This is a genomic window from Desulfomicrobium escambiense DSM 10707 (assembly GCF_000428825.1).
Classification (GTDB): domain Bacteria; phylum Desulfobacterota; class Desulfovibrionia; order Desulfovibrionales; family Desulfomicrobiaceae; genus Desulfomicrobium; species Desulfomicrobium escambiense.
In genome coordinates this window covers 1-57,671 of the sequence record NZ_AUAR01000004.1, presented here as the reverse complement: position 1 = coordinate 57,671, position 57,671 = coordinate 1, and the positions used below count along the sequence as shown (strand labels likewise).

Here is a 57,671-nt window from a genome sequence, read left to right as displayed (position 1 = left end):
TGCCCATGACGGCGATGGCCTTGAACTGGCACAGCTCGGCGCACTTGCGGCAGAACGTGCACTTGGACTCGTCCACGTCGGGGACCTCGAGGGTCACGACCTCCGACCCCGTGGCCTCGGGCTTCAGAAACAGGTGCAGGTTGGGCTCTTCCACATCCAGATCCACGGCCATGAGAGGATTGGGCCAGGTCACGGCCAACGAGGCCGTAACCGTTGTCTTGCCCGTGCCGCCCTTGCCGCTGGCAACCGATACGATCATGATGTCACCCTATCTGTTTGGGGAATCGGTGTATTCGACCTTGCCCGACTTGAACGCCTCCACGGCCTCGGCCACGGTCATGCCGCCCATGTTGTGTCCGATCTTCACCCCGCCGGCCTTGAGGGCCGAAAAGGCCTTGGGGCCGACGCTGCCCGTCAGCAGCACCGAGGCGCCGGCGTTGATGATGTTCTCGGCGGCCTGGATTCCGGCCCCGTGGGACATGGACTGGGAACTGCCGTTATCGACGTAGGTCGAGGCCATGGTCTCGACGTCCACGACCACGAATCCCCCGGCCCGGCCGAAACGAGGGTCCACGCGGTCCGTCATCTTCGGGCCTTCACTGGTGATGGCGATCTTGGTCATACAAAGCTCCTTGCTGCGGGCCGCAAGACGGTCCGGATACTGGTGCATACACGGCGTCTGGGCATCATGGGCGATGTGCAGAGCCAGTCCGTCCACGAGAGCCCGGGCCACGGCCCGGCGGGCATCGCCCAGAATGCGCCCGAACGTGTGCCTGGAGACATGCATCCTGGCGGCGCCCTCCTCCATGGTCAGGCCTTGGTAGTCGGCCAGACGAAGGGACTCGAAACCGTCCATGGTCATGTAGACCTCGGCCAGCTCCGTCAGGGGAATCCCCTGGGGTTTGAAAAAACACGCTTTGGGGCATCCTTCGATGCGGCGACATTTCCTGGGTCGTGGCACGGCTCCTCCATTTTGCTCAAACGAGCGATTATTCCTCCGTCTTGGCCGTGTCAACACCCCCGGCCGAAGAATCCTGGGCAGGGCCGTCGGTCAGGCACGAACCGTCGCGCCGCGCGCGGCCCAGTCCGCCTCCGGTCTGACCGGCCCCTACGCCTCCCGCCCCGGCACCCGGCCGCTGTCCGCGGCAACCGCCGCCCCGTCCTGCGCCGCCCTGTCCTGCACCGCCCTGACCGCGTCCGCAACCGCCCTGGCCGCGACCTCCGCCGCCCTGGCCACGTCCTGCTCCACCTTGTCCTCTCTGTCCCGGCATGATCGTCCTCCTTGAGCCCGGCCGCCGCCGCAGACCTGCGACCGCGCGCACTGCGGCTCCGAAATGTCCTGTTCCTTTCCATTGGTCACGGCGTGCTCCACGTCGACCTCGATGCGGATGGCCCAGCCGCGCGACAGCGCCCTGGCCACCTGCCCCCGGGCCTCGCCCAGGATGCGGCACAGCGTGGGGCGGGAAACCTGCATGCGGGCGGCCGCCTCCTCCTGGCTCAGGCCTTCCCCGTCCACCAGGCGCAAGGCCTCGAAACCGTCCAGGCCGAGCACCACGCCGTACAGCTGCGACATGGGAATCCCCACGGGCTTGAACACCGTGACTTCGGGCACGTCGGCCACGAACCTGCACTTTCTCCTGCGTCCCACCGAACCCCCTCAATTTGAAATTATGTTCAAAATAATCCTGCCGAACAGACCTGTCAACACCATCGGAAATTTTTGTGTTGCAAGAAAAATTGCTTGAGCAACTTTATTTGCCATACGCCGCCTCACCTGCGGCGGCCTGCCGCGCCGGAAGAAGTTTCATCGCTGACAACTTATATTGCATGACAACTGCACAATCCTGCGCATGACGCGGTCGCGTCAATTTCGTCCGGGCGCAGACACGGCGGGACGAGATAAGTAACACATCAAAATACCATATTAATTTTAGGCGTACAAACTTTCCCCTCCGTCACCACCATGTCTCGAACCATTCTGGCACGAACCTTTCTAAATGCCGAACGGAACCACCACCCCGAGAAAAAGGAGCGACCATGTTTGTCGGGCTCAAGATGCTCAACAATTTCATCAGCATGCCCCCCGACGCCCTGGCCGAGGACGCCCAGCGGGTCATGGACGAGCAGCAACTCTGGATGCTGTTCGTGGTCAGGGACGGGAAGCTTGCCGGGTACGTGCGCCCCGAGGACATCAACGCGGCCATGCCCTCCCTCATGACCGGGCTGGACAAGCACGAAATCAACTACCTGCTGTCCAAGCTGACCGTGGGCCGCATCATGCGCAAGGACATGGTCACCGTCACGCCCGAGACCGAGATCGAGGCCGCGGCCATGCTCATGCACGCCAAGAACCTGGCCGGACTGGCCGTGGTCAACGCCGACGGCGACCTCATCGGCTACATCAACCGCACCATCATGCTGGAGGTGCTGGCCGAGGAGATGGGGTACGGCCAGGGCGGCTCGCGCATCGTCTTCGAGGTCGTGGACCGGCCCGGCGTGCTGAAGGAGGTGGCGGGCATCATCGACTCCCTCGGCTACTCCATCATCTCCACCGGCACCTTCACCCACGCCGACCGCCGCATGGTCGTCATCCGCGTGGACACGCCCAACCCCTCGTCCATCGCGGCGGCGCTGCAGAAGGCCGGGTACGACGTGGTCGGCCCCGAGGATTTCAAGCATGAATGGCAGTAGCCCCCTGCTCGAAGTGCGGGAGGTCAGCCTGACCTTCAAGAACGTGGCCGCCCTGTCTCGGGTCACCTGCCGCGTGGACAAGGGCAGCATCACCTCCCTCATCGGGCCCAACGGCGCGGGCAAGACGAGCATGCTCAACTGCATCTCGGGCCGCTACACCCCGACCAAGGGCGCCATCAGCATGGACGGCCGCGAACTGACCGGCGTGCCGGCCCACAAACGCACGGGTTTCGGCCTGGCCCGCACCTTCCAGAACATCGCCCTGTTCCGCGGCCTGTCGGTCCTGGACAACCTCATGGTCGGCCGCCACTCGCGCCTCGGTTACGGCATCCTGGCCTCCATCCTCTACCTGGGCAGGGCCCGCCGCGAGGAGGACCGCCACCGGCAGCGCGTGGAGGAGATCATCGATTTCCTGAACCTCTCCCCCTACCGCCACACCGTCGCCGGGCACCTGCCCTACGGCGTGCAGAAGAAGGTCGAGCTGGGCCGCGCCCTGGCCGCCGAGCCGCAGCTCCTGCTCCTGGACGAGCCCATGGCCGGCATGAACCTGGAGGAGACCGAGGACATGGCCCGCTCCATCCTCGACATCAACGAGGAGTGGGGCGTGACCGTCTTTCTGGTCGAGCACGACATGGGAGTGGTCATGGACATCTCGGACCACGTCATCGTCCTCGACTTCGGCCGCGTCCTGGCCAGCGGCACACCCCAGGCCGTCCAGACCAACCCCAAGGTCGTCAGCGCCTACCTCGGCGACGAAGACGGCCTCTACAAGGGAAGATAGATGAGCGCGCCGTACGAAACCACCCTCCCCAAACTCCTCCTGGACAACAGCCGCAACCGCCCCGGCCGCACGGCCCTGCGCGAGAAGAGCTACGGCATCTGGCAGCCCTTTTCCTACAGGCAGTACCTGGACATCACGGCCGAGTTCGCAGCGGGCCTGAAGGCCCTGGGCCTGGGCCGCGGCGACGTCGTCGTCATCATCGGCGACAACCGCCCCGAGTGGCTGTGGGCCCAGCTGGCCATCCAGGGCATGGGCGGCGTGTCTCTGGGCCTCTACCAGGACTCGCCCGGCGAGGAGATCGGCTACGTCTTCGAACTGTCAAAGGCGCGCCTGGTCGTGGCCGAGGACCAGGAGCAGGTCGACAAGATCCTGTCCATCCGGGGCGCCCTGCCGCTCCTTGAACACATCGTCTACCACGACCCCAAGGGCCTCGTGGGCTACGGCGCGCCGGGCCTCAAGAGCTTCGACGACGTGCGCGCCCTGGGCCGCGAGCGGGCGGCCGAGTTCGAAAGCTGGATCGAAACCGTCTCGCCCGACGACACGGCCCTCATCGCCACCACATCGGGCTCCACGGGCCGGCCCAAGCTGGCCATGCTCTCGCACCGGAACCTCCTGTCCATGGCCTGGAACCTGGGCCTGTCGGATCCCAAGCGCGAGACGGACGAGTTCGTGTCCTTCCTGCCCCTGGCCTGGATGGGCGAGCAGATGATGGCCGTGTCCTCGGCCCTGCTGTTCGGCTTCTGCGTCAACTTCCCCGAGGAGCCCGACACCGTGCAGGAGAACATCCGCGAGATCGGGCCGCACCTCATCTTCTCGCCGCCGCGCGTGTGGGAAAACATGGCCGCCAAGGTGCGGGTGCGCATCATGGAGACCACGCGCTTCAAGCGCTTCCTCTTCAATCTGTGCATGCCCGTGGGCCTGAAATACGCCGGGACCGTGCTGCGCGGCGAGATGCCGTCCATGGGCCTGCGGCTGGCAAACAGGCTGGCCGACTGGGGCCTGTTTCGCGCCCTGCGCGACCGCCTGGGCTTCACGCGCGTGCGCTCGGCCTCCACGGGCGGCGCCCCCCTGGGCCCCGACACCTTCACCTTCTTCCACGCACTCGGCGTCAACCTGAAGCAGATCTACGGCCAGACCGAGATCGCCGGCATCTCCTGCATCCACCGCGACGGTGCCGTCAGCTTCGACACCGTGGGCGAGCCCATCGCCGGGACCGAGATCCGCATCTCGGACGAGGGCGAGATCCTGTCCAGAAGCCCCGCCGTGTTCCAGGGCTACCTGGGCAACGACGCGGCCACGGCCGAGACGGTCACCGACGATTGGCTGCATTCGGGCGACGCTGGGTATTTCAAGGACAACGGCCAACTGGTCATCATCGACCGCCTGTCCGACGTCATGACCACGGCCGCGGGCGTGCGCTTCTCGCCGCAGTTCATCGAGAACAAGATCAAGTTCTCGACCTACGTGCAGGAGGCCGTGGTCATGGGCCACGGACGGGACTTCATCGCGGCCGTCGTCTGCCTGGACGGCGACATCGCCGGCCGCTGGGCCGAGGCCAAAGGCCTGACCTACACCACCTACCAGGACCTGGCCTCCAGGCCCGAGCTCTACGACCTCATCGAGGCCGAAATCCGGGGCATCAACCAGGCCCTGCAGCCCGGCACCGAGGTGCGCCGCTTCGCCCTGCTCTTCAAGGAACTCGACGCCGACGACGGCGAACTGACCCGCACCCGCAAGATACGGCGCAAGGTCATCGGCGAGCGCTACGCCGAACTCATCGCGGCGCTGTACGACGGCACGGACGCCACGGACCTGTGCATCGCCATCACCTACCAGGACGGCTCCCGCCGCGAGATGACGGGCAGCATCTGCATCCGCGACGTCGGACGCGCGTGAGGACCGGACAATGGAATACTATCTTCAGCTCATCATCAACGGCCTCGTGGTCGGATCCATCTACAGCCTGGTGGCCCTGGGATTTGTCATCATCTTCAAGGCCACCAAGGTCGTGAACTTCGCCCAGGGCGAACTGGTCATGGTCGGGGCCTACGTCTGCTTCGCCCTGACGGTGCAGTTCCAGCTGCCCTTCTTCGCCTCCTTCCTGCTGACCCTGGCCTTCTCCATCGTCCTGGCCACGGCCGTGGAGCGCCTGATCCTTAGGCCGCTCATCGGCGAGCCCATCATCTCGGTCATCATGGTCACCATCGGCCTGTCGTCCATGCTCAAGTCCTTCGTGCAGATGGTCTGGGGCACGCAGATCCAGGTCTTCCCGGCCATCCTGCCCCAGGAACCCTACATGCTCCTGGGCCTGCCCATCGCGCCGGTCTACGTCGCGGCCTTCGGGCTCTCAGCGCTGCTCTTCGGGGTCTTCAGCCTGTTCTTCAAGTTCTCGTCCTTAGGGATAGCCATGCGCGCAACGGCCTTCGACCAGCAGGCGGCCCAGTCCATGGGCATCGGCATCAAGTCCATCTTCGCCCTGTCCTGGTGCATCGCGGCCGTGGTTTCGAGCATCGGCGGCATCATCCTCGGCAACATCAACGGCATCAACGCCCAGCTCGGGCACCTGGGCCTCAAGGTCTTCCCGGCCGTGATCCTGGGCGGCCTGGACAGCCTGCTGGGCGCGGCCCTGGGCGGCCTCATCATCGGGGTGCTCGAGAACATCTGCGAAGGCGCGGCCAAGGACCTCCTGGGCCTGGGCGGCTTCAAGGAGGTGGCCTCCTTCCTGATCCTGGTCGTCATCCTCATGGTCAAGCCCTACGGACTCTTCGGAACCAAGGAGATCGAACGCGTATGAGCATGCACAAGTGCGGCCTCTTCTACACGACCTACGCCGCCGAGGACGGCCTGTTCCGCTCGCGGTTCCAGAAGCTCTGCCTGGGCCTCTTCCTCGCGGCCTTGCTGGCGGTCCCCCAGCTGGTGGACTCCTACGCCGTGTCCATCCTGAACCTCATCCTCATCGCCGTCATCGGCGCCGTGTCCCTGAACCTGCTGACGGGCATGTGCGGCCAGATGTCCCTGGGCCACGGGGCCTTCGTCGGCGTGGGCGCCTACGGCGCGGCCATCCTGTCCAACGCGGGCGCGCCCTTCGTCGCCGCGCTCCTGGGCGGCGGGGCCATATCGGCCATGGTCGGCATGGTCTTCGGCATCCCGTCCCTGCGCCTCAAGGGCATCTACCTGGCCATCTCGACCCTGGCCGCCCAACTCATCCTCGAATACGTCTTTCTGCACGCGTCCTCCCTGACCGGCGGCGCCAACGGCCTGCCCGTGGACCCGCCGCAGATCCTGGGCTTCGCCTTCGACACCGACGGCCGCATCTTCTACCTCATCCTGGCCGTGACGGTCCTGTGCGTCCTGGCCGTGACCAACGTCAGCCGCACCCGCCACGGCCGCGCCTTCGTGGCCATCCGCGACTACCACCAGTCGGCCGAGAACGTCGGAGTGAACCTCTTCGCCTACAAGCTGCAGGCCTTTGGCCTCAGCTCCTTCCTGGCCGGCGTCGCGGGCGGGCTTTGGTCGCACTACACCATGTATATCACCCCCGAGCAGTTCTCCATGGGGCTGTCCATCAGCTACCTGGCCATGATCATCATCGGCGGCATGGGTTCCGTCATCGGCTCCATCTTCGGGGCCGTGTTCATCACCCTGCTGCCGGAAATGCTGAACCTGCTCATCTCGTCCCTGGGGGGCATCGCCCCGGACCTGAGCGCCGTCATCGTGCCCATGAAGGAAGGGGTCTTCGGGCTGATGCTGGTGCTCTTCCTCATCTTCGAACCCGAAGGCCTGGCCCGCAAGTGGCGGCTGACCAAGGCCTACTGGAAGCTGTACCCCTTTGCATACTGACGCGCCGGCAATGAACGCCGGGGAAACCTTTTGCCGCATCCGGAGTAACCCATGAAAAAGCTTCTCCTCCTGACCGTCCTGGCCCTCGCGGCCACCGTCGGCTCCGCCTCGGCCGCCTACAAGGTCGGCCTGCTGTCCGATCTGACCGGAGCCACATCCAGCGTGGGCACACCCTACGCCGAGGGCATCAAGGCCTACGTGGCCTGGCTGAACGAGAACGGTGGCATCGGCGGCGAGCCGGTGGAGCTCATCCAGGTCGACTACGCCTACAACGTGCAGCAGGCCCTGGCCGCCTACAAGCGCTTCACCTCCGAGGGCATCGTGGCCATGCAGGGCTGGGGCACGGGCGACACCGAGGCATTGGTCAAGTTCGTGGCCAAGGACAGGATCCCGGTCTTCTCTGCCTCCTACTCGGCTCACCTCATGGACCCGGCCAAGGCGCCCTACAACTTCACCGCCGCCGCGGACTACTCGACCATGGGCCGCGCGGGCCTGAACTACCTGCGCGAGACCTGGAAGGAGTCGCGCGCGCCGAAACTGGCCTTCATGTTCCCCGACAACCCCTACGGCAGCGCCCCCATCCCGGCCATGGAGGAATACGCCAAGGAGCTGGGCTTCGAGATCGTCGGCAAGGAGAACGTGGACCTCAAGGCCATCGACGCCACCCCGCAACTCCTGAGCCTGAAGAAGGCCGAGCCCGACTTCGTCTGGACCGGCGGCACCACGCCGTCCACAGCCGTCATCATGAAGGACGCCCAGAAGCTCGGCATGACCTGCACCTTCTTCAGCAACATCTGGAGCAGCGACGAGAACATCTTCAAGCTGGCCGGCGACGCGGCGAACGGGCACTTCGGCCTGCAGGGCGCGGCCATCTACGGCCAGCCCTCGGCCGGCATGGACCTGATCCGCACGATCACCAAGGACCAGCCGCAGATGACCCACTACGTGCGCGGCTTCGTCTCGGCCATGGTCATGTGCGAAGGCATGAAGATGGCCAAGGCCAAAGGGGAGGTCACGGGCGAGAGCATCAAGGCGGCCCTTGAGACCATGAGAGACTTCGACCCCATGGGCCTGGCCCCGGTCGTCAGCTACTTCGCCGACGACCACCGGCCCAACCTGTCCGTCAATATCTGCACCTTCAAGGACGGCAAGCTCGAGTTCGTGCAGACCACGGTCCTCGAACGCAAGAAGGAATGGCTCGGACTCTAATGGAAACCAGGGCGGGGGCGCCCGGCGTCCCCGCCCGTGCGAAACGAATTGTCTAACTCGGAACTGAAGGCATCCATGAACATCCTCCAAGTCATGAACCTGGAAGTGGTCTACAACGACGTGGTCCTGGTCCTTAAGGGTCTGTCCCTGGACGTGGCCGCCGGCAGCATCACCACCCTCCTGGGCGCCAACGGAGCGGGCAAGTCCACGACGCTCAAAGCCGTCTCGGGGTTGCTGGCCGGGGAAAACGGCAAGGTCACGTCCGGGTCTGTCCTCTACGACGGCGTGGACACGGTGCGCCTGAGCCCCGAGAAACTGGTCCGGGCTGGCGTCTTCCAGGTCATGGAGGGCCGGCGCATCTTCGAGGACCTGACGGTGGAGGAGAACCTGCGCTGCGGGGCCTACACCCAGCCCGCGCGCCTTTTTGCGCACAACGCCGAAAAAGTGTATTCGTACTTCCCAAGGCTGCGGGAACGCCGCCACCAGCTGGCCGGCTACATGTCCGGCGGCGAGCAGCAGATGCTGGCCATCGGGCGGGCGGTCATGGCCTGTCCCAAGCTCCTGCTCCTGGACGAGCCGTCCCTGGGCCTGGCGCCCCTGCTGGTGGAGGAGATCTTCGACATCGTGCGCCGGATCAACAAGACCGAGGGCGTGAGCGTCCTGCTCGTGGAGCAGAACGCGCGCATGGCCTTGTCCCTGGCGGACTACGGCTACATCATGGAGAACGGGCGCATCGTCATGGACGGCAAAGGCGAGGACCTGCTGCGCAACCCCGACGTGCAGGAGTTCTACCTGGGCCTGGGGCACGGCGGCGAGAAGCGCAGCTACCATGACGTCAAGCACTACCGCCGCCGCAAGCGCTGGCTGGGCTGAAATTTTCCGGACCGACGGGCTCCCCTCCCTTCACGCACACCCACTCTTCGGAGCGTCCATGGACAGAACACAGGGCTTCTACCACGAACACGAGACGGACTCGGCGGCCGCCAGGGCCATACGGCAGTGGCAGGCGCTGCAGGCCGTGGTGGCCAGGGCGGCGTCCTTCGACGGCGAATTCCGCGAACGCCTGGGGACCGCGAGCATCGTACCCGATGAAATCCGCTCCCTGGAGGACTTCACCTCCATCCCGGTCCTGCGCAAGAAGGACCTCTCCCGCCTGCAGCGCGAGAAGGGGCTGTCATGGTTCCTGTCCTGCGCCCCCGGCGAGCTGTCGCGCATCTACCAGTCTCCGGGTCCCATCTACGACCCCGAGGGCCGCTCCCCCGACTACTGGGGCTGGACCCAGGCCTTCTACGCCGCGGGCTTCCGCGCCGGGGACCTGGCGCAGATGACCTTCAGCTACCACCTCACGCCCGCCGGCCTCATGCTGGAAGAGCCCCTGCGCGCCCTGGGCTGCGCCGTGATCCCGGCCGGACCCGGCAACACGGCCGTGCAGCTCCAGCTCATGGAGGAGCTGCCCGTGACGGGCTTCGTCGGCATGACGAGCTTCCTGAAGACGCTGGGCGAGAAGGCCGCGGAGAAGGGCCTGGACCCGAAGAGGGATTTCCGGCTCCGGGTGGCCATGGTCGCGGCCGAGCGCCTGCCCGAGAGCCTGCGCCGGGAGGTGCAGGACATGTTCGGCATGCTCGTCCGCCAGGGCTACGGCACGGCCGACGTTGGCTGCATTGCCTACGAGTGCATGGCCCTGGGCGGCATGCACCTGGCCGAGCGCTGCTTCGTGGAGATCTGCGACCCGGCCACGGGACTGCCCGTGCCGCCGGGCGAGATGGGCGAGGTCGTGGTCACCCCCTTAACCCTGGACTACCCCCTGGTGCGCCTGGCAACGGGCGACCTGTCGCGCCTGTCCGAGGCCCCCTGCGCCTGCGGCCGGACGGCCCCCAAGCTCCTGGGCATCCTCGGCCGCGTCGACGACACGGCCAAGGTGCGCGGCCAGTTCATCTACCCGTCCCAGGTGGCGCAGGCCATGCGCGGCTTCCCGCAGATCCTGCGGCATCAGGTCGTGGTCGGCAATGCGGGGGGCAAGGACAGCTTGGTCCTGCGCATCGAGACCAACGGCCCCGTGGATACCGCTGCCGTCGCCGCGGCCTTCCAGGAAACGGCCAAGCTCCGGCCCGCGGTGACTGTCCTGGGCCTGGGCGAAACGATCCCCGAAGGGTCCCCGGCCCTCGTGGACGAACGCACGTATGAGTAGGGCACGCACATGAGCAAATACCCAACCAACCCCGTGCTGCTCGTCGACGACGAGGAGACCTGGCTGCGGTCCTTTTCCCTGGCGCTGAAATCCCACGGCATCGACAACATCATCTGCTGCCAGGACAGCTCCGAGGTACCCTCCATCCTCGCCTCGACCGAAGTGGAGGTCATGGCCGTGGACCTGGCCATGCCCGGCATGTCCGGCGAGGAGCTCATCGTCGAGGTCGGCCGGACCAACCCGGACGTCCCGGTGCTGGTCATCACCGGCATGGGCCAGGTGGAGACGGCCGTGCAGTGCATCAAGCGCGGGGCCTTCGACTTCTTCGTCAAGACCAACGACAAGAGCAGCCTCGTCTCGGGCATCCGCCACGCCATCGAGATCCGCGAACTACGCCGCGAGAACAGCGGCCTGCGCACGCGCTTCCTGCAGGACACCCTGGAGCATCCCGAGGCCTTCGCGCCCATCGTGACCTGCTCCAAGGCCATGCGCTCGATCTTCCAGTACATCGAGGCCATCGCGCGCAGCACCCAGCCCGTGCTCATCACCGGCGAATCCGGCGTGGGCAAGGAACTGGTGGCCAAGGTCATCCACGACCTGAGCGGCCGCCAGGGCGAGTTCATCCCCGTCAACGTGGCTGGCCTCGACGACAACATCTTCGCCGACACCCTCTTCGGCCACAAGAAGGGCGCCTTCACGGGCGCAGACCGGGCCAGGCCGGGGCTGGTCGAGAACGCCAAGGCCGGCACCCTCTTCCTGGACGAGATCGGCGACCTGCCGCACGCCTCCCAGGTCAAGCTGCTGCGTCTGGTGCAGGAGCGCGAGTACCTGCCCATCGGCTCCGACGTGACGCGCAAGACCGACGCGCGCATCATCGCCGCCACCAACGTGGACCCGGCGGCGCTTGGCGAACCCGAACGCTTCCGCTCGGACCTCTACTACCGCCTGCGGGCCCACCACGTGCATCTGCCGCCCCTGCGCGAGCGGCGCGAGGACATCCCCCTGCTCGTGGACCACTTCCTGCGCCAGGCCTGCCAGCAGCGCCGCAAGCCCGTGGCTCCGCCCGAGCTCTTCCCATTGCTCATGGGATATCCCTTTCCAGGCAATGTACGTGAACTGCAGTTCCTGATCCTCGACGCCGCCAGCTGCACCACGGGCGAGACCCTGGACATCGGGCGCATCAGGGAGCACGTGGCCGCGCACCATGCCGACGCGCCCGCGGCCAGATCCGGCGAAGGGGCCGGCGTGCAGTTCGGGCCGGAACTCCCGACCTTGAAGCGCGTCTGCGCGGAACTGGTCATGGAGGCCATGCGCCGCACGGGCGGCAACCAGGCCATGGCCGCGGGCATGCTCGGCGTATCCCGCCAGGCCCTGAACAAACGCCTGAACAAGCTCCTCATGGCCAGCGAGGACGACGAGTGAACGGACGCGAGGACCTCCTGGCCAGGCTGCGCCACCTGGAGCGGGCCAACCGAACCCTGACCCGGGAACTGCACGACCTGCGCGCCCTCATCGACACGCCCCTCAACGTCATGCTCTTTTCCCTGGACCTGAACTACAACTACATCGCCTTCAACCAGGCCCACCGCGAATTCGTCAAACACAACTGGAATCTGGACATCCACCCGGGCATGCACGTCTTCGACATCCTCGACCCCGAGGAGCGCGCCGCGTCACGGCGCAACTTCGACCGCGTGCTGAAGGGCGAGTCCTACATCCTGCGCCGCAGATACCGCCGACCCAAAGGGGAGATCGGCTTCTACCAGAACACCTACGTGCCTCTGGTGCGCGGCGGGGAGATTCTGGGGGCCGTGGTCTTCGCCCATGACATCACGGAATGGAGCGAACGGGAGGAGGAAGGCAGGAAATACCGGGCCATCTTCGAGAAGGCCCTGGAGGGCATCTACCGCTCCACGGCCCAGGGCCGCTTCCTGGAGGCCAACCGGGAGATGGCGCGCATCCTGGGTTACGACTCGCCCGAAGACCTCATGGCCTCGGTCACCAACATCGGCCGCCAGCTCTACTGCGATCCCGACGACCGGGAGCGGGTCTTCTCGGTCATCCGCAACGACGGTGTGATCAAGGATTTCGAGACGCGCATGCGCCGCAAGGACGGCAGCGAGATCTGGGTGGAGTTCAACGCCAGAAGCGAAAAGGACGACCAGGGCCGCACGGCCTTCATCGAGGGCAAGCTCACGGACATCACGGCCCGCAAGGACGCCGAGCGCAAGGCGGAACTGCGGAGCCAGAAGATGATCCAGGCCGACAAGATGGCGTCGCTGGGCGTGCTGGTGGCTGGCGTGGCCCACGAGATCAACAACCCCAACAGCTTCCTGACCCTCAACCTGCCGCTGCTGCGCGACGTGTGGGCCGACGCCCTGCACGTCCTGGACGAATACCAGGAGGAGCACGGGGACTTCGTCCTCGGCGGGCTCGAATACTCGGAGCTCAGGCAGCAGATGCCGCTGCTGTTGCAGGGCATGGTCGACGGCTCCGAGCGTATCAAGGACATCGTCTCGCGCCTCAAGGACTACTCGCGCCAGCGTCCCGAGGGCGAGCGGGAATCAACGGACCTCAACAACGTGGTGGCCGGGGCCCTGGCCTTCGTGCGCCACAAGCTCAAGAGCGCGGCCCCCGGCTACCTGGTGCGGCTGGCCCCGGAACCGGCCCTGGTGGAGGCCGATCCCCAGCGCCTGATCCAGGTCCTCATCAACCTCCTGGTCAACGCCTGCGAGGCCGTGCCCGCCGCGGGCGGGGAGATCACGGTGCAGGTCCTGTCAAATCTCGGCGAAAACCGGGCCTGGGCCGGGGTGGAGGTACGCGACAACGGCTGCGGCATCGACCCCCTGGACCTCAAGTACATCCAGGACCCCTTCTTCACCACCAAGCGCGAACAGGGCGGCACGGGCCTGGGCCTGTCCATCTCCTCGGCCATCATGCACGAGCACGGCGGACGGCTGGAGTTCTCGTCGCAACCCGGCTCAGGCACGACCGTGCGCATGCTCCTGCCCATGACACGGTAGGGCTTGAGGAGTCCCCGTTGCTACTCCCCGGGATCAAATCAGGGCGTAAAGACAAAAAACCTGGATTCCCGCCTGCGCGGGAATGACGTCGAGGCTACGCCAAGGCCTCCGCTTCGGCCCCGCGAAGTCGGGAATCCAGGGCGCGTGCCGGCGGAAAGCCCGAAACGAAATCCTACTGACTCTTCTCGATCCCGCTCTCCTTCACCACGGCGCTGTGCATGGTGAAGTCGATGATGCCCGAAACGAGGTAGCCCAGGGCCACAAGGACCAGCAGGGCCAGGGCGAGCTTCATGGTCTGCTTCGGCTGCTTCCAGAGCATGAGCGCGACCACGGCGGCGACGCCGAGTCCGGCCAGGGGGTTGGCCGTGAGCCATCCCCAGATGCCCATCAGGAAATCGTGCATACTGACTCCGCTACTTCTTCATGTTCACGTACTGCAGGGGCAGTTCGAATTTCGCGTCCCTGAGCAGGGCCATGACGGCCTGCAGGTCGTCGATCTGCTTGCCCGTGACCCGTACCTGCTCGTCCTGGATGGCGGCCTGAACCTTGAGCTTGCTGTCCTTGATGAGCTTCACGAGCTTGCGGGCGTTGTCCTTGTCGATGCCGTCGTGCAGCTTGATCTCCTGCTTGAGCTGGCCCCGCGAGGTTTTCTCGGACTCGCCGAACTCCATGGACTTGGGGTCCACCTTGCGCCGCACGAAATGGGAGATGAGCATGTCCCGGATGGCCCGGATCTTCATGTCGTCGCCCGTGACCAGGGAGATGACCTTGGTCTTCCGGTTAAACTCCATTTCCGTGATCACGCCGCGGAAGTCGTACCGGGTTTCCACCTCCTTGCGCACGTTGTTCACCGCATTGTCGACTTCCTGCAGATCGAGTTCGCTTACAATATCAAACGACGGCATTACACCCTCCTTTCGTCAAAATATTCATTCCTGCGGCTCGCAGCTGAACCAAAAAAAACAGATCCGTCAAGTTCCCCCCAGCCCCTGTATTCACCGGAATGCACATGCAATTTCAGAAAAATCCCTGCCAAGTTTTCGGCCATCCGGGGGTGTTTCCGGGCCGCGGGGAAGACCGCAAAAAGAGACTCAATAGATTACCAAGAAAGCATTTGACTTTCGCAGAATCCCTACTATGTATGAAGGTACTTTGATCGATTGGCTACATCATCGATACCGACCCTATATACGTATGGAGTAAAAATGGAAGACTATCTCAAGCAGGCAATAGAAATCGTTAAGGCCCAGGCTTCCGTCCGCAACATGAACGAGGACGAAATCACCTCTATGATCCGCTCGCTGGCGCAGAACATACGCGGCGTGGCCGAGGGAGTCGCACCCGTGACCGAAGGCGAACCCGCCGTCGACCCCAAGAACGCCATCCGCGAAAAGAGCGTCATCTGCTGCGAGTGCGGCAAGTCCTTCAAGGTCCTGACCAAGCGTCACCTGGCGACCCACGGTTTGACCCCGGAAGAGTACAGGGAAAAGTACGGCTACAAGAAGGGCACCTCCCTGGTGGCCAAGTCCCTGGCCCGCGACCGCCGCAAGACCATGCAGGGCATGAAGCTCTGGGAAAAGCGCAAGAAGGCGCCCAAGACCCAGGAATAGCCCGGCTTGAAACCCTCTCCCGAGAGGGTTTTTTTTGGCCCATCGCACGTCCGTCCGCCCTTCCCACCGCCATCCCCTCCGGCCCGGCGCAACATCCTTCCAAACACCCATCGGCAGACAAGACAGCCTCGAAACAGTCGCTCCCCGCTCATGAACATGGGAGATATTCCCAAATTACGTGAAAAATTCCCAGCGCCGACGACCAAACGACCCAAAGAAAAAGGCGCCATTCCTATCGACACAAATCAGCTCCAACCATAGATAATCTATTGAATTTATCCTGACCCTACCACCGCGCGTCCTGCCGGGCGCGCCGCTGCGCAGCGTCACTATGCAGGACCGGACGGTCTTCGTGGTGACGTCCATATTTTTGGGTCGGAGAAACATAATCCACATCTGCACACGGGAGACGAAAAAATGATCCAATGGCCCAAAAGCAATGACGTTCTCGGTACCACCAACCGCGGCAACCCGGCCGAGTCCGGCCTGTGCACCCTGTGCCGCTCGGACTGCGCCGGAAAGTGCGAAACTTGGATGTCCTGCCTCAAAGGCCGGCACATGCTCTACCCCCGGGATTTCGGTGCCGTGACCGCCGGCAGTTCCAACACCTGCCACGTCGGCGTGAGCTACAATTCCCTGCGCATCCAGGGCTACAGCTACGGCGCCAACGGTGTCGCTCCCGGCCGGACCACCAACCCCGACGACTGCCTCTTCACCAACGTCTCCCTGGAAACCTCCTTCGGCGCCACGGAAAAGACCAAGGTCCGCATGCCGCTGATGACCGGCGCCCTGGGCTCGACCTTCATCGCCGCCAAGTACTGGGACTCCTTCGCCGCGGGCTGCGCCCTGATCGGCATCCCCATCGTCATCGGCGAGAACGTGGTCGGCGTCGACCGCGCCTCCAGCATGGCGAACGGCCGCATCGAGAAGTCCCCCGAGCTGGACCGCCGCATCGAGATCTATAACCGCTACTCCGACGGCTACGGCACCATGATCGTGCAGCTGAACGTCGAGGACGCGCGCAACGGCGTGGCCGAGTACGTCATCGGCAAGTACGGCAGCAAGGTCTGCATCGAGCTCAAGTGGGGTCAGGGCGCCAAGAACATCGGCGGCGAGATCGAGGTCAAGAGCCTGGACTACGCCCTGTTCCTGAAGAAGCGCGGCTACCTGGTCGACCCGGACCCGGAACTGCCCGAAGTGCAGGAAGCCTTCAAGGCTGGCGGCATCAAGGGCTTCGCCCGCCACAGCCGCCTGGGCTACACCGACCTGCCCTCCGCAGACGCCGTGCACCAGAACTTCATGGAGACAGTGGCCTACCTGCGTAAGCTCGGCTTTACCAAGATCTCGCTCAAGACCGGCTCCTACGGCATGGAAGCCCTGGCCATGGCCATCAAGTACGCCACCGAGGCCGGCCTCGACCTGCTGACCATCGACGGTTCCGGCGGCGGCACGGGCATGAGCCCCTGGAACATGATGGAGACCTGGGGCGTGCCGTCCATCCTGCTGCACTCCAAGGCCGTCGAATACGGCAACATCCTGGCCGCCAAGGGGCAGAAGGTCGTGGACATGTCCTTCGCCGGCGGCCTGGCCCGCGAGGACCAGATCTTCAAGGCCCTGGCCCTGGGCGCGCCCTTCGTCAAGCTGATCTGCATGGGCCGCACGCTCATGATCCCCGGCTTCCTGGGCTCCAACATCGAAGGCGCCCTGAACCCCGAGCGCAAAGAGAAGGTTTGCGGCAACTGGGACAGCCTGCCCAAGACCGTCAAGGACATCGGCGAAACGCCCGAGCAGATCTTCGCCGGCTATGAGAGCCTCAAGGCCAAGATCGGCGCCGACGAGATGAAGACCGTGCCCTACGGCGCCATCGCCGCCTGGACCCTGGCCGACAAGCTCGGCGCGGGCCTGCAGCAGCTCCTGGCCGGCGCACGCAAGTTCTCCGTCACGGAGATCTCCCGCGACGACATCGTCTCCGGCAACCGCGACACGGCCCAGGAGACGGGCATCCGCTTCATCACCGACGTGCAGGACGAGATCGCCCGCAAGATCCTGTCCTGATGACGACACCCGGGGGCGGACCGGCCGAAGGCCGGCCCCGCCCCTGGCCCACCGCCCCATCCTGTGCTACAGGGCCACACGCGGCCGACGGCCAGGAGTAGCCAAGCATGACCCTCCAGACAGACATCACCGAAGAATTTCCCATCTCCCGCGAGTCCTGGCAGGACTTCGTCGCCCAGCGCCGCAGAACCGAAAGCGCGTTGCTCGAGCGCATCAAGGAGCTCAACTGCCTCTACGGCATCACCCGCATGGCCCAGCGCGCCGACCAGCCCCTGGACGAGCTGCTGACGGGCATCGCCGGCCTCATCCCCGCCTCCTGGCAATACCCCGACATCGCCTGCGCCGCCATCCGCTTGGGCGACGACACCCACCGCTCGGCCAACTACCGTCCCACGTCATGGCGCCAGACAAGCCCCGTCGTCATAGGCGATGAAAACTGCGGCGAGGTCGAGGTCTGCTACCTCGAAGAGCGACCCCAAAGCGACGAAGGACCCTTCCTGCGCGAGGAGCGCAGTCTCATCGACGCCGTGTCCGACCTGGTCGGTCGCATCGTGGCTCAGCGCCGGGCCGAGGAACGCATGCGCGCCCTGTCCCGGGAGCTCATCATGGCCCAGGAGAACGAGCGCCAGCGCATCGCCCGCGAGCTCCACGACCACCTGGCCCAGGACCTCTCCCTGGCCAAGGCCGACCTGGAGCGCATCCACTGCTCCCTGTCCGCCGACGGCCCGTGCCGGGCGCAGACCGCGGCCATCGCCGAGCGGCTGGCCGCGGCCATCCGCGGCATCCGCGACCTGGCCTACGGCCTGCTGCCGCCGGGCCTGACGGAGCTCGGTCTGGTCGAGACCGTCCTGGCCCACTGCGAGGATTTTTCCCTGCGCCACGGCATCATCGTCGACGTCTTCGCCGACGGACTGGCCGGGGTGGACTTCGATTTCGACACCCAGATCAACATCTACCGCCTCATCCAGGAAGCCCTGAACAACGTGCGCAAGCACGCCAGGGCCAGCCGCGCCGTCATCCGCATGCTGGGCGCCTATCCGAGCCTCATCGTGCGCATCGAGGACGACGGCTGCGGCATGGACCTGGAAAGCTGCCAGGCCCAGGCCGGCCGCAACCGGCGCATGGGGCTGTGGAGCATGCGCGAGCGGGTCAGGCACCTGGGCGGGACCATCAGCTTCAAGTCCAGACCCGGCCAGGGCCTGCAGATCCGCATCGAAACCCCGCTGAACCGGAGCACCCGTGAGCACCCTTAAGCGCATCCTCATCGTCGACGACCACCCCCTGTACCGCGACGGCCTGCGGGCCCGCCTCTGCGCCAGGCCCGACTTCAGCGTCGTCGGGGAGGCCGGGACCAGCGCCGAGGGGCTGCGCATGACCAAGGAGCTCACCCCGGACCTGGCCGTGGTCGACATCTCCCTGCCCGACGGCAGCGGCATCGAACTGACCCGCGAGATGCGCGCCGTCCGCCCGGACATGCCCGTGCTCATCGTCAGCATGCACGCCAAGCTCGACTTCATCGCCGCTGCCTTCCAGGCCGGGGCCAGCGGCTACATGTCCAAAGAATCCGGCGGCGAAGGCATCCTGCAGGCCATCGACACCGTCCTGGCCGGCGGCCAGTACCTCGACGGATCCCTCTCGCCCACGGTCCTGCGGCGCCTGAACGACATCTCGGGCCGCAAGGCCAAGACCGTGGACGCCTCCTACGGCACCCTGTCCCTGCGCGAACAGCAGGTCATGCGCCTGTTGGCCGAAGGGCTCACGCCCGAGGAAATCGCGGCCAAGCTCTTCGTCTCCCGCAAGACCGTCCTCAACCACCGCTACTCCATCATGACCAAGCTCGGCATCAAGAGCCCCATGGCATTCGTGCGGCACGCCGCGCGCCTGGGCCTCATCGACATCGACGAATAGCACATATTTCGGCGATACGCCCATTTGCTTCTTTACCCTGGCGGCGGACCGTTGTTAGGAATGGATTGTCGCGCACCCGCGCGGCAGACCGCCAGTGTTCATCAAGGATATTTCATGTTCGGCTCTTTGCTTTACCTCGCTCTCGTGTTCGCCCTGGTCCTGGCCAACGGATTCTTCGTGGCCTCGGAGTTCGCCCTGGTGGGCGTGCGGCGCTCCCGCGTCGCCACCCTGGCCGCCGAAGGCAACAAAAAAGCAGTGCGGCTCCTGCGCCTCATCGACCACCTGAACGCCTACATCTCGGCCACGCAGCTCGGCATCACCCTGGCTTCCCTGGGCCTGGGCTGGATTGGCGAGCCCGCCGTGGCCGATCTGCTGAACCCGTTGCTCGAAGGTCGGATCCCACCGGCCGTGCTGCACTCCATCTCCTTCACCGTGGCCTTCAGCCTGATCACCTTCATGCACATCGTCCTGGGCGAACTTGCTCCCAAGACCATCGCCCTGGAAATGGCCGAAAAAACGGCCCTGGCCATCGCCCTGCCCATGGAGATATTCTACCGCACCTTCCACTGGCCCATCCGCCTCCTGGACTGGTCCGGCACCCGCACCGTGCGCATGCTCGGCTTCACGCCCAGCGCCAGCCACGGCTCGGTCTACACCGAAGACGAACTGCGCATGCTCATCGACGCCACCTACGCCCACGGCCAGGTCGAGGAGGAGAAGCGCCGCCTCATCCGCCGCGCCTTCGACTTCAACACCACCGAGGCCTGCGAGGCCATGATCCCGCGCTCGGAGATCGCCGCCCTGCCAGTGGACTCCACCCTGGACGACGTCCTGGCCGCCTTCCGCATCCACGGGTACTCCCGGCTGCCCGTCTACGGCCAGGACCTCGACGACATGGTCGGCGTCCTCTACCGCCAGGACATGGAGCCCTTCATGGCCCGCGAACCAGGCCTGGTCTTCTCCATGACGGCCCTGCTCCACCCGCCGACCTTCGTCCCGTCGGGCAAGCGCCTCGGAAGCCTGCTGCGCCAGATGCAGGCCACGCGCACCCACCTCGTCTTCGTCATGGACGAATACGGCGGACTCGAAGGCCTCGTCACCCTGGAGGACGTGCTGGAGGAGATCGTCGGCGAGATCAACGACGAATACGACGAGGAAGTCCGCTCCCAGATCGTACGCGACGGCGCGGCCTTCATCCTCGACGGCATGCTCGCCGTACGCGACGCCAACCGCAAGCTGAAGCTCCGCCTGCCCGAGGACGAGGCCTACACCACCGTGGCCGGCTTCCTCCTGGCCCAGGCCGGACGCGTCCTGGAACCCGGCGACGAAGTGCCCCTCAAGGAAGGCGTATTCAAGGTGGAAAGAGTGGAACGCCGCCGCATCGTGCGCATCCGGTTCACGCCGGCGCCTGACGGGGAGTGAGAAAGGGGGAGATCGGGAATGCCTCCGGCGGGCAGGGGGCTCGCCCCCTGCACCCCGTGCATGTATAGATTCTGTCTCTTCCCGCCGGGGCGAACCGGTTGAACACCCCTCACGCCCAAAGCGCAACCCGGAGCGGGCCCGGCCCGAAACGCCCCGGCTCGCGGCCGCCCTGGGACAGCCCCCAGCAACGAACCAGAAGTCTCCCTGTATTCCTAAGCGTTGAAAGGCATGGATTCCCGCCTTCGCGGGAATGACGCTGTGATAGTGCGTATGGCGGCTGCGCACCCGTCCGATGCCCGGTCCGAGCGGACCGGGGGTGTTTCGGGCGAGGGCGTTTGCACCTAGATATCGATCTTGGTCCCCGAATACGTGAACGCGTTCCGGTTCATCTTGATGAACGTCCCCTTGTCGATGCCCACGGCCTTCCCGCACTCGCACCAGACCTTGCCGTCGCGTTCCTCCAGGAACCAGATTTTCTCAATCCTCTCCCGGTGGCAGCGCAGGACCTCGCCCGGTCCCAGCTTGCGGTAGCGCCACAGCTTCCTGCGACAGGCGGCGCACTTGATGACGAGCATTATTCGGGCACGGTCTCCATGGAGGCCCATTTTGGCTCGTGCAGCGGCAGGACGTGGTCGGCCAGGGTCTTGGCCCGGACCAGGGTTTCGTAGGCCAGGTAAGGGTTCACGTTGGTGCCGGGCGGGATGACTTCCATTTCCATGGCGGTCACGGACTTGGGCGGGTAGAGGTTCTCCAGGATGGTGCAGAAGCCGCAGATAAGCACGCTCCCCTTGTCCGTCTCCACACGCACGGACATGCCGCCCTCGGTGTGGGCCGGGGTGTGGATCATTGTCACTCCGGGCGCAATCTCCATGTCGCCCGTCAGGGTCACGATCTGCCCGTTCTCCTCCACCTCCTCGATGTAATCTTCGAGGTAGCGAAAATCGAGCGGGTGTGGGTCGTGGATGCGCTCCAGTTCCTTCTCGTGCACGTAGATCTTCGCGTTGACGCACTTGGCGTCGTTCTCGCAGTGATCGTTGTGCAGGTGGGTGTGCAGGACGATGTCGATGTCCTCCGGCGCCATGTCGTACCTCGCCAGCCCCTCCTCGAAGCCGTAGATCTTCCCGCCGATGGCCTTCTCCCGCTCCTCGGAGACCACGGGGCGCATCTCGCCCGTGTCCACCAGGATCTTCTTCTCCCCACCCTCCAGGTACCAGCAGTAGATGGGAATGGTGAAGGGCGTCCCGTAGTCGTGCTGGTAGGTCATCATGCCCTTGTCGAAGACCTTGGTGCCCATGACGATGGGGTGGATGCGGTAGGTCATGCGTTCCTCCTGTGAACGGGACGGTGCGGCCGCCTTCAGAGGTCGGCCGTGTCCAGACGAAAACCCGAATACCCCGTGTGCACCTCGCAGTCCAGGTGGTCCGCCAGCCAGGCCGCGGCGGCTGCGCCCGTACAGTGGCAGGGCACGAGGAGCCCCACGCGCATGTCGCGCAGGGCACGGGCCGTCTTCTCCAAACGCTCCGGAGAGGCCGCGCCGAGGTGCAGGCCGCCGATGACGGCTCGGATGCGCTCCTCGCCCGTGACCTCACGCAGGTGCATGAGGGTGTTGACCAGCCCCGCGTGGCAGCAGCCCGTGCAGATCACGAGGCCCTTGTCCGTGGCGATCCACAGGGACTGGTCGTCGCCTATGGGGTCGGGCCGGTGGCCGAGGGGGTCGAAGAAGAACGGCCCCCCCGTGTCCTCGAAGTCCGTGCGGCGCGGGATGAAGCCGCTGAGCCCCATGCCCTCGCCAAGCGGCACGGATTCGCCGCTCCAGAGCAGACGATCCACGGACAAGGCGTTCAGGGCGCGCATGGACGCCATCGGCATGCGGATGTCACGGGCTTCACCGTCCCGGATGCTGTAGCGCGGCTCGGTCACCCCGGAATGGCAGAACAGCCTGGCCTGCGGCGCGGAGGACAGAACGAGTGGCACCGCGCCGGTGTGGTCGTAATGGCCGTGGCTCAGGGCCAGGATGTCCGTGCTGCCCAGATCGACGCCCAGAATGCGAGCGTTTTCGGCCAGGGCAGGGCCCTGGCCGGTGTCCAGCAGAATCCGCCTGTCGCCGGCGTCGATCCACAGGGCGTAGCCGTGCTCCGCCACGCAGCCGAAGCCGGCCTGGTTGTCGACGAGTACCGTCAGTACGGCCCGTGTCATGGCGCCTCCCGCTTCAAGCCTGCGGAGCCGGTGCGGGCAGATCCAGCAGCGGCGCGATCACGGAACGCATGAGCACCGCCGTGGGGCTCGACGCATGGTGCAGGACGAAGGCCTGCCCCATGTCCCCGGCCTCGGCCACGGACGGGTCGATGGGGATGGAACCCAGGAAGGGCACGCCCATGTCGTCGGCCATCCGCTTCCCGCCGCCCGAACGCAGGATGTGCGTCACCTCACCGCACTTGGGGCAGACGAAGCCGCTCATGTTCTCGACCACCCCCAGGACCTTCATGCCGACCTGGGCGCAGAAGGTAATGGACTTGCGCACGTCCATGGCCGCCACTCGCTGCGGCGTGGTCACGACCACGGCGCCGTCGATGGGGTTGATGAGCTGGCAGACGGACAGGGGCTCGTCGCCCGTGCCGGGAGGCGCGTCGATGATCAGGTAGTCGAGGTCGCCCCAGGCCACGTCCTTCAGGAACTGCTTGATGACCCCGCCCTTGACCGGGCCGCGCCAGATGACGGCGTCGTCGGGGTTGCGCAGCAGGAAGCCCATGGACATGACCTTGAGGTTGCCCAGCTCCACGGGCAGCAGGCCCTCGGGCCCCTGGTCGATGGTCGCGCCCTCCAGGCCGAGCATGGTCGGGACGCTGGGACCGTGGATGTCCACGTCCAGCAGGCCGACCTTCTTGCCGGCCAGCATGAGGCCCATGGCCAGGTTCACGGCCACGGTGCTCTTGCCCACCCCGCCCTTGCCGGACATGACCATGATCTTGTGGTCGATGCGGCACAGGCGGGCCTGCAGGGCCCTGCGCTCCTGAAAATCCTGATCCGTCTCGTTCAGCTGCCGCTTGGCTGCCGAGCACGAGGAATCCGTGCACGAATCGCACGTCGACGCCTTGGAACGGGCCGCACCGGATACGGCGCTCTTCTCCGTGTTGTCCATCAAGTATCTCCGAAAAAGCCTGTTGGTGTTCATCCCCATGTCCTCCCGGCCGCGAACTGCGTGCTCCGCGCCAAGAGGCGTCCATTTCGATATCAAAGTCGTCCCATTACCCGTCACGCCCCGGCAACCCGCATCCGCCCGGCCCCCGGCCGCCCCTGCGGGCGCGCCTGCGCTGACCGCCGGGACCGATGTCGGAACAGTCTTCGGATGCGACGGGCACCGGCGTTTCCGCACGCCGGGGTCCGAAGCCGGCCGCCCGCTGCTCCCCTGCCCCCCGGCCGCGGCACGCGCCGCGGCATCCGGGCATGGCGAAGGTTTCGTCGAGCCCCCCATGCTCCCACGCGGCCACGACCCGGTCCAGGTCGCCGGCCACGAAGCCCACCACAGTGATGCCCCGGGCCGCCAAGGCCTCGGACATGGACCGGGAGATGGCCCCGCAGATGAGGGTCCCCACGCTCAGCGCGCAGAGCTCCTCGGCCCTGTGCAGCGGCTCGGAACACTGCAGCAGATGCTCCTCGCGCGTCCCGGCGCCGTTGCCGAGGACGAGGATTTCGCCGCCGATGTCGAAGACCGGGGCGATGCGATGCTGCCAATGATGCACTGCGATGCGGGTCATAGGGTCCCTCTCTGCGCCAAGGCAAAGCATGGAGCGTGCCGGAAGAGACCGGACCGCCCGGCGGGGCCGGACCAAGGCGGGCCGGGGATTTCGGGCGTCAGGCGCAGGAACGGGGTTGCGGCGGCGCACCACAAGACGCGCGAGAGTTGCGCGCGGCTACCGTCGGGGGGTGGAGCGGCCGTCGCGGACGGGCAGATCCATGCCCAAGCGCTTCATGCGCCGAAAAAGCGTGGTCTTGTGGATGCCCAGGTCCCGCGCCGCGGCCAGGCGGTTGAAATCGGCCCTCTCGAGGGCGGCCTGGATGGCCTGCCGGTCCAGGAGATCGTGCACGGACTGATGCCCGCCGATATGGGGCGCCGTGGCCGTCAACTCCTCGGGGAGGTGGACGATGCCGATGCGTTCGTCACCGCAGAGCACGAAGGCCCGTTCGATGCAGTTCTCGAGTTCGCGGATGTTGCCCGGCCAGTCGTGGGCCATGAGCAGCGACAGGGCCTCGGTGCTGATGCCGGGGACGCCACGGTTCTGAAGGCGGTTGAAACGGCGGATGAACTGCTCGGCCAGAAGCCCGATGTCGTCCTTGCGCTCGCGCAGAGGAGGCAATTCAAGGCGGATGACGTTGATGCGGTAGTAGAGGTCCTCGCGGAACGTCCCCTCGCGGATGAGGTCCGGCAGGCTGCGGTTGGTGGCCACGATGACGCGGGCGTCGGTGGACTCGGTGCGCGCGGAGCCCAGGGGCTCGAAGGTCCGCTCCTGCAGCACGCGCAGCAGGCGCACCTGCAGGGCCGGGCTGATCTCGCCGATCTCGTCCAGGAAGATGGTCCCGCCGCGGGCCTGGGCGAAGCGGCCGAGACGGTCGCGCACGGCGCCGGTGTAGGCCCCGGCCTTGGCTCCGAAGAGTTCGGACTCGAGCAGCGTGTCGGGCAGGGCCGCGCAGTTCACGGCCACGAAGGGCCCCTCGCTGTGGGCGCTCAGGGAATGGATGGTGCGGGCGAAAAGTTCCTTGCCCGTGCCCGTCTCGCCGGTGATGAGGACCGTGCTCGGGCTGGCCGCCAGGGCCGGCAGGACCTCGAACACATGGTGCATGCGCGGGCTGCGGCTGAAGAGTTCGCCCACGTGGTAGCGCCCTTCGAGTTCGCGCTTCAGGGCGTCGACCTCGGACAGGTCGCGGAAGGTCTCGGCGCCGCCCATGACCCGCCCGGACTCGTCGCGGAAGACCGCCGTGGACACGCTGATGGGCACGCGCTCGCCCTGGGCCGTGATGATGTACCCGCAGGTCCCGATGTGGGGCCGGCCGCTCGCCAGAGTGGCCTGCAGGGGGCACTGCGCGCCGCACAGGCTGGAGCGGAAGACCTCGGAACACAGGCGTCCCAGGGCCTCGGCGCGCGGCACGCCGGTGATCTCCTCGGCGGCGCGGTTGAAGGAGGTGATGCGCCAGTCGAGGTCCACGGTGAAGACGCCGTCGGAGATGCTCTCCAGAATGGCGTCGGTGGGCGTGTCGTGTTTGGGGGTGGCCATGGCCTGTCATGTTCCCGGACACGGCCCTCGGTCAAGTGCCCGGAAAAAAGCGGGACGGGATTTCTCCCGCCCCGCCCTCGTGCGTCCGTCCTAGATCTTGGCGGCCGTCTTCAGGTCGTCGACGGCATCGGTCACTTCCCAGGGGAAGACGAAGTCCTCGCGGCCGAAGTGGCCGTAGCAGGCGCTCTTCTTGTAGATGGGCTGGATGAGGTTCAGGCGCTTGATGATGAAGTAGGGACGCAGGTCGAAGACCTCGCGCACGGCCTTGGTCAGCACCTCGTCGGGCACCACGCCCGTGCCGCCCGTGGTGACGAGCACCGAGACCGGCTCGGCCACGCCGATGGCGTAGGCGATCTGCACTTCGCAGGTCCCGGCCAGGCCGGCGGCCACGATGTTCTTGGCCACGTAACGGGCCATGTAGGCGCCGGAGCGGTCGACCTTGGACGGGTCCTTGCCCGAGAAGGCGCCGCCGCCGTGGTTGCCCATGCCGCCGTAGGTGTCGTTGATGATCTTGCGGCCCGTCAGGCCGCAGTCGGCCAGGGGGCCGCCGGCCACGAAGCGGCCCGTGGTGTTGATGTAGATGCGGGTGTTCGCGTCCATCATCTCGGCCGGCATGACCTTGGCGATGACCTCGCGCTTGATGCCCTCGACGATCTCCTCGTAGGTCACCTCGGGGGTGTGCTGGGAGGACACGACCACGTTGTCGATGCGCACGGGCTTGCCCTTGCGGTACTCGACGGAAACCTGAGTCTTGCCGTCGGGGCGCAGGAAATTCAGGATCCCGGCCTTGCGCACCTCGGACAGCCGGCGGCTCAGGCCGTGGGCATAGTAGATGGGCGCGGGCATCAGGGAGCTCGTTTCCGTGGTGGCGTAGCCGAACATCATGCCCTGGTCGCCGGCGCCCTGGTCCTCGGGCTTGGCGCGGTCAACGCCCATGGCGATGTCCGGGGACTGCTTGTCGATGGAGGACAAGACGGCGCAGGTGTTGGCGTCGAAGCCCATGTCGGAGCTGACGTAGCCGATCTCGCGCACCGTGGAGCGCACGATGTCGGGCAGGTCGGCGTAGGCCTCGGTGGTGATCTCGCCTGCGATGACGGCCATGCCGGTGGTGACGAGGGTCTCGCAGGCCACGCGGGAGCGCGGGTCCTGGGCCAGGAGGCAGTCGAGGACGGCGTCGGAGATCTGGTCGGCGATCTTGTCCGGGTGGCCCTCGGTCACGGATTCGGAAGTGAACAGATAGTGGTCGGCGTTGAGAATCATGGGAATCTCCTTGTCATGTGGAGTTGATTAGTAACGGTAGTGGTCGGGCTTGTAGGGGCCGTTCACGGACACGCCGATGTAGTCGGCCTGCTCCCTGGACAGGGTTTCGAGCTCCACGCCCAGGCGGGCGAGGTGCAGACGCGCCACCTCCTCGTCCAGGACCTTGGGCAGGGTCATGACCTGCGGGGGGTACGTGTTCTTGGCCAGGTCGAGCTGGGCCAGGACCTGGTTGGTGAAGGAGTTGGACATGACGAAGCTCGGGTGGCCCGTGGCGCAGCCGAGGTTCACCAGGCGGCCTTCGGCCAGGACGATGAGGCTCTTGCCCGAGGGCAGGATCCACTTGTCGACCTGGGGCTTGATGGTGATCTTGGTGCAGCCGGGGGTCTTCTCCAGGAAGCCCATGTCGATCTCGTTGTCGAAGTGGCCGATGTTGCAGATGATGGCCTCATCCTTCATGGCCAGCATGTGCTCGCCGCGGATGACGTGGTAGTTGCCCGTGGCCGTGACGAAGATGTCGGCCTCGGCGCAGCCCTTGACCATGGTCGTGACTTCGTAGCCTTCCATGGCCGCCTGCAGGGCGCAGATGGGGTCGATCTCGGTCACCAGCACGCGCGCGCCGAAGCCGCGCATGGACTGGGCGCAGCCCTTGCCCACGTCGCCGTAGCCGCAGACCAGGACGACCTTGCCCGCAACCATGATGTCCGTGGCGCGCTTGATGCCGTCGGCCAGGGACTCGCGGCAGCCGTAGAGGTTGTCGAACTTGGACTTGGTCACGGAGTCGTTGACGTTGAAGGCCGGGAAAAGCAGTTCGCCGTTCTTGGCCATCTGGTAGAGGCGGTGCACGCCGGTAGTCGTCTCCTCGGACACGCCGCGGATGCGGGCGGCGATCTTCGTCCACTTCTGCGGGTCGGTCTTGGAACTGGCGATGAGGCGGTCAAGCACGCAGCGGAACTCCTTGTTGTCCGTCTCGCGGGACAGCAGGGACGGGTCCTTCTCGGACTTGACGCCCTCATGCACCAGGAGCGTCGCGTCGCCGCCGTCGTCGACGATGAGGTCCGGGCCCGAGCCGTCGGGCCAGGTCAGGGCCATCTCCGTGCACCACCAGTAATCCTCGAGGGTTTCGCCCTTCCAGGCGAAGACCTTGGCCAGGCCCTCGGCCACCACGGCGGCCGCGGCGTGGTCCTGGGTCGAGAAGATGTTGCAGGACGCCCAGCGCACGTCGGCGCCCAGGGCATTGAGGGTCTTGATGAGCATGGCCGTCTGGATGGTCATGTGCAGGCTGCCGGTGACGCGCAGGCCCTTGAGGGGCTTGGCGTCGCCGTACTTGTCGATCAGCGCCATGAGTCCGGGCATCTCGCGCTCGGACAGCTGCATTTCCTTGCTGCCCCACTCGGCCAGGGCCATGTCGGCGACCTTGTAGTCCAGGGTGGGATCGATGGGTAACGTCATGTTGTCTCCTTTCTTTCGTGACGAACGGTATTATACGGAAAATTCTTCGCGCCGGGCCGTGATGACCATGAGCGTCAGGCCCAGGTTCACGGGATGGCGCTCGCAGGACAGCTCCTGGAAGCCGGCCCGCTCCAGCCAGGAGCGCAGGTCCTCGGGCGCGAACCCGAGCCAGCGGTCGCCGTAGCCGGTGCGCAGGGCCTCGTTGTCGTGGAGCAGGAAATCGGCCAGCACGGCCTGTCCGCCGGGCCGCACCACCCTGCCCATCTCGGCCACCCCGGCCTGGGGCGAGGCCAGATGGTGCAGGACCAGGGACATGACGGCCGCGTCGGCCTCGCCGTCGCGCAGGGGAAGGTGCTCCAGGTCGCCGATGCGCAGGCTGACCTCCGGCCCCTCGGGCAGGAGCTTGGCCGCGGCGTCGAGCATGCGCGCCGAGTTGTCCACACCAATGACGCAGTCGGCCGCCCCGGCCAGGTGCCCGAGCAGGAGACCGGGACCGCAGCCCAGGTCCACCACCGTGCCCAGTTGACGGCCATAGGATTCGAGCCTGCCCAGGATGGCCTGACCCAGCTCGAAGTCGCCGAGCATCTCGCGGCTCAGGCGCTTCCAGTCCGAAGCCACGCCGTCGAAGAAACGCGTCGTGGACCGGCGGCGCTCGCTCAGGACCTGCGCGGCCGCGTCAAGGTCGGCCTTGTGCTCGGGCAGGTCGGCCAGCCCCTCCAGCACGGCCGTCAGCAGCGCCCGCGAGCCGTTGGAGGCGCTGGCGCTGTAGAAGGCCCACAAGCCGTGGCGCTGGCAGCCCACCAGGCCAGCGTCCATGAGGATCTTCAGGTGCCGTGAGATGCGCGACTGACCCATGTCCATGACCTGCACGATCTCTCCCACATTGAGCTCGTGACTGGCCAGGACGCCCAAAAGGCGAAGCCTCGTCTCGTCGGCCAGGGCCTTTGTCTGGGTCAGAAGTTTCATGGTGTCCGGTGGTGTGCTGCTGCGTGTTGTGGCTACGTATCTATATCAAGATATTTTGATATAGCCTCGCCTACATACCATCCGAACAAAGGTCAAGAACCGGCCTTGCCTGGGGGTATCAAGATGGATAGGCAGAGTGGATGCGCGAACGACAGAAAAGAACCTGCACGGCCTCGGAGGCCCTGGACCGGGTCCTGGGCACGCCCGAAGCGGCCCTGGAGCTGGCCATCGCCCGACTGTGGCGGCACTGGCCGGAGATCCTGGGACCGGAGATCGCCGGCATGATCCGCCCCCTGGGACACCGCAAGGAGACCATGATTCTCGGCGCGACCAACTCCATGGTCATGCAGGAGTTCTCCTTCTTCGCCGGGAGCATCCTGGAGAAGGCCAACGCCTTCCTCGGCACGTCCTACTTCCAGAAGGTGACCATCGAACTCATGGCCGGCCGCCCGGCCCTGGACGAATCCCTGCTGCCGACGGCCCCGCCGGCACCCAAGGCGGCGCGGCCGGAACCCATCGGCAACCTGCTGCCCTGCATGGACCCGTCCTCGCCCGTCACGGCGTGCTACCGCGCCTATGTCCGCCATTTCCGGCCCGACCTCGTCACCCCGGAGGAATGATGCGCCCCGCCCTCGCCCTTACGCTCCTCGTCCTGCTGCTCACACCCGTCTTCTGTCAGGCGGACGACGCCATCCTGCGCGACTACATCCCGTCCGGGGTCATCACCCGTTTCGAGGAACCCGTGGAGTACTGGGTCGGCGGCGAAGACCGGCTGGAAGGCACATATTACGTCGACACGGTCGTAAACGAACTGCGCGGCATTCTTCCGGGGCTCGCGTTCCGGGAGGTGTCGTCGCGGAACCAGGCCAACGTCCGCCTCTTCCTGACGGACTCGGCCGATGAGTGGCAGGCCACCGTGACCGGCAGCGCCGAGGGCGCGGCGGGCTGGCAGGAGCTCGGGGAGCGCATCAGGGGCTTCACCCGGCTGGTCGCCTCCCCGAAAGGGGCCATCAGGCGGGCCGACATCGTCCTGCACCTCGACTTCCAGACCTCGGGGGGCCAGAAGCTGTGGATCGTGCGCCATGAATTCATGCACGCCCTGGGGGTCATGACCCACCCCAAGGCCGCCCCGGATTCGGTCCTCAATTCCATGCAGGCGCAGCAAGACAAGAACGGCAGATTCTCCCAATCCGACATCCTGGTCCTGCGGACCATGTACGACCCGCGCCTGGCGGCGGGCGGCAGCTGGTAGGGACCGCATTTCATGTCTTGACAGGGCCGGCCGCTTTCTCTAAGGAGGCTTTTCCCTGCTGGGCGATCGTTCAACGGCAGGACAGCGGACTCTGACTCCGTCAATCTTAGTTCGAATCTAAGTCGCCCAGCCACCCTCGTCCCCATCGTCTAGCTAGGTCCAGGACACCGGCCTTTCACGCCGATAACAGGGGTTCAAATCCCCTTGGGGACGCCATCTTCGTCCATAACGGGAGTCATCCCGCCCCCCCCGGAGGTTCCGGGAAATACACACCAAGCCCCTGGCGCAAGCCCGGGGCTTTTTCGCATCCTTCCTGCCGCCCTCATCACAGCCCCCACCCTCAACCCGCTTCGTGCCGACTGTGCCAATCCACGACCGCGTCAGGTTGTGCGCCGCAGCTCAGCCGACGCTACCCGGCCAGGGTTTCGGCCATTACGTGCAGAAGGCTCTCGATCCTTACGGGCTTCGCCGCATATCCGTTCATCCCGGCGGCCAGAAATTTTTCCCTGTCCCCGTCCATGGCGTAGGCCGTCAGGGCGATGACGGGGACGTCCTTCTTCGGGCCGAGATCGGCGGATTCACGGATGTGGCGGGTGGCCTCGATGCCGTTCATGACGGGCATCTGGATGTCCATGAGAACGCAGTCCACGTCATGCGCGGCCAGCAACTCAAGCGCCCGACGGCCGTTTTCGGCCAGCAGCACCCTGTGTCCGGACTTTTCCAGCAGCTTCTGGGTCGTGAGGCGGTTGGACGCGTCGTCCTCGACGAGGAGTACGCGCAACCTGTCGCCCGCCTCTGCGCCTGAAGTTTTGGCGGTGCTTGATGCGGCGTCTCCATGCGGTTTGAAGGGCAGGATGACATGCACGCTCGTGCCTTCGCCGGGGGCGCTTTCTATGGTGATGGTTCCGCCCATGAGCTCGACCAGCCTCTGCACGATGGACAGGCCCAGCCCTGCGCCCTGGTAATTGCGGGTGAAAGAGTTTTCGACCTGCCGGAACGGCTCGAAGATGTCGCGCAGCCTGTCTTCGGCAATGCCGATGCCTGTATCCGTGACGCAAAAATGCACGCGGCAGTCCTCCGCATCCCTTGCGGAGAGAAGCGCCGCCGTAAGAACGACCCGGCCCTGCTCCGTGAATTTGATGGCGTTGCCCACCAGATTGAAGAGCACCTGGCGCACCCGCATTTCATCGCCGAGCAGGGCCTCGGGCATGCCCGGGGCAAGCGTGCATTCCAGGGCCACGCCCTTGTTTCTGGCCGCGACGGTGAAAAGCCCGGAGACGGAATCAATGATATCGTGGAGTTGAAAGGGCGCCTTGCGAATCTCCATCTTGCCCGCCTCAACTCTGGAAAGGTCGAGGATGTCCGACAGGAGTCTGGTCAGGCGGTTGCCGGCCTCGGTGGCCATGCGGATGTAGCCGGCCTGTTCGGCATCGAGAGGGGTGGTCTCCATGAGTTGGAGCATGCCCATGACCCCGTTGATGGGGGTGCGAATCTCATGGCTCATGTTGGCCAGGAATTCACTTTTGGCCTGGTTGGCGGCCTCCGCCTGCGTCTTTGCCAGCAGCAGGGCCTCTTCAGCCCGCTTTTGTTCCGTGATGTCCCGAAACTCCGTAACCCGCACATTTTTTCCCTTGTAGGGGATGTTGCGCGCTTCGAGGCGCACGGGATACTCTTCCCCGTTCTTGCGGAGGCCTGTCGCCTCATAGGGACTTTCGTCACCGGACAGGATCTTGCCCATGACCAGGTCGCGCGATTTTTCGGACAGGAGCATGAGGCCGTCCATCCCGATCAGTTCATCCGTGGAGTATCCGGTGATGTCAGAGAGCCCCTGATTGCAGTCCAGGATGACGCCCTTGTCGTGAATGGTGATGCCGCCGAAAGAGGCGTTGTGCAGGACCTTGAAGCGTTCCTCGCTTTCGCGGAGTTCCCCTGTCCTCATTTTGACCTGCCGACGCAGCGTCCACGACCAAAGGAAAAATCCGAGCAGCAGGAGGAGCAGCGGCGCAAGGACCATGGCGAGTTTGCGCAGGATGGTGACAAGCGGCAGCGTTGGCGGCTCGTACACGCCCATCCATTTCTCGTAGAGGCGCCGGTATTCGCCGGAATCCTTGAGAACCCGCAGCCCCTCGCCGAACTGAGCCAGAAGCGCCGCATGCCCATTGGGCACGGCATAGCAGTAATCCAAGGAAAGGAACGTGTTCTGGCCCAGCTGCAGATTCGTCCAGCCGCGCTCCTTGATGATGTGCAGGGCGATGATGCGAGGGGCCAAGGCGCAGTCGTATTTCCCCTCGGCCACCCCCCGCAGCATGTCCTCCTGGGTCTCGACGGCGGACACCCGGGACTCCAGGCCCTGCTCCAGAAGGTAGTCGTGGCTGACGTCCCCCTTCTGGACGGCGACGCTCTTGTCTTTGAGGTCGTCGAGTGAAGCCGGAGGGTCGATGACCCCACGCCGCACCACAACGACGTAATTGTTCACCGAATGCGGTTGGGTGAAGTCGAATTTCCGGTCCCGTTCAGCAGAATAGAACATGCCTTGAACCGCGTCGATGTCGCCCCGCTCCAGATCGTGCAGCACGCCCGTCCAGGGCCCGAGACGAATTTCGACGTCCAGCCCCATCTCCTTGGCGATCATCCGGGTGAGCTCGACGTTGAAACCGGCCGGGTTCCCGTGTTCGTCCAGATACTCGAACGGAGGATAGCGATGATCGCCGCCCACGACGATGCGGCGATCCCTCGGCAACTCCAGGGCGGCGAACCACCGGGAGTGAAGACGGCGGTATGTTCCGTCGGCGATGGCGATGGCGAGCCCTTCGTTCAGCAGGGCCAGCATGCGGCTGTCGCCCTTTTTGACGGCGAAACAGAAATCCTGACGAAAGTCCTCGATGGGTTTGTCGACAATCCGCAGATTCGCAAGCCCGGTTTGCGGGATGAGACGCAGCGCCACAAGCCGTTGCACGACCACGGCGTCCTGACGCCCCTCGGACAATTCGAGCAGGGCTTGTTCGAAGGTGTGCGTAGTGTTGATCAGTATGCCGCGGTCCTGCCGTCGCAGAAATTCCTCGGCATTGTCGCCCTGCATGACGGCCACGCGCCGTCCGCGAAGGTCGGCCAGATCATCGATATCCGACGTTCCGGAGCGCACCACAATGGCCCCGTGCAGGGACATGTAGGGCACGGTGAAATCAAAGACCTCCTCACGCTCGGGCGTGCGCCCAACCAGGGGCAGAACCTGCACCTCGCCCTTTTCCAGCCAGCCGCGGACCTCGCCCCAGGGGCCCGTCCGGAAGGTGACGTCGCGGTCCATGGCGGCCAGGGAGGCGCGCAGAAGCTCCACGGAAAAACCGTCGGCGCGGCCCGTTCTGTCGACAACGGAAAAAGGAGGGTAATCGATCTCGGCGGCGGAAACGATCGGCGAGGATGGGTCGGATGCGTCGGCAACGAGCGGCGTTTGCAGCACGAGGACGAGCAGCAGGAACGCCAGCGACACGGCGGCGTGCAGCCCCGCTCCGCGCACATGCTTGCCCGAATGGTTCAAATCTCCGCCCACGAAGAGAATCTGTTCGCTCATCTTTCGGAACACCTTGGGGTATCGTCCTCCGTATTTTGATACCCTTGTGGATCAAATTGCTCAAAATCTCAAGACATGGGAACAATTCGATTCAAGTTTTCCTGCACCAGGCACACATCTGGAGGCCGAATGACAGGATGGACCTCGGCAGGCATGGCCTGAAAGGCGGCCCGAGGGAATCGACGCACGCATCATACCTTGGGCCGGAATCTTTCCGACCGCCATGATGCTATCCGTAAGCAGTACCGAATGACGGATTCATGCCATTCCGCACAACAAGGTATCGGTGCAGAATAATCCGCGAACGAGTCCAAGCGCCATTCCCGCGCAGGCCGGCCACGTCGGGAAGAGACATCAAATCTTTTCAGTAAGTTAAAGAAAAAACTTCTTCAAGGTGTTGCGACTTTTGCCGTGACGTCACGGCAGTTCGCCACCTTGACCTGGCGACACTGACAAGAGAAACTTCCGCAATGATTTGAGCATAATAAAGGACATGCTGGATCCAAAAAGCAGACAATGCCGCTCAGCTCTCTTCTTTCCGGTTGTGCCCATGAGCAACCTGAACTAGCCTCGTTTCAGCGGTATGCGAATCCGCTGCACGATATTGCCGTCGACGTGTCGCGACAGGTCTGTTCGCAAGGGCTCCACACGAATTTACCACCCCGAATTCCGGAAGCAGGGAAATGCTGAAACACCTCCTCCACGGATCCATTCGCAAGAAGCTCGCCATCCTCTTTCTCGCTTCGGCCCTGCCTGCCTTCGCCGTCATTTTCCTTTACGGCCTGCAAAGCCGCAGCGAGTCCATCGCCCGCTCGGAAAACGAGTTGCTCCGCTTCGCCGCACACGTGGCCGACATCCAGGAGACGACAACCCTCTCGATCAGGATTCTGCTGGAAAACCTGGCCATGCTGCCCGACATTCGCGACGGCCAAGCCGCTGCGTGCAAACAGGTCCTGGACCGCGCCTTGAAAACAAACCCGAACATCAGCGCCATCACCCTCGCCGACCCCGACGGGCGCGTCATCGCCACCACGCGGCCACAGGCGGGCGCCAACCTCTCCGGCAGCAAGCACTTCCGGGATGCCGTGGCTACCGGGAAATTCGCTTCCGGCGAGTTTTTCATCGGACGTCTTGCACCCATCCCCCTCTTTCCCTTCGCCTGCCCCGTGCTCGATGACGCCGGTCATGTCCGAGGGGTGCTGCTGGCGAGCATCCCCCTGGAAAGCTTCAGCACGCTGTTCAACACCATGGAGCTTCCCCCCGATTCCTTCATCGGCGGCTGCGACCATGCCGGCATCCGGATTTTCCGCTATCCTTCCGCAAGCCCCGGACCCGTTGGCGAGCCCATCCGGCGGCCGATGTTCCAGGCTGCGGCGGCGGGAGGCGTCGAGGGCATCAAGACGGATAGCGGCACCGACGGCATCGAACGCATCGTCGCCTTCCGGAACGTGCGCCTTGACCCGGATGGACCCGCGTACATGACCATCTTCATCGGCGCGCCGAAAACCATCGTGCACGCCAACGCCCAGCGGGAGATGGTCCGCAACCTGGGCATCTTCCTGCTGGCCATGGCCATGACCCTGATCAGCGGCTGGTTTTTCGGCGGCAAGCGGTTGGGGCGCAAACTCGAAGAACTGGCCGACGCATCCGGGCGGTTCGGCCAGGGGGACCTCGCGGCCCGGGTGGAACCGGACCCGGATGTCACGGAAATCGCCACACTGACGTCGGCCTTCAATGACATGGCCGCATCCCTGAGCCGCGAGATCGAGGGCATGAAGCGGACGGAAGAGGCCCTGCGCCTGAGCCAGGAACGCCTGGCGCTGGCCCTGGACGCAACAAGCGACGCCATCTGGGACTGGGATCTCGAAAACAACCAGGTGTATTTCAGCCCCCGGTACGCCACCATGCTCGGCTACACGCCCGACGACTTCCCGCCCGCCCTGGTCACGTGGGAAGGGCTGCTCCACCCAGACGACCGCGAGAACGCAAAACGCATCGTGGCGGACCACATCGAACGCGGCGCACCGTTCACGCTGGAATTCCGCCTCCGGACGAAAGACGGACGGTGGCGCTGGGTCATGGGCCGCGGAAACGTCGTTTCCAGAAACGCGTCGGGTAAGCCGACCCGCCTCATCGGCACGCACGTCGACATCCACGACCGCAAGCAGATGGAACTGGAACTGCTCAATGCCAAGGAGGCCGCCGTGGCCGCCAACCAGGCCAAATCGGAATTCCTGGCCAACATGAGCCACGAGATCCGCACACCCCTGAACGGCATCATGGGCATGCTCCAGCTTCTTGAAGCCGAGGTCCGAGACGCGGAACAGCAGAAATTCTGCGCCTTGGCCCTGCAATCGACGAACCGGCTGACGCGCCTGCTTTCGGACATCCTCGACCTGTCCCGCATCGAGGCGGGCAAGATGGAAATTCGCCAGGAGCCTTTCGACTTCCGGGGAATGCTGCAGCAGACCATCGACCTCTTCATGCCCATTTCCGTGCAGTCACAGGTCGCACTCCAACTTCACGTGGACCCCGCTGTCCCGTCAAACGTGAAGGGGGACCCCCTCCGGCTGCAGCAGGTGCTGACAAACCTTCTCGGCAACGCCTTCAAATTCACGCGCCATGGGCGCGTCGCCGTGGAGGTCTACCCACTGCCAAGCCGCAACGAAAGCGAAACCCGGATCTTTTTCACGGTCTCGGACACGGGCTGCGGCATTTCCGAAGAGTCCCTGCGCAACTTGTTCCAGCCGTTCACCCAGGCCGCCCAGGGCTATGCCCGGAACCACCAGGGCGCCGGCCTGGGCCTGACGATCTGCAAGAATCTGGTCGCGCTCATGGGCGGATCCATCGCCGTCGAGAGCGAGGTCGGGACGGGCACGAATTTTCATTTCTGCGTCACCCTCGGGAGCCTGCCCGAGGCCCTGCCCCAACGGACGCCTGCTGACACGCCGCAGCAGACGCAAGCCACGGGCCGGGTTCTTCTGGCCGAGGACGACGAGGTGACGCACTTCTCCGTGCGCAGGATGCTGGAAAACAAGGGATATTCCGTGACCTCGGCCCGAAACGGGCAGGAGGCCCTGGACCGTCTGCACCACGAGGACTTCGACATCGTGCTCATGGACGTCCAGATGCCCGTCATGGACGGCCTGGAGGCCACCCGTCTCATCCGCGCCTCGCACGACTTGGGCCCGAAGCGGAACATCCCCGTCGTGGCCCTGACCGCCTACGCCATGCCCGGCGACAGGGAGCGTTTTCTGCAGGCAGGCATGAATGCCTATCTGGCCAAACCGGTCTCCATTGCGGAACTGACGTCGACCCTCGACAAATTCATGCGCGGGGGGGCATGATCCCGGCCGGAAACACCACGATACGGCGCATGCTCCAGTCCAACCGGTGCCTCCCGCTTTCAGACTTTTCAGGGTCCGCGTCCCGAGCTCTAGGCAGCAGCTGCAAAAACAGATACGTGCATCATGCCGGATTCATCCGGCATGATGCACGCAAATCGGTCCGTTCGCCGGCGCTCCCGGCTGGATAAAGAGAGCCACACCTTCCGCCCGGAAAAAAAATGCTGACACGCACCCTTCACGGTTCGATACGCAAGAAACTCGCCCTGCTCTTCATCTTCTCGGCCCTTCCGGCCATCGTCATCGTCCTCTTGACCGGCCTGAACAACCGACACAAAGCCATCACAGAGGCCGAAAAGGATCTGCTCCATTTCTCCTGGCATATCGCCGAAACCCAGACCAAAACCACCGAGAACATCAAGACGCTGCTGGAGAGCCTGTCGGCGTCGGAGGAAGTGCGCAGCAAGGATGTGGCTGGCTGCGAAAGGCTTTTCGCCGACGTGCTGCGCATCAACCCGCTGTACGGCGCCCTGCATCTGGTCGACACCCAGGGCAACCTCATCGCTTCAGGCACCGCCCGCAAGCCCGCGAACTTCGCCCGGACCAGACATTTCAGAGACGCCTTGGAGACCAAAGGCTTCTCCACGGGTGAATATCTCATCGGCGTCACCCTGCACGTGCCGGTCTTCGCCTTCGGCTGCCCCGTTTTCGGCGAGCGGGGCGAGGTCACGGGCATCCTGCTGACCAGCATCCGACTGGACCTTTACCGTGACGTGTTCAGCAGCGGAGCCTTTCCGCCCGATTCCTTCATCGGCATCTGCGACCGAAACGGCAACCGGCTGTACCGTTACCCGGAAAGCCCCGCCACGCCCGTGGGCGGCCCCATCAAAAAGGAAATCTTCGATGCGGCCAAAAACGGCGGGACCGAAGGCCTGGTCGTGGGAAAAGACTCCGACGGCGTGGAACGCATCCATGCCTTTCACCAGGTGCGCGTCGCCCCCGACCAACCGCCCTACATGTACGTTTTCACCGGCGCTCCGAAAGCAGCCTTCTTTGCCGCCAGCCAGGCCCAGATGATCCGGGATTTCGGCCTGCTCTTCCTGGCCATTGGCCTGACCCTGATCATCGGATGGTACCTCGGAGGCCGAACCGTTGGCCACAGGTTCGAGGAGATGGCCGCGGCCGCCAAGCGCATTGGCCGGGGGGACCTCTCGGCCAGGGTGCAACCGGCTCCAGACATCGAAGAAGTCAACATCCTGTCGCAGGCCTTCAACAGCATGGCCGAGTCCCTGTCCGAAGACATCGAAAGACGCAGCCACGTCGAGGAAGCGCTGAGGGAAAGCGAGGCGCGCTTCCGCAACCTTTTCGAGCAGGTTCCCTCCGTGGCTGTCCAGGGCTATGACATGGGTGGCACAACGATATACTGGAACGCAGCCTCGGAAACCCTTTACGGGTACACGGCGCAGGAAGCGGTCGGAAAAAATCTGGTGGATCTGATCATTCCGCCGGAAATACGGGAGTTCGTGCGGAAGGATATGCGGTCCATGGCCGAGACGGGCGTTCCCATCCCCGCCGGGGAGTTGTCGCTCATGCGCAAGGACGGTTCGAGGGTGCTCGTCTTTTCGAGCCACGTCATCGTCAAGAAACCGGGCAGCCCGGCCGAACTCTTCTGCCTGGACGTGGACCTGACGAGCAGAAAACTGGCCGAGGACGCGCTGCTGCGGGCCAAGGAGGCGGCCGAGGCGGCCAACCAGGCCAAGTCGGAATTCCTGGCCAACATGAGCCACGAGATCCGCACCCCTATCAACGGGGTCATGGGCATGCTGCAACTCATGGAGACGACGTCCCTCGACGCCGAGCAGTCGGAATACGTGGACCTGGCCAAAGGATCCATCGGCCGGCTGAACAGGTTGCTCGCGGATATCCTCGACCTGTCGAGAATCGAGGCAGGCAGGATGGAGATCCGCAAGGCGGAGTTCGGCCTCGGCGAGATCGCGGAGTCCGTGTCGACGCTTTTCGCGCCGACGGCCAACGCCAAGGGCGTCAGTCTGGGATGTCGCATCGATCCGGCCCTGCCCCTCCGCTTCGTCGGGGACGAGACGAGAGTGAGGCAGGTCCTCTTCAATCTGGTGGGCAACGCCCTCAAATTCACGGATCAGGGACGGGTCGACCTGACCGTGGAGGCCTTGTCGTCGCCCGGGCAGAGCGGGCTGAAGGTCGGCTTCACCATCACCGACACGGGCATCGGCATTGCCGAAGACAGGTTTAAGGAAATATTCGAACCGTTCCGCCAAGTGGAAAATTCCTACACCCGCACCTATCAGGGGGCAGGCCTCGGCCTGGCCATCGTCCAACGACTGGTCAACCTGATGGATGGCGAGATTTACGTCGAGAGCAGCCCGGGGCACGGCACCACGATGCGCGTCGTGCTGCCCCTGGAACCGGCGTCCGCCCCAGCGACGCACGAAACGGCTGAAACTGCGGACGGCCAGGGGCGGCTGCGCATCCTTCTGGTGGAAGACGACCCATCCAACCAGATTCCCATCCAGATCATTCTGACCAGGGCCGGACACGAGATCGTCCTGGCCGAAGACGGTGAAAAGGCCGTTGAGGCCCTTGAGGGGCAGCACTTCGACTGCGTGCTGATGGACATCCAGATGCCCGTCATGGACGGCGTCCAGGCCACGATGGCCATCCGGCAGTCCGAGAGCCTCCGGGGAAAACGGCGCGTCCCCATCATCGCCATGACGGCCTACGCCATGACCGGCGACCGGGAGAAGTTCCTGGCCGCGGGCATGGACGGCTATATCGCCAAGCCCGTGGTCGTCGCGGATCTCATGCGGACCATCACCGAAGTCATGCAGGGCTGAGCCAACCTCCCGTTCACACCTCTGCGAGCACGACCCCGTCGGCCATGCGCACCACCCTGTCTGCGCGGCGGGCATAGGCTTCGTCGTGGGTAACCATGACGATAGACAGGCCGTCCCGCTTCAGGTCCGCCAGCAGCGACATGACGGACTCCCCCGTGGTCTTGTCCAGATTGCCGGTGGGCTCGTCGGCGAAGAGGATCTTCGAGTCCTTGACCAGGGCGCGGGCGATGGCCACGCGCTGCTGCTCGCCGCCGGACAGGTGTCCGGGCAGCTTGCCTCTCTTGTCCGCCAAGCCCACGCGGGCCAGGCACTCGTCCGCCCGGGCCCGTTCATGGCCGCCCACGCGGCCCAGACCCGTCATGAAGGGCAGCAGCACGTTCTCACGGGCCGTCAGGTAGGGCAGCAGGTAGTGGAACTGGAAAACCACGGCGAAGTCGCGGTTGCGCAGCCTGTTCAGGCGCTCGGGAGAGAAGGCGGTCACGTTCTCCCCGCCGTAGAGAATCTCGCCGCTGTCGGGGGTCAGCAGGGTCGAGAGGACGTTCAGGAACGTCGTCTTGCCGGAGCCCGACCGCCCGACGATGCTGACGAACTCCCCTGCCCCGACGGTCAGGCTGACGCCGCGCAGGGCCGTGGTGGCGACCCCTTCGGAGGTGAAGATCTTGGTGATGTCTTTGGCTTCAAGCATTGCGTGCCTCACAGGGAGATGAGCGCCGTGGACGGCTCGATGGAAGCGGCCTTCCACGACGGGAAGAAGGCGGCCAGGACGGAGACGCCGACGATGAGCGCGCACGTCAGCACGAGATGCCCGGGGTGCATGGCAGCCTCGGCCTCCTGGGCCATGCCTAGGAGATCCAGGACCTCGACGCTCAGGAAAAATCCACCGAAATACCCGACGACCCCGGCCGCCAGGCCGATGAGCACCGCCTCGAAACAGAACACTCCGAAGATCCCGGCGCGAGAAAAGCCCAGGGAGCGCAGCAGGCCTATCTCGCGGACCCGCTCGTTGACCGAGGAGAGCATGGTCGCGCCGACCATGCAGCAGGCAATGAGGAGGATGACCAGGCTGACGGTCAGGATCAGGTGCTCGACGAAGTGGACCGAGTACATGCGCTGCTTGACGATGGACTGCATGGCCTGGATGTCCGTGTCGGGGAGCTTTTCCTCCAGCTGGCGCACGATGTCCTCGATGGGGCAGCCCGCGCACAGGGCGGCCACTTCCACGAAGCTGACCTTGCCCTCCTGCCCGAAGGCCGCCTGGGCGAAACCCAGGTCCGCGAACATGACGGAGTCGTCGTCGCTGCCCGTGGGGTCGAGGATGCCGGAGACCACCGCCGGCCGCCCGGCCAAATCGAACCCGCCCCCGACCTTCAGGCCGAGCCGGGCCGCGGCCTTGGAGCCCGCCAGGACGCCGTTCTCCACGCCCGGAAAATCGCCCTGCATGGACCAGTAGCCCTTGAGGACCTTCTCGCGCTCGAAGCGCACCCCGACCACGCCCACGGCCATGTCGCCGATCCTGGCCATGGACACGAGCTTGGGCGCCACAACGCTGATGCGGTCGCGGTAGCCGATGGACAGGATGCGCTCCTCCGCGTCGGTCTCGCGCAGATCCGTCATGCCCATGAGCATGTCGCCCATGGAAAACCCGCCGTAGCTCACGGTCAGCTTCTCGCTCCTGGGCGAGACCAAAATGTTGGCGCCGAAGGCCGTCAGCTTCTTTTCGAGGGAATGGCCCACTTCCCGCGAGACGTAGTTGAGGGAGACGATGGCCACCACGCTCAGGGTGAAGACCGTGAACAGAAGCGACGTCTTGAGCCACTTCTTGCGCATGGTCCGCAGGGGGATGGTCAGGATGTTCACTTGAAGAACTCCGCGCCGGCTGCCAGGTCGGCCACGGAAATGACGACATCGCCGCCCTCGACCCGGTGCGCCAGCGGCGCGGGGTTGCAGCCGCCCTTGACGTCGCCGATGCGGGAGGCGTGGAAGCGCATGCCGCAATTGTTGCAGATCACGAACTCCTTGTCCTGGGTGTAGCCCTTCTTGGCGTGGTAGCAAACGTCGCAGGCGTCGAAGGCTGCCCGCAGCCTGTCTCCGCTCTCGATCAGGAAGAACTTCAGCTCCGGCCCGTCTCCCGCGAAGCGGAAATGGTGGACCTTGCCGTCGGACACCTCGGATGCCGGGATCCTGACGACGCCGTTCTCGGCCTGCACGGCCTTGGACCCGGAAAACATGTCGAGAAAGGCGAAGGCCTGGGAAGCGCCCAGAGACATCAGGACAGCGAGAAACACGGCGTGAACGGTTTTCATGATCATCCCCCGAAAAATTCGTATTGATATGGTCGGAATTTAAAAGCACGAAGCATACCAACGAAAAATCGAATCATTCCAGGGGATGGGAAGAACGAAATGCAGAACCTGACACATGTGCGCGCAGCGGCATCAATCCTTTTGCACATGTGCAGGCCCGTCGCGACGCGAGGGCAGGCAGGCCCGCTCGGAGCGGGAAAACCCGGAGGCGCAGGGCCTCCGGGGGGACAGTCCGTATGAAGGGCGAATTCAGGCTGAGCGCAGGCGCTCGTCGAGAAAGAGCAGCTGAAGGTAGATGGTCCGCACTGCGGGCAGGTCCACGCCATGCTCGGCGGCGGTGCGCAGCGGCTCGCCGTAGATGGCCTCGACCTCCAGGGGGCGACGGTTCTCGGCGTCGAGCATCATGCTCGGCTTGTACGGAGCCATCCTGTCGGTGGAATCGAGGATGTCGTCGATGAAGGATTCCGGAATCTCGCGGCCCATGGACAGGGCGCCGGCCCGGACTTCGACCATCAGGTCGCGGGCCAGCCGGCGCGTGGCCGGACAGCTGACGATGAGGTCCGTGGTGGCGCCGAGCAGGGCGCAGGGGCCGTTGAAGGCGATGTTCCAGAACAGCTTGCGCCAGCGCGCCAGGATCAGGTCGTCGCATTTCTCCACCGGGATCCCCGCACCCTCGAAGAGCGTGGCGGCCCGTTCCAGTTCGGGCGTGACCCCGGCCGGACGGTCGCCGCAGAGATAGTGGCCCAGGGTCACCTTGCCGTAATCGAGATGCGCGACGTGGCCGAGCCCGATCTTGTTGCAGCACACGAAGCACAGGCAGCCGATGACCGTCACACCCAGGCCCAAACGGTCGATGGTTCGCTCGCCGTTCAGGCCGTTCTGCATCAGCACCACGACGCCCCCCGGACCGCAGACAGGGGGCAGGAGCTTTTCCAGCAGATGGTTGGTAGTCGTCTTGGTGGCCACGAGGACGACGTCACAGCGCGGCATGTCCTCGACGCGCCCGTAGGCGTTGACCTGCGGGAAGAACATGTCGCCGCGCACGGAATCAACGCGCAGGCCGTTGTCACGAACGTGTCCGTAGTCCGAATGGAACAGGAAATGGACCTCATGCCCGGCACTCAGCAGCCGGGCCCCGTAGTAGGCGCCGATGGCGCCGGAACCGATGACGGCGATGTTCATGGATGCATCCTTGGGAGTTTTTGTGGCGTCGGCCCCGCCGGTCCGGATTTCGGACCGTCTGCGCGGTCTGGACCGGCACGGAAGGCGGAAAGGCTTCCGGGAGGCGGTTACGTCTCGCACGAGCGGCGCCCTGTCAAGAACGCCCTCTCGGCCGGCCAGCCCATTTCCCCTTGAACCGTCGCCGCCTCCCGCGCTATTCGTCCACGCACGAAACAAGGAGCGAACATGGACACCGCCGCATACAGAACGCACATCGACGCCTTCCAAACCCTCATGGACGCCAGCGCGCACCTGGCCGACATCCGACTGACCGAAGACACATGGACCCTCAAGGAGATGGTCGCCCATCTCGTGGACTCCGCCGCCAACAACCACCAGCGCTTCGTGCGCCTGCAGCTCGAGCCCGTCCTCGTCTTCCCCAAGTACGACGCCGAAGAGTGGCGGAATGTGACCGGCATCGGCCCCTTCGGCTACGCCGACGTGCTGGCCCTGTGGAAAAGCTACAACCTGTTCCTGCTGCACCTCATCGAAAGCGTGAACCCGGCCGCCCTGTGTCATGTCTGGAGACGGGAGGACGGCGACATCACCCTGGAGGCGCTGATCCGCGACTATTTCGTGCACATGGAGTTGCACCGGAAGCTGTTCGCCGAGCGCGCCGCCGAAATCCGGGCCGTGGAAGGAAAGGCATGAGTCACGCCGAACGGGGCGAAATTCCGGACCGCACGAAGGAAAGAACAGCGCAGCGCCCAAACCTGGTCCTGATCCTCGGCACCGACGCCTCGGGCAAGGATCACGTGGCCCGGCTGGTGATGGCGCATCTGCAGAAGACCGGCGTATTCGTGGAGAAGCGACGCGGCTGGCTCTCGGCGCCCACCTGCGCGGCCGAGTCCTCGGAGCACAAGGGGCCCGTGCGCCTGTTCGCCGAGAGGCTTTTCCTGCGCATCTATCCCCTCATCGCCTGGGCGCTGCCGACGGCGCTGACCCTGTGCATCCTGGCGGACGTCCTGACCTACCGCCTCCTGCGCCGCAAGCCGGTCATGGTCGTCAGCCACACGGCCCTGCGCCTGCTGGCCTTCCACATGGGGCACGACGAGTCCTTCCGCATGCCCGCCTTCCTCCGCGAAGCCCTGGCATCCCTGCGCGGCCAGGGGTTGCAGACCCTGTTCGTGACCACGGAGCGCGACATCCGCATCCGGCGCATCGACGACCGCATTCGGCGGGACAAGGTCGACCACTTCGACCTTTACATGGCCAGGCGGCCCCGTCACGGGGAGCGCGTCACGGACGCCCTGGAACGCATCGCCATGGACTTCTTGCACGCGCACACGGTCCGCAACGATGCCCATGGCGACGAGCACATCGCTGCCTCACTGCACGAAATCTGGCCCGTAGGTCGCTCTTAACTCTGAGCACGGCACCGGCCGACCACCGCCTACCCCCTGCGATCTCCTTTCATGACGGCAAGTTGCAACTGCGCGACCGCCATTTTTTGCTGCTGCGCTCATTGACGAAACGATCGATTTTCGTTTTTAGTTTGCCCCGGAGGAAATACCAATGCACAAAATTCTCATCGCTCTCTGCCTGGCCCTGACCGCCACCTGCGCCTTTGCCGCCGACACGCCCGTGACCGTGGCCCACGCTACCTGGGTCGGCTACGGCCCCCTGCACATCGCCAAGGAACTCGGGTATTTCAAGGAACAGGGCCTCGACGTGAACCTGACCATCATCGAGGACGAGTCGCAGTATGCGGCCGCCCTGGCCTCGGGCAACATCGACGGCCTGGGCAACGTCATCGACCGCGAGGTCATCCACTTCGCCAAGGGCACCCCCGAAACCGTCATCTTCGCCATGGACGAGTCCACGGGCGGAGACGGCGTGGTCGCCGCGGGCGGCATCAAGACCGTGGCCGACCTCAAGGGCAGGACCGTGGCACTGGACAAGTCGTCCACCTCGTACTTCTTCTTCCTGTCCATCCTGGAAAAGAACGGCATGAAGGAGGACGAGGTGAACATCCAGGAAATGGGCGCGTCCGACGCCGGCGCGGCCTTCGTGGCCGGCAAGGTCGACGCCGCCGTGACCTGGGAGCCCTGGCTGACCAACGCGGGCCAGCGCGAAGGCGGCCATGTCCTGATTTCCAGCCGCGAGATGCCGGGGACCATCGTCGACGTCTTCGTCATGAACGCGGGTTTCATCGCCAAGCACCCCGAGGCGCCGACCAAGATGGCCAGAGCCTGGTTCAAGGCCATCGAATGGTACAAGGCCAACCCGGCCAAGGGCGACGAGATCATGGCCAAGGCCTTCGGCCTGTCCGCCGCGGAAGTGGCCGACATGGCCAAGGGCGTGACCTTCAAGGGCGCGGCCGAGAACCTGGCTTTCGTCAAGCCGGGCCAGGGCCTCTACGCGGTGGCCGACCGGGCCATCCGCTTCTGGAAGGAGAAGGGCATCATCGAGAAGGAAGTCACTGCGGCCGATTTCGTGACGGACAAGTTCGTCGTCGAAGGCGCCAAGTAGGTGTCGACGCACCCCAAGGCCAGTCCCGCCCACCGTGCGGGGCTGGCCCTCCTTTCCTTCGCCGCGGTGTTGGCGGCCTGGTCGGCGGCCTCCTACGGCGGGCTGGTCAAGGACCTCTTCCTGCCCAAACCCCACAGCGTGCTGCTGGCCTTCGCCGACATGCACCGCGACGGCATCCTGCTGTCCTACACCTGGGACAGCGTGTACCGCGTCATGGTCGGGTGGTCCCTGGCCGTGGCCGCGGCCGTGCCGCTTGGCCTCTTCATCGCCACGTCGCGGCGCGGAGCGGCCGTGTGCGCGCCGCTCATCGAGTTCGCCCGCTACCTGCCGGTGGTGGCCCTGGTGCCGCTGACGCTCCTGTACTTCGGTATCGGCGACGGCCAGAAGTTCGCCATCATCTTCCTGGGCACCTTCTTCCAGCTCGCGCTCATGGTCGCCGACAGCGTGGCCGCAGTGCCCCGCGACCTGGGCCGGGCCGCCGCCACCCTGGGCGCGAGCCGGGCCCAGATCTACCGCATGGTCCTGCTGCCCGGCGCCCTGCCCGGCATCATGGACGACCTGCGCATCACCGTGGGCTGGGCCTGGACCTACCTCGTGGTGGCCGAACTGGTGGCTGCCAACTCGGGGCTGGGGTACATGATCCTGCGCGCCCAGCGCTTCCTGGCCATCGACCGCATCTTCGCCGGCCTGGTCCTCATCGGCCTGCTGGGCCTGGCCACGGACTGGCTGTTCAAGACCGCCGCGCGGCTGTGCGTGCCGTGGAGCGAGAAGGTGGACACATGAGCGCGCTGCTGGAGATCAGGGACCTGCGCAAGGATTTCTCCGGGGCGGCCGGCCCCGTCACGGCCCTGGAGGGGATCGACCTCGACGTGGCCGAGGGGGAGCTGGCCGTCATCGTCGGGCCGTCGGGGTGCGGCAAGTCGACGCTGCTGAACATCGTGGCCGGCCTCGAACACGGCACGGGCGGGGAGGCCCGCATCGACGGACGCCCCATCACCGGGCCGGGCGCGGACAGGGGCATGGTCTTCCAATCCTACACGCTGTTCCCCTGGCTGTCCGTGCGCGAGAACGTGGAGTTCGGCCTGCGCATCAAGGGTGTGCCCAAGGACGAGCGGGCCGAAACCGCGAGGCGGTATCTCGGGCTGGTGGGCCTGGCCGACTTCGAGAACGCCCTGCCCAAGGAGCTGTCCGGCGGCATGAAGCAGCGCGTGGCCATCGCCCGCGTGCTGGCCAACCAGCCGCGCATGCTGCTCATGGACGAGCCCTTCGGCGCCCTGGACGCCCAGACCCGCCTCGTGCTGCAGGAACTGCTGCTCAGGATCCGCGCCCAGGAGCGCAGCACGGTCCTTTTCATCACCCACGACATCGACGAGGCCATCCTGCTGGCCGACAACGTCTACGTCATGTCGCGCCGGCCGGGACGCCTCAAGGCGCGCATCCCCGTGGACATCCCGCGGCCGCGCGACCACAGGGTCACGGTCAGCGCCGATTTCGCGGCCGTCAAGGCGCGCATCATGGAGCTGCTCTGGGAGGAGATCACGGTTTGACGACCCTGCAACCGCGCAGACCGGAGCATCTGGGCGCCGTTGCGGTTTTCAGGAGATGCCCTGCGGTTCAGGGTGCGCGCTTTGGGAGGTGATACGTGGACGTTCTGCAGACCATCACGCCGATTTTTCTCCTGATCCTGACCGGCTTCGTGCTGCGCAGGGCCTCCTTCCCGAGCCTGGAGTTCTGGCCCCAGGCCGAACGCCTGACCTACTACGTGCTCTTCCCTGCCCTGCTCATGGACAAGCTGACCTCCATGCACGCCGGTCAGCACCCTCTGCTGGCCATGGCTGCGTGCCTGGTCGCGGCCATATGCGCCGTCGCCGCAGCACTCATGGCCGTCCGGCCCCGGCTGCAGAGCGACGGCCCGGCCTTCACTTCCATTTTCCAGGGTGCCATCAGGCCCAACACCTACGTCGGCCTCTCGGCAGCGGGCGGCCTGTTCGGCGACGAGGGGCTGTCCCTCTCCGCCGTGGCCCTGATGACCGTCATCCCCACCGTCAACGTGCTCTGCGTGCTGGTTCTGACCCGCCACGGCCGGGACACTCGGGCGCGCGGCCTGCGCGACACGGTGGTGCAGCTCGGGCGCAATCCGCTCATCCTGGCCTGTGCCGCGGGCTTCGCCCTGAACGGGGCGGACGTCACGTTGCCCGCCATGCTGCAGGAAGGGCTGCACATCCTCGGCAGCGTCTCCCTGCCCCTGGGTCTGCTGGCCGTGGGCGCGGGGCTGTCCTTCTCCGCCGCACTGGACGGATGGAGGGACGTCATCGCCAGCTCGCTCTTCAAGCTGCTGATCCTGCCCCTGCTGGCCTTCGCCGCGGGCAAAATCCTGGGCCTTTCCGGAACGCCGCTCGGCGTCTGCCTGATCTTCACCGCGGTCCCGGTCTCGGTCTCGTCCTACATCCTGGCCCGGGTCCTGGGCGGCGACCACGACCGCATGGCCGCCATCATCACCGTGCAGACCATGCTGGCCATCGTCTCCATGCCGCTGCTGCTAGGCCTTCTGCTCTGAGATCTGCCCAGTCTCCGGAACAACCGTCTCCCCGAAAAATAAAACGCGGGAACCCGACAATCCGTCGGGCTCCCGCGTTCAGCCGAATCCGATCGTTTTCGCGCGGCGGTTTTATCCCGCTGCCCTGAACAGCCCCAGGTTCGCCTCCAGGGCCGCACCCTTGAGCAGGTCGTCCATGGCCCTCTCGTAGTGTTCCGTCGCCACCCCGGGGATCAGGCCCAGCCTGTTCACGGCCGAGAGCAAGGCGACGTTCTGCATGCGCGGGTCCTTGATGTCCGGGCTCGTCACGGCGTGAACCGTGATGGAGCGGGCGGCCGCCGCCTGGGCGACGTCCTCCGCGCTCACCTCGGCGGCAGTTCCGAGGCGCACGGGCAGGGGCTGCAGCACGGTGTCGTAGTAGACCAGGGTCCCGCCGTCGCGCAGGGCCGTCTGCATGGCGCGCAGGGCCTCGTGGCGCTCCAGGGCGACGACGAGGTCCGCCTCCCCTGCAGGGATGATGGGGCTGTGGGCTGCCTTGCCGAGGCGAATCTGGGACACGACGATGCCGCCGCGCTGGGCCAGACCGTGGGTGTCGACGGCCTTGGCCGCGTGGCCGGCGTGGTCCGCGGCGCGCAGGATGATCTCGCTCAAGAGGCCGATGCCCTGCCCGCCGACGCCGCAAAGATAGATATTGAATGTATTCATGGGGCGCTCCTTAGCGGATGATGGCCTTGCTGGGACAGGTCTGCATGCACGAGCCGTCTCCGATGCACAGCTCCGGGTTCACGGTCACGCTGCCGTCGGCGGCCAGGGTGAAGCTCGGGCAGGCGAAGTCCTGCACGCAGACGTGGGCGCGGGTGCAGAGATCCTGGTCGATGGTCACGTGACGGTCCACGTAACCGCTCTTGCGGCGCTGGTTGCGGGTGAAGAGCAGCATGCAGGGGTGGCGGGCGATGACCACGCTGAAGGCGTCCACGTCCAGGGCCTGGCGCATGAGATCCGTCAGCTCGGCCTGCTTGTAGGTGTCGGTCTCGAAGATGTGCCTGACCCCGAGCCCTTCGAGGAGCTGACGCACCGGGATGGCGTCGGTCTGCTCGTTGAAGTTGCGCCCGGACCCGGCATGGTCCTGGTGCCCGGTCATGGCCGTGGTGCCGTTTTCCATGAGCACCAGGGTCAGGTTGTGCCGGTTGAAGAGCGAGTTGACGATGCCCGGCAGCCCGGCGTGGAAGAAGGTCGAGTCGCCCAGGAAGGCCACGACCTTGCGCGTGTCGTTGAAGAGGGTCAGGCCCGCGCCCATGCTCGTGGACGCGCCCATGCACAGCAGAATCTCGCCCATGCGGTAAGGCTCCATGAAGCCCAGGGTGTGGCAACCGATGTCGGCCACGGTGATGGCCCCCTCGGGCAGGGCCTTTTTGATGGCGTGAAAGGCGCTGCGGTGGCCGCAGCCGGGGCACATCTGGGCCGGGCGGGCCGGAACGGCAACCGCGGAGGCAACGGCCTTGCGGGCCGGGATCATGTCGGGCCAGGTGCGGTGCAGGATGTCCCGGACCTTGTCCGCCGTGTACTCGCCGACCCAGTCCTCGTCGTCGGCCTTGCCGATGACCCTGGCGGCCAGGCCCCGGTCGTAGGCCAGGGCCTTGATGTCCTTCTCCAGGGTGTCGTCCAGCTCCTCCAGCACCTTCACCTCGGCGTGGCTCTGCAGAAAGTCGGCGATGACGCGCGTGGGCATGGGGTACGGCATGGCCAGCTTGAGCACGTCGGGCCTGTCCGACAGCCCCTCCAGGACATCGGCCACGGACAGGGCGACCATGCCCGAAAGGATGATGCCGCGCGGGCTGCCGTGGCCCGTGACCGTGTGCAGGCCGCGCTCGTCCACCCAGCGCTCGGCCTTGCGGAGGTTCTCCAGGGCAGTGCGCTTCTTGGGGAAGACGGCGGCCGTGAGGGGGATGTACGGACCGTTGGCCGCGTCGAAGCGCGGGTTGTTCTCAAAGATTTGCGGCTCCCAACCGGCGAAGGCGACCTTCTCCTTGGCATGGCAGCCGTGGGTCGTCAGGCGCAGGATGACCGGGCGGCACAGGCTGCGGGCCAGAGCCGCGGCCTCCTTGTAGTAGGCGTAGACCTCGGCCGGGTTGGCAGGCTCCAGCAGCGGCGTGTAGCTCATGGCCGCGTAGTGCCGGTTGTCCTGCTCGTTCTGGGAGGAGTTGGCGCCGGGGTCGTCGCCCAGGACCACGACCATGCCGCCGATGAGGTTCAGGAGCGACAGCTGCACGAAGGCGTCCGCAGCCACGTTCAGGCCCACGCTCTTGAAGAAGACCGTCGACAGGTACCCGTTGAGGGACGCGCCCAGGGCGACCTCCGTGGCCACCTTCTCGTTGGTCGAGAATTCGAAATAAAAGGGCCGCTTCTCTGACGCGATGGACTGGATCGCCGTGGCGATCTCCGGCGTCGGGGAACCCGGATAGGACGTGACGACGCGCGTCCCGGCCTCGACCATGGCCCGCACCAGAGCCGTATTGCCCATGACGATCTCCGAAAACGGCGTCCGGGTCGTCAGCATTTCACCCATGTACTTCATGTGCGTCCTCGCTGTAGGGAGGTTTCGGACCCCTGAAAACGGAAATCCCGATATTCGTACCGCCTACCCCACACCAAAGCGGGAGGCAATGACCCCACGGAGAAAACCATGTCCGACCTGACCTTCACGAAGATCGAGCAGAGCATCAAGGACCGCAAACGCCTGCACCTGACGTTCCTCAAAAACGTCAAGACCTACGCCCCGTTCCTGGAACTGGAGGAAAAGGCCTTCGCCGACGGCGCCCTGAACCGGAAGACCAAGGAGCTGATGGCCCTGTCCATTTCCATCGTCACCAAGTGCGAACCATGCATGGAATGGCACCTCGACCAGGCCATGCAGCACGGCGCCACGGACCAGGAGATCTACGAGACCATCGACGTGGCCATCGAAATGGGCGGCGGCCAGGCCGGGGCCTACGCGCGCTTCGTGCTCAAGGCCATGGAGTATTTCAAGGGGAAGCGGGAGGAGTGACGGGCCAGACTGTCGGAATCCTGAACCCAAGATTTCTGCACCGGAAGGGAGGCAACTGCCGGCTTGCTCCAGCCTCGTCAAACCCTGACGTATAATAATACAATTATCCAAATTTATTCAATTTATATCATCATCTTTGCTTATAAACTGGCAATTGGACGAACATGAACTGACAATTGGACGAAATACAATTTGCAATTGGACGGACGACAACCTACATATGGACGCCATGGAATCGACAGACCTCTATCCACGCTTCATCCGCCCCCGCCTGCTGGAGGCGCTCGCCGATGCACCGGTCGTGCTCATCCATGGCCCCCGCCAGTGCGGCAAGACGACCCTGGCCCGACAGGCGGGTGAGGATGCAAGCTTTGCCTATCTGAGCTTTGACGACGACGTGCAACGCGCCGCCGCGCAGAGCGATCCTGTGGGCTATGTCGCCGACCTTCCGGCGCGGGTGATCCTGGACGAAATACAGCGCGTGCCGGAACTGTTCACGGCGCTCAAAGCAGCCGTGGACGCCCGCCGGGAGCCCGGCCGTTTCATCCTGACCGGCTCGGCCAACGTGCTGCTGATCCCCCGCCTGGCGGATTCGCTGGCCGGGAGGATGGAGATACTCAGACTCCACCCCCTGGCCCAGGCGGAACTCTCCGGGAAGAACCCGGAACTCCTGCCCGCGTTGCTGCAAGGACGCTTCAAGGCAGGCGTCACTGGCAGGCGTCTGGGCCGGGATCTGGCCGAACGCGTGGCCGCCGGAGGCTATCCGCCCGCCTTGAAGCGCGCTACGGCCAAGCGCAGAGCCGTCTGGTACCGCGATTACGCCGAAACCCTGGTCCAGCGGGACATCCGCGATCTGGCCCGCATCAGCCAGATGGACGCCCTGCCCCGTCTGCTGACACTGGCTGCCGGGCAGACGGCCCGCCTGCTGAACGTGTCCGACCTGGCCGCGCCCTTCCAGGTCAGCCGCAGCACGATCCGCGAATACGTGACTTTGCTGTCGCGGATTTTCCTCCTGGAAGAACTGCCTCCCTGGCACAGCAACCGTCTCAGCCGGCTCATCAAGACCCCGAAGCTGCACCTCGGAGACACGGGCCTGGCCTGCGCCCTGCTCGGCCTAGACGCCGACGCCCTCTGGAACGACCGCGCCGTGTTCGGCCAGATCCTGGAAACCTTCGTCTATCAGGAACTGAGGCGCCAAGCCGGCTGGCTGGATGACGCAGTCTCGTTCAGCCATTTCCGGGACAAGGACAAGACGGAAGTGGATATCGTGCTGGAATGCGGGGGGCGGATCGCGGGAGTCGAGGTGAAGGCGTCATCGACAGTGACCGCCAACGATTTCAAGGGGCTGCGCAAACTCCAACAGGCTGGGGAAAACCGTTTTGCAGCCGGGATCGTGATGTACGACGGCGAGGCCATTGTGCCGTTCGGAAATCAGCTGTATGCCGTGCCGATATCGAGTCTATGGGAGAATTGAAACACATGAGCCTCACTCCAACAATCACTTCAGTACATGGTCAATATCGCAAGATGGAACGAGAGAGATACAGAACTATTCATTGCAAAAATTCTATACACAGGGCAGATCACTTTATAAACTTTTGTATTACAGCACATTCTATCCAAGACTATATACTCGAACATATTAATAAAATACAAAAAAGTGAAGCAGATTCGCAAAAGGAAATATGGAATGGAAATCCAATAATAAAAGCCGTAGTCGAAATATCAAATTCTTCAAAGCATTTTAAAATAAGAAATGTAAAAACAAAAAAACCAAGACAAGTAACGACAAAAAATGTAAAAAAAACAAAAAGTAAATTTGTCGAAATTCGTGAATCCTCAGATGGAACAATCTGGACAAATATCGAAGAAGTCAATGACTATAGTGTACACATTTCAGATGGTTCACGACACAATCTCGACGAATTCATGAAATCAGTTCTCGCTTTTTGGAAAGCAGAACTGAAGTCTCATGGCGTAATTATTCGCAGACAATCATGCGCATCATTGATCGGAGAATAGGCATGAACCATGACAAGAACTAATGCGATTTCAAATGCGTCATCCTGCAGGATCAAGACCCTTTCAATGTACGCAACGTCCCGGAATGGCAAGGGAGCCATGACATGATTTTGGAAAACAAACTCCACATCACCGACCAGATTGAACTTGCCAAAGCCGAAGAAAAAATCACCAAACAAAAAGCCAAACAACTCTTTGACTCGGGCGATATCCGCAAGACCGAAGTCGGCACCTTCGCAGGTTTATCATTTATCCACGCCTATTTGTTTGAAGATATTTATACCTTTGCCGGGAAAATCCGCGACGTGAATATCGCCAAAGGGGATTTTCGTTTTGCTCCGCTCATGTATCTGGAGCAATCGCTGAAATATATCGACAAGATGCCGCACAGCAACTTTGATGAAATCATCGAGAAGTATGTGGAGATGAATGTTGCCCACCCCTTTCGCGAAGGCAATGGCCGCGCCACCCGCATCTGGCTTGATCTCATGCTCAAATCCCAAATCAAACAGGTAGTGGACTGGAATCTGGTCGATAAAGAGGAGTACCTGTCCGCCATGCAGCGCAGTCCCGTGAAAGACCTTGAAATCAAAGCCTTGCTGAAACAAGCACTGACCGGGCAAGTTGATGACCGCGCGCTGTTTTTGAAGGGCATAGATGTGAGCTATTACTACGAAGGCTACTGCGAATTCAAAACCGAAGAACTGTAGGCATGGGTACTAAAGCTTGATGAACAAGCCACTGGATGGCGCAGGAGTGAAATGTCTGGGAATATGAGTTAGAGTATGTTTGAGGTATTCATAGCTATGTTTATGAAGGATAACGGATAATGGCCTTTGAACCCGGCGGCATGTCGGAAAAGCTCGGCAACCGGTATGAGGGCCGTTGGGTTGCCAAGCAACTTCTTCGGCTTTTGAATGAAAATATCCAATCGGTCACCGTGGAGTTGATCGGCCCGGACGAACAGGGCGTCGACCTGCTGGTTGTAGGCAAGGATGGGGTCCGCCAATTGCAGCAATGCAAGGCCCGTTGCGGTAGCCGTGAATCTTGGACCATCTCAGCGTTACGCGACAAGGGGATTTTGGGGCACTTGAGACACCACCTGGATCGCGATCAAAACCACAAATTCTCCCTGGTCACGGCAATCCCCGCACAAACGTTCGCGGATATCTGTGAAAGCGCCAGAAACTCCAATGACAACCCTAGGGATTTCTTCCAATATCAAATCCAGGACGTTAGCGAACAAAGACGCAAGATTTTCCAAGATTTTTGTGAAGCCGTGGAGCTTGACCCCCAAATAGAAGAGGACCTCGGAAAGGCCTTTAACTACCTCAAGCGCACCTATATCGAACTTTTCCCCGATGACCGCAACACATGGTCTGATCTCCTGACATATTCCAGCTTTCTGTTGACCGGCGAGCCGGAAACCGCGCTTAGCACTCTGCTCACCTATGCGGAGAACGAAGATAGATACCGACAGCCTATTTACGTTGATGAATTGCGGCGATTCCTTGCTGAAAATCATAAGATCCATCCCAAAAAGCTTGAGCATGACGACCGGATTACTCCTGCCATAGAAGAGCTGCAAAGACAGTTCTCCGATTCCATCCGTCCGGGCCTGATAAACAGCGCCATCATTCCCAGAGAGGAGACTCCCAGGATCATCGAATCCATTGATAAGGGGCACGATGTGGTTGTCCATGGGGCTGCGGGAAACGGAAAGAGCGGTGTCATGTATGAACTGACAAATTATCTTCAGCAGCAAAATATCCCTTATCTTCCCATCCGCCTTGACCGGCGTATCCCCAGCAACACAGCCAGGGAATTCGGTGTAAATTTGGGCCTGCCCGAGTCGCCTGCCTATTGCTTGGCCGGTCTGGCGGCTGACAGAAAGTGTGTTCTCATTCTGGATCAGTTAGATTCCATCCGCTGGACAGCGGCCCATTCTTTCGGCGCCATGGACGTGTGCAAGGAGATTCTCCGGCAGGTCCGGTCACTGCGCGGCGCCGGAAAAAACATCGCCATAGTCTTTGCCTGCCGCACCTTTGACCTTGAAAATGACCCGGAGATAAAAAGACTATTCGCCGAGGGCAAGGAACAGGGCATTTCCAAGATACCGGTGAAGGAATTTTCAGACGAACAGTTGAAAGCGATCATCGGCCAGGAAATCACTTCCCTGACCAAGGCCCAGAAGCGCATTCTTTCCTGCCCGCAAAACTTGGCAATCTGGATGGAGCTGAAAAAAGAAGGGGCAATGCCTGTTTTTCGTTCCGCTACGGAACTCATGCGCCGCTTCTGGGACAACCGCCGCCGGCTTCTTGAGGAGCAAGCAGGAATCTCCGCTGATCAAATGGATGCTTTTTTGGCCCCTTTGCTTGGTTACATGGAGAGCAAAGGCGAGATCTCGGCGCCTGCCACTCTTGTGGCAAACAAACCGACCATGCAGGATGCCTTTGTTTCATTTGGCATCCTTCAACAGGGGGTGAACAGAATAAGCTTTTGCCATCAACGGTACCTGGATCATCTGATTGCCGAACGACTGCTGCAGAAGATTTACCAGGGCACCGGCTCCGTGATCGAATGGCTGGGGCCAAAGGAAAATCAGTCTCTGTTCCGGCGCGAACAACTGCGCCAGGTGCTTGCCATGCTGTCTGAAGAATCGCCTGCTGATTTTTTCAACACGGCCCGGGAGCTCCTTGAATCAACGGCAGTGCGTTTTCACCTCAAGCATCTTGTTCTTGAGTTGATCGGCCAAATTGATGAGATCGCCGACGATATCGGTGCATATTTCTTGAAGTTGCTCGATGAGCCTCATTGGCGGGACCATGTTCAGGAAACTGTATTTTTGGGGCACCATCCGTGGGTATCCTATCTTCTAAATGCCGGGATCATCTCAAAATGGATAGAATCTGAAGATGAGCAGAAAATCAACCGGGCCTTGTGGCTGCTTCGCACTGTGGCCGCGCATATCCCTGACCCGGTAACAGAAATTCTTGCGCCACTTGTTGGCAAAGGCGACGACTGGCCTGTGACCTGCCGGGAAACTTCGGACCACTCAATTCTTGAGGGTTTCCCCACGGTTCATGTTTTTTCCATACTGCCGACAGAAATGTTCTGGCGTCATGTTGTTCAGGCTTGAATGCGGGCGAACGGAGTTGTAGTGCCGCCTCCATTCCTCGATCACAACCCGCGCCTCGGCCCGACACCGGAACCATTCCATCGACAGACATTCGTCGCGAAATTTGCCGTTAAAACTCTCGTTCAAACCGTTCTGCCATGGCTTCCCAGGCTCAATCAGCGCCAAATCCAGAGACTCCCGAGCCGCCCATTTGAGCAGCGCCTTCGACACGAACTCAGGTCCGTTG

At 64.1% G+C, this 57,671-nt stretch carries 52 protein-coding genes and 2 tRNA genes (1 of these 54 running past the window's edge); 32 read left to right on the top strand and 22 right to left on the bottom strand.

Features of this window, described 5'->3' with window-relative positions; translation table 11 throughout:
* The 3 genes from G394_RS0104735 to G394_RS21090 form a co-directional block, all read right to left on the bottom strand.
* Positions 1-259: the start of a 4Fe-4S binding protein gene (locus G394_RS0104735; RefSeq protein ID WP_028576678.1), read on the bottom strand. 611 nt of this gene lie to the left of the window's left edge; the window shows 259 of its 870 coding nt (coding positions 1-259); the start codon lies at positions 257-259; the stop codon falls past the left edge of the window.
* Between the two features lie 9 nt (positions 260-268).
* Positions 269-961 (bottom strand): DUF134 domain-containing protein, encoded by a 693-nt coding sequence (locus G394_RS17965; protein ID WP_043774770.1) that lies wholly within the window; start codon positions 959-961, stop codon positions 269-271.
* A 147-nt stretch (positions 962-1,108) separates the two neighbouring features.
* Positions 1,109-1,648, bottom strand: coding sequence for a DUF134 domain-containing protein (locus G394_RS21090; RefSeq protein WP_156902438.1), 540 nt, complete (start codon positions 1,646-1,648; stop codon positions 1,109-1,111).
* A gap of 389 nt (positions 1,649-2,037) precedes the next feature.
* Here G394_RS21090 and G394_RS0104720 point away from each other — a divergent pair, with 389 nt between their 5' ends.
* From G394_RS0104720 to G394_RS0104675, 10 genes are all read left to right on the top strand, one after another.
* Positions 2,038-2,691: a CBS domain-containing protein gene (locus tag G394_RS0104720; RefSeq protein WP_028576676.1), complete on the top strand. Its 654-nt coding sequence runs from the start codon at positions 2,038-2,040 to the stop codon at positions 2,689-2,691.
* Complete coding sequence (locus tag G394_RS0104715; protein ID WP_028576675.1) at positions 2,678-3,472, top strand: ABC transporter ATP-binding protein; 795 nt, start codon at positions 2,678-2,680, stop codon at positions 3,470-3,472. Before G394_RS0104720 ends, G394_RS0104715 begins: the two co-directional genes overlap by 14 nt.
* Positions 3,473-5,368, top strand: coding sequence for an AMP-binding protein (locus tag G394_RS0104710; protein WP_028576674.1), 1,896 nt, complete (start codon positions 3,473-3,475; stop codon positions 5,366-5,368).
* Positions 5,369-5,378: 10 nt separating this feature from the next.
* Positions 5,379-6,266, top strand: coding sequence for a branched-chain amino acid ABC transporter permease (locus G394_RS0104705; RefSeq protein WP_028576673.1), 888 nt, complete (start codon positions 5,379-5,381; stop codon positions 6,264-6,266).
* Positions 6,263-7,312: a branched-chain amino acid ABC transporter permease gene (locus G394_RS0104700; protein ID WP_028576672.1), complete on the top strand. Its 1,050-nt coding sequence runs from the start codon at positions 6,263-6,265 to the stop codon at positions 7,310-7,312. Before G394_RS0104705 ends, G394_RS0104700 begins: the two co-directional genes overlap by 4 nt.
* 51 nt (positions 7,313-7,363) lie before the next feature.
* Entirely contained in the window at positions 7,364-8,521 is a 1,158-nt protein-coding gene (locus G394_RS0104695) for an ABC transporter substrate-binding protein (RefSeq protein WP_028576671.1), read from the top strand.
* Positions 8,522-8,596: 75 nt separating this feature from the next.
* A complete protein-coding gene (locus G394_RS0104690) occupies positions 8,597-9,394 on the top strand; it encodes an ABC transporter ATP-binding protein (protein ID WP_156902436.1) in 798 nt (265 codons plus the stop codon).
* A 58-nt stretch (positions 9,395-9,452) separates the two neighbouring features.
* Positions 9,453-10,709, top strand: a complete 1,257-nt coding sequence (locus G394_RS0104685) for a phenylacetate--CoA ligase family protein (RefSeq protein ID WP_028576669.1) — start codon at positions 9,453-9,455, stop codon at positions 10,707-10,709.
* Between the two features lie 9 nt (positions 10,710-10,718).
* Positions 10,719-12,131, top strand: coding sequence for a sigma-54-dependent transcriptional regulator (locus G394_RS0104680; protein WP_028576668.1), 1,413 nt, complete (start codon positions 10,719-10,721; stop codon positions 12,129-12,131).
* Entirely contained in the window at positions 12,128-13,732 is a 1,605-nt protein-coding gene (locus tag G394_RS0104675) for a PAS domain-containing sensor histidine kinase (protein ID WP_028576667.1), read from the top strand. Before G394_RS0104680 ends, G394_RS0104675 begins: the two co-directional genes overlap by 4 nt.
* Before the next feature lie 172 nt (positions 13,733-13,904).
* Here the strand turns inward: G394_RS0104675 and G394_RS0104670 are convergent, their stop codons facing one another.
* Together G394_RS0104670 and G394_RS0104665 are read right to left on the bottom strand one after the other, a co-directional pair.
* A complete protein-coding gene (locus G394_RS0104670) occupies positions 13,905-14,135 on the bottom strand; it encodes a hypothetical protein (protein ID WP_028576666.1) in 231 nt (76 codons plus the stop codon).
* A 10-nt stretch (positions 14,136-14,145) separates the two neighbouring features.
* On the bottom strand, positions 14,146-14,637 hold the full coding sequence (locus tag G394_RS0104665) for a YajQ family cyclic di-GMP-binding protein (RefSeq protein WP_028576665.1): 492 nt from the start codon (positions 14,635-14,637) through the stop codon (positions 14,146-14,148).
* Positions 14,638-14,937: 300 nt separating this feature from the next.
* On the opposite strand from G394_RS0104665, the gene G394_RS0104660 reads away from it, so the two are divergent.
* From G394_RS0104660 to G394_RS0104640, 5 genes are all read left to right on the top strand, one after another.
* Positions 14,938-15,342, top strand: a complete 405-nt coding sequence (locus G394_RS0104660; protein ID WP_028576664.1) for a Ros/MucR family transcriptional regulator — start codon at positions 14,938-14,940, stop codon at positions 15,340-15,342.
* Positions 15,343-15,759: 417 nt separating this feature from the next.
* On the top strand, positions 15,760-17,397 hold the full coding sequence (locus tag G394_RS0104655) for a glutamate synthase-related protein (protein WP_028576663.1): 1,638 nt from the start codon (positions 15,760-15,762) through the stop codon (positions 17,395-17,397).
* A gap of 107 nt (positions 17,398-17,504) precedes the next feature.
* Complete coding sequence (locus G394_RS0104650; RefSeq protein WP_028576662.1) at positions 17,505-18,650, top strand: sensor histidine kinase; 1,146 nt, start codon at positions 17,505-17,507, stop codon at positions 18,648-18,650.
* Entirely contained in the window at positions 18,637-19,305 is a 669-nt protein-coding gene (locus tag G394_RS0104645) for a response regulator transcription factor (protein WP_028576661.1), read from the top strand. Before G394_RS0104650 ends, G394_RS0104645 begins: the two co-directional genes overlap by 14 nt.
* A 114-nt stretch (positions 19,306-19,419) precedes the next feature.
* On the top strand, positions 19,420-20,727 hold the full coding sequence (locus G394_RS0104640) for a hemolysin family protein (protein ID WP_028576660.1): 1,308 nt from the start codon (positions 19,420-19,422) through the stop codon (positions 20,725-20,727).
* Between the two features lie 341 nt (positions 20,728-21,068).
* Here G394_RS0104640 and G394_RS0104635 read toward each other — a convergent pair whose 3' ends face one another.
* The 9 genes from G394_RS0104635 to G394_RS0104595 all read right to left on the bottom strand — a co-directional run bounded on the left by G394_RS0104635 (position 21,069) and on the right by G394_RS0104595 (position 29,672).
* Complete coding sequence (locus G394_RS0104635) at positions 21,069-21,302, bottom strand: hypothetical protein (protein ID WP_028576659.1); 234 nt, start codon at positions 21,300-21,302, stop codon at positions 21,069-21,071.
* A complete protein-coding gene (locus tag G394_RS0104630) occupies positions 21,302-22,048 on the bottom strand; it encodes an N-acyl homoserine lactonase family protein (RefSeq protein ID WP_028576658.1) in 747 nt (248 codons plus the stop codon). The genes G394_RS0104635 and G394_RS0104630 overlap by 1 nt, the downstream gene beginning before the upstream one ends.
* Before the next feature lie 35 nt (positions 22,049-22,083).
* Positions 22,084-22,923 carry an MBL fold metallo-hydrolase gene (locus G394_RS0104625; protein WP_028576657.1) on the bottom strand — a complete coding sequence of 280 codons (840 nt, stop codon included), beginning with the start codon at positions 22,921-22,923 and terminating at the stop codon, positions 22,084-22,086.
* Positions 22,924-22,936: 13 nt separating this feature from the next.
* The gene (locus G394_RS0104620) at positions 22,937-23,866 is read right to left on the bottom strand and encodes an Mrp/NBP35 family ATP-binding protein (protein WP_028576656.1); all 930 of its coding nucleotides are present in this window, start codon (positions 23,864-23,866) and stop codon (positions 22,937-22,939) included.
* Positions 23,867-23,972: 106 nt separating this feature from the next.
* Positions 23,973-24,482 carry a NifB/NifX family molybdenum-iron cluster-binding protein gene (locus tag G394_RS20025; RefSeq protein WP_051306947.1) on the bottom strand — a complete coding sequence of 170 codons (510 nt, stop codon included), beginning with the start codon at positions 24,480-24,482 and terminating at the stop codon, positions 23,973-23,975.
* A 156-nt stretch (positions 24,483-24,638) separates the two neighbouring features.
* Positions 24,639-25,997, bottom strand: a complete 1,359-nt coding sequence (locus G394_RS0104610; protein ID WP_028576655.1) for a sigma-54 interaction domain-containing protein — start codon at positions 25,995-25,997, stop codon at positions 24,639-24,641.
* 90 nt (positions 25,998-26,087) lie between these two features.
* Complete coding sequence (gene metK / locus G394_RS0104605) at positions 26,088-27,257, bottom strand: methionine adenosyltransferase (protein ID WP_028576654.1); 1,170 nt, start codon at positions 27,255-27,257, stop codon at positions 26,088-26,090.
* A 27-nt stretch (positions 27,258-27,284) separates the two neighbouring features.
* On the bottom strand, positions 27,285-28,706 hold the full coding sequence (ahcY, locus tag G394_RS0104600) for an adenosylhomocysteinase (protein WP_028576653.1): 1,422 nt from the start codon (positions 28,704-28,706) through the stop codon (positions 27,285-27,287).
* Positions 28,707-28,736: 30 nt separating this feature from the next.
* On the bottom strand, positions 28,737-29,672 hold the full coding sequence (locus G394_RS0104595) for an ArsR/SmtB family transcription factor (RefSeq protein ID WP_028576652.1): 936 nt from the start codon (positions 29,670-29,672) through the stop codon (positions 28,737-28,739).
* A 140-nt stretch (positions 29,673-29,812) separates the two neighbouring features.
* Here G394_RS0104595 and G394_RS0104590 point away from each other — a divergent pair, with 140 nt between their 5' ends.
* The 4 genes from G394_RS0104590 to G394_RS0104575 all read left to right on the top strand — a co-directional run bounded on the left by G394_RS0104590 (position 29,813) and on the right by G394_RS0104575 (position 31,140).
* A complete protein-coding gene (locus G394_RS0104590; RefSeq protein WP_028576651.1) occupies positions 29,813-30,292 on the top strand; it encodes a DciA family protein in 480 nt (159 codons plus the stop codon).
* Positions 30,292-30,924 (top strand): DUF2927 domain-containing protein, encoded by a 633-nt coding sequence (locus G394_RS0104585; protein WP_028576650.1) that lies wholly within the window; start codon positions 30,292-30,294, stop codon positions 30,922-30,924. The genes G394_RS0104590 and G394_RS0104585 overlap by 1 nt, the downstream gene beginning before the upstream one ends.
* A 59-nt stretch (positions 30,925-30,983) precedes the next feature.
* Positions 30,984-31,057 (top strand) — tRNA-Gln (locus G394_RS0104580).
* Between the two features lie 5 nt (positions 31,058-31,062).
* Positions 31,063-31,140 (top strand) — tRNA-Glu (locus G394_RS0104575).
* A 193-nt stretch (positions 31,141-31,333) separates the two neighbouring features.
* Here G394_RS0104575 and G394_RS20020 read toward each other — a convergent pair.
* Entirely contained in the window at positions 31,334-34,492 is a 3,159-nt protein-coding gene (locus tag G394_RS20020) for a transporter substrate-binding domain-containing protein (protein ID WP_051306946.1), read from the bottom strand.
* A gap of 683 nt (positions 34,493-35,175) precedes the next feature.
* Here G394_RS20020 and G394_RS20015 point away from each other — a divergent pair.
* Positions 35,176-37,839, top strand: a complete 2,664-nt coding sequence (locus G394_RS20015; protein WP_051306945.1) for an ATP-binding protein — start codon at positions 35,176-35,178, stop codon at positions 37,837-37,839.
* A gap of 218 nt (positions 37,840-38,057) precedes the next feature.
* Positions 38,058-40,706, top strand: a complete 2,649-nt coding sequence (locus G394_RS20010; protein WP_051306944.1) for an ATP-binding protein — start codon at positions 38,058-38,060, stop codon at positions 40,704-40,706.
* A gap of 13 nt (positions 40,707-40,719) precedes the next feature.
* Here the strand turns inward: G394_RS20010 and G394_RS0104555 are convergent, their stop codons facing one another.
* The 4 genes from G394_RS0104555 to G394_RS0104540 form a co-directional block, all read right to left on the bottom strand.
* Positions 40,720-41,391: an ABC transporter ATP-binding protein gene (locus G394_RS0104555; protein ID WP_028576649.1), complete on the bottom strand. Its 672-nt coding sequence runs from the start codon at positions 41,389-41,391 to the stop codon at positions 40,720-40,722.
* An 8-nt stretch (positions 41,392-41,399) separates the two neighbouring features.
* Positions 41,400-42,563 carry an ABC transporter permease gene (locus G394_RS0104550; RefSeq protein WP_028576648.1) on the bottom strand — a complete coding sequence of 388 codons (1,164 nt, stop codon included), beginning with the start codon at positions 42,561-42,563 and terminating at the stop codon, positions 41,400-41,402.
* On the bottom strand, positions 42,560-43,009 hold the full coding sequence (locus G394_RS0104545) for a DUF2318 domain-containing protein (protein ID WP_028576647.1): 450 nt from the start codon (positions 43,007-43,009) through the stop codon (positions 42,560-42,562). Before G394_RS0104545 ends, G394_RS0104550 begins: the two co-directional genes overlap by 4 nt.
* A 249-nt stretch (positions 43,010-43,258) precedes the next feature.
* Entirely contained in the window at positions 43,259-44,191 is a 933-nt protein-coding gene (locus tag G394_RS0104540) for a putative 2-dehydropantoate 2-reductase (RefSeq protein ID WP_028576646.1), read from the bottom strand.
* A 225-nt stretch (positions 44,192-44,416) separates the two neighbouring features.
* Between G394_RS0104540 and G394_RS17930 the strand changes: the two genes are divergently transcribed.
* The 6 genes from G394_RS17930 to G394_RS0104510 all read left to right on the top strand — a co-directional run bounded on the left by G394_RS17930 (position 44,417) and on the right by G394_RS0104510 (position 49,259).
* Positions 44,417-44,881, top strand: coding sequence for a DinB family protein (locus G394_RS17930; RefSeq protein ID WP_051306943.1), 465 nt, complete (start codon positions 44,417-44,419; stop codon positions 44,879-44,881).
* On the top strand, positions 44,878-45,594 hold the full coding sequence (locus G394_RS0104530) for a hypothetical protein (RefSeq protein WP_028576645.1): 717 nt from the start codon (positions 44,878-44,880) through the stop codon (positions 45,592-45,594). Before G394_RS17930 ends, G394_RS0104530 begins: the two co-directional genes overlap by 4 nt.
* A gap of 151 nt (positions 45,595-45,745) precedes the next feature.
* Positions 45,746-46,702, top strand: a complete 957-nt coding sequence (locus G394_RS0104525; RefSeq protein ID WP_043774767.1) for an ABC transporter substrate-binding protein — start codon at positions 45,746-45,748, stop codon at positions 46,700-46,702.
* A complete protein-coding gene (locus tag G394_RS17925; RefSeq protein WP_043774765.1) occupies positions 46,703-47,485 on the top strand; it encodes an ABC transporter permease in 783 nt (260 codons plus the stop codon).
* Positions 47,482-48,249, top strand: a complete 768-nt coding sequence (locus G394_RS0104515) for an ABC transporter ATP-binding protein (protein ID WP_028576643.1) — start codon at positions 47,482-47,484, stop codon at positions 48,247-48,249. Before G394_RS17925 ends, G394_RS0104515 begins: the two co-directional genes overlap by 4 nt.
* Positions 48,250-48,344: 95 nt before the next feature.
* Positions 48,345-49,259 (top strand): AEC family transporter, encoded by a 915-nt coding sequence (locus tag G394_RS0104510; protein ID WP_028576642.1) that lies wholly within the window; start codon positions 48,345-48,347, stop codon positions 49,257-49,259.
* Between the two features lie 111 nt (positions 49,260-49,370).
* Here the strand turns inward: G394_RS0104510 and G394_RS0104505 are convergent, their stop codons facing one another.
* Both G394_RS0104505 and G394_RS0104500 read right to left on the bottom strand, forming a co-directional pair.
* Positions 49,371-49,943, bottom strand: coding sequence for a 2-oxoacid:acceptor oxidoreductase family protein (locus G394_RS0104505; RefSeq protein WP_028576641.1), 573 nt, complete (start codon positions 49,941-49,943; stop codon positions 49,371-49,373).
* A gap of 10 nt (positions 49,944-49,953) precedes the next feature.
* A complete protein-coding gene (locus G394_RS0104500; protein ID WP_028576640.1) occupies positions 49,954-51,813 on the bottom strand; it encodes a thiamine pyrophosphate-dependent enzyme in 1,860 nt (619 codons plus the stop codon).
* Between the two features lie 108 nt (positions 51,814-51,921).
* Between G394_RS0104500 and G394_RS0104495 the strand changes: the two genes are divergently transcribed.
* The 5 genes from G394_RS0104495 to G394_RS21080 all read left to right on the top strand — a co-directional run bounded on the left by G394_RS0104495 (position 51,922) and on the right by G394_RS21080 (position 57,445).
* Positions 51,922-52,284 carry a carboxymuconolactone decarboxylase family protein gene (locus G394_RS0104495; protein WP_028576639.1) on the top strand — a complete coding sequence of 121 codons (363 nt, stop codon included), beginning with the start codon at positions 51,922-51,924 and terminating at the stop codon, positions 52,282-52,284.
* Between the two features lie 229 nt (positions 52,285-52,513).
* Positions 52,514-53,758, top strand: coding sequence for an ATP-binding protein (locus G394_RS0104490; protein WP_028576638.1), 1,245 nt, complete (start codon positions 52,514-52,516; stop codon positions 53,756-53,758).
* A gap of 5 nt (positions 53,759-53,763) precedes the next feature.
* On the top strand, positions 53,764-54,306 hold the full coding sequence (locus G394_RS21085) for a hypothetical protein (protein ID WP_156902434.1): 543 nt from the start codon (positions 53,764-53,766) through the stop codon (positions 54,304-54,306).
* A 104-nt stretch (positions 54,307-54,410) separates the two neighbouring features.
* On the top strand, positions 54,411-55,016 hold the full coding sequence (gene fic / locus G394_RS0104485; RefSeq protein ID WP_043774764.1) for a protein adenylyltransferase Fic: 606 nt from the start codon (positions 54,411-54,413) through the stop codon (positions 55,014-55,016).
* A gap of 119 nt (positions 55,017-55,135) precedes the next feature.
* Positions 55,136-57,445: an NACHT domain-containing protein gene (locus G394_RS21080; RefSeq protein ID WP_028576636.1), complete on the top strand. Its 2,310-nt coding sequence runs from the start codon at positions 55,136-55,138 to the stop codon at positions 57,443-57,445.
* Here G394_RS21080 and G394_RS20625 read toward each other — a convergent pair.
* Positions 57,362-57,671 (bottom strand): integrase core domain-containing protein (locus G394_RS20625; protein ID WP_028577464.1); only part of this gene is annotated, 310 nt, incomplete at its 5' end. The genes G394_RS21080 and G394_RS20625 overlap by 84 nt on opposite strands.

Coding starts and splice junctions, on each gene's coding strand:
- G394_RS0104720 (WP_028576676.1), top strand. CDS start 2,038: ATGTTTGTCGGGCTCAAGATGCTCAACAATTTCATCAGCATGCCCCCC.
- G394_RS0104715 (WP_028576675.1), top strand. CDS start 2,678: ATGAATGGCAGTAGCCCCCTGCTCGAAGTGCGGGAGGTCAGCCTGACC.
- G394_RS0104710 (WP_028576674.1), top strand. CDS start 3,473: ATGAGCGCGCCGTACGAAACCACCCTCCCCAAACTCCTCCTGGACAAC.
- G394_RS0104705 (WP_028576673.1), top strand. CDS start 5,379: ATGGAATACTATCTTCAGCTCATCATCAACGGCCTCGTGGTCGGATCC.
- G394_RS0104700 (WP_028576672.1), top strand. CDS start 6,263: ATGAGCATGCACAAGTGCGGCCTCTTCTACACGACCTACGCCGCCGAG.
- G394_RS0104695 (WP_028576671.1), top strand. CDS start 7,364: ATGAAAAAGCTTCTCCTCCTGACCGTCCTGGCCCTCGCGGCCACCGTC.
- G394_RS0104690 (WP_156902436.1), top strand. CDS start 8,597: ATGAACATCCTCCAAGTCATGAACCTGGAAGTGGTCTACAACGACGTG.
- G394_RS0104685 (WP_028576669.1), top strand. CDS start 9,453: ATGGACAGAACACAGGGCTTCTACCACGAACACGAGACGGACTCGGCG.
- G394_RS0104680 (WP_028576668.1), top strand. CDS start 10,719: ATGAGCAAATACCCAACCAACCCCGTGCTGCTCGTCGACGACGAGGAG.
- G394_RS0104670 (WP_028576666.1), bottom strand. CDS start 14,135: ATGCACGATTTCCTGATGGGCATCTGGGGATGGCTCACGGCCAACCCC.
- G394_RS0104665 (WP_028576665.1), bottom strand. CDS start 14,637: ATGCCGTCGTTTGATATTGTAAGCGAACTCGATCTGCAGGAAGTCGAC.
- G394_RS0104660 (WP_028576664.1), top strand. CDS start 14,938: ATGGAAGACTATCTCAAGCAGGCAATAGAAATCGTTAAGGCCCAGGCT.
- G394_RS0104655 (WP_028576663.1), top strand. CDS start 15,760: ATGATCCAATGGCCCAAAAGCAATGACGTTCTCGGTACCACCAACCGC.
- G394_RS0104650 (WP_028576662.1), top strand. CDS start 17,505: ATGACCCTCCAGACAGACATCACCGAAGAATTTCCCATCTCCCGCGAG.
- G394_RS0104640 (WP_028576660.1), top strand. CDS start 19,420: ATGTTCGGCTCTTTGCTTTACCTCGCTCTCGTGTTCGCCCTGGTCCTG.
- G394_RS0104635 (WP_028576659.1), bottom strand. CDS start 21,302: ATGCTCGTCATCAAGTGCGCCGCCTGTCGCAGGAAGCTGTGGCGCTAC.
- G394_RS0104630 (WP_028576658.1), bottom strand. CDS start 22,048: ATGACCTACCGCATCCACCCCATCGTCATGGGCACCAAGGTCTTCGAC.
- G394_RS0104625 (WP_028576657.1), bottom strand. CDS start 22,923: ATGACACGGGCCGTACTGACGGTACTCGTCGACAACCAGGCCGGCTTC.
- G394_RS0104620 (WP_028576656.1), bottom strand. CDS start 23,866: ATGGACAACACGGAGAAGAGCGCCGTATCCGGTGCGGCCCGTTCCAAG.
- G394_RS20025 (WP_051306947.1), bottom strand. CDS start 24,482: ATGACCCGCATCGCAGTGCATCATTGGCAGCATCGCATCGCCCCGGTC.
- G394_RS0104610 (WP_028576655.1), bottom strand. CDS start 25,997: ATGGCCACCCCCAAACACGACACGCCCACCGACGCCATTCTGGAGAGC.
- metK (WP_028576654.1), bottom strand. CDS start 27,257: ATGATTCTCAACGCCGACCACTATCTGTTCACTTCCGAATCCGTGACC.
- ahcY (WP_028576653.1), bottom strand. CDS start 28,706: ATGACGTTACCCATCGATCCCACCCTGGACTACAAGGTCGCCGACATG.
- G394_RS0104595 (WP_028576652.1), bottom strand. CDS start 29,672: ATGAAACTTCTGACCCAGACAAAGGCCCTGGCCGACGAGACGAGGCTT.
- G394_RS0104590 (WP_028576651.1), top strand. CDS start 29,813: ATGCGCGAACGACAGAAAAGAACCTGCACGGCCTCGGAGGCCCTGGAC.
- G394_RS0104585 (WP_028576650.1), top strand. CDS start 30,292: ATGCGCCCCGCCCTCGCCCTTACGCTCCTCGTCCTGCTGCTCACACCC.
- G394_RS20020 (WP_051306946.1), bottom strand. CDS start 34,492: ATGAGCGAACAGATTCTCTTCGTGGGCGGAGATTTGAACCATTCGGGC.
- G394_RS20015 (WP_051306945.1), top strand. CDS start 35,176: ATGCTGAAACACCTCCTCCACGGATCCATTCGCAAGAAGCTCGCCATC.
- G394_RS20010 (WP_051306944.1), top strand. CDS start 38,058: ATGCTGACACGCACCCTTCACGGTTCGATACGCAAGAAACTCGCCCTG.
- G394_RS0104555 (WP_028576649.1), bottom strand. CDS start 41,391: ATGCTTGAAGCCAAAGACATCACCAAGATCTTCACCTCCGAAGGGGTC.
- G394_RS0104545 (WP_028576647.1), bottom strand. CDS start 43,009: ATGAAAACCGTTCACGCCGTGTTTCTCGCTGTCCTGATGTCTCTGGGC.
- G394_RS0104540 (WP_028576646.1), bottom strand. CDS start 44,191: ATGAACATCGCCGTCATCGGTTCCGGCGCCATCGGCGCCTACTACGGG.
- G394_RS17930 (WP_051306943.1), top strand. CDS start 44,417: ATGGACACCGCCGCATACAGAACGCACATCGACGCCTTCCAAACCCTC.
- G394_RS0104530 (WP_028576645.1), top strand. CDS start 44,878: ATGAGTCACGCCGAACGGGGCGAAATTCCGGACCGCACGAAGGAAAGA.
- G394_RS0104525 (WP_043774767.1), top strand. CDS start 45,746: ATGCACAAAATTCTCATCGCTCTCTGCCTGGCCCTGACCGCCACCTGC.
- G394_RS0104515 (WP_028576643.1), top strand. CDS start 47,482: ATGAGCGCGCTGCTGGAGATCAGGGACCTGCGCAAGGATTTCTCCGGG.
- G394_RS0104505 (WP_028576641.1), bottom strand. CDS start 49,943: ATGAATACATTCAATATCTATCTTTGCGGCGTCGGCGGGCAGGGCATC.
- G394_RS0104500 (WP_028576640.1), bottom strand. CDS start 51,813: ATGAAGTACATGGGTGAAATGCTGACGACCCGGACGCCGTTTTCGGAG.
- G394_RS0104495 (WP_028576639.1), top strand. CDS start 51,922: ATGTCCGACCTGACCTTCACGAAGATCGAGCAGAGCATCAAGGACCGC.
- G394_RS0104490 (WP_028576638.1), top strand. CDS start 52,514: ATGGAATCGACAGACCTCTATCCACGCTTCATCCGCCCCCGCCTGCTG.
- G394_RS21085 (WP_156902434.1), top strand. CDS start 53,764: ATGAGCCTCACTCCAACAATCACTTCAGTACATGGTCAATATCGCAAG.
- fic (WP_043774764.1), top strand. CDS start 54,411: ATGATTTTGGAAAACAAACTCCACATCACCGACCAGATTGAACTTGCC.
- G394_RS21080 (WP_028576636.1), top strand. CDS start 55,136: ATGGCCTTTGAACCCGGCGGCATGTCGGAAAAGCTCGGCAACCGGTAT.